Raw genomic sequence first — 51,229 nt, forward strand, 5'->3', positions numbered from 1 at the left:
CGCTTTACGCCCAATAATTCCGGACAACGCTTGCCACCTACGTATTACCGCGGCTGCTGGCACGTAGTTAGCCGTGGCTTTCTGGTTAGGTACCGTCAAGGTACCGGCAGTTACTCCGATACTTGTTCTTCCCTAACAACAGAGCTTTACGACCCGAAGGCCTTCATCGCTCACGCGGCGTTGCTCCATCAGACTTTCGTCCATTGTGGAAGATTCCCTACTGCTGCCTCCCGTAGGAGTCTGGGCCGTGTCTCAGTCCCAGTGTGGCCGATCACCCTCTCAGGTCGGCTACGCATCGTCGCCTTGGTGAGCCGTTACCTCACCAACTAGCTAATGCGCCGCGGGCCCATCTGTAAGTGTCAGCCGAAACCGACTTTCGACTTTTCCTCATGGGAGGAAAAGAATTATCCGGTATTAGCTCCGGTTTCCCGAAGTTATCCCAGTCTTACAGGCAGGTTGCCCACGTGTTACTCACCCGTCCGCCGCTAACCAACGGGAGCAAGCTCCCATTGATTCGCTCGACTTGCATGTATTAGGCACGCCGCCAGCGTTCGTCCTGAGCCAGGATCAAACTCTCCAAAAAAGTTGAGTTGATTAGCTCATAATTTAAAACGTTGGCTTTTGCTTCTATATAAGAAGCAAATATTATTGTTTGTTGACGTTTTTGTTTGTTTAGTTTTCAAAGAACAATTTCGATTATCTGTCGTAAGCGACTTTATCAATATACCACAAAGCTTTTTACGATGTCAATATCTTTTTTTTAAACCGTCACCCGCGAAAGTTTTATGTGAATGTTTCGCAGCGACGGTTATTAATATACCAAGTATTCTTTAAAAGGTCAATACATTTTATTGTTTTTTTACAATAATTTTTTATTTACCTGATAACAACGATGAAAAACACCGTGACCCTTAGTTTCTATATTGACTACATCTACTAAATGTTTTTCAATCAAATATTCGAGCAGTACTGCTAAATCAACTGAGTATGGAATTAATTCAGACTCATTCATGATTTCATTAAAAACCCAATGTTCCTTCCGGCTTAAAACCTCTAATAAATGAGAAGTGCAAATTTTTGTTCTGGAATAAATCATAAATTCACTTGCAAGGAACAAAAGTTCAAGTCTTTTCTCAAGTGTTTCTTCACTGTTTACAAGTTCTTCATATAATTTAAAGATTTCCGGTTCTATTTGTTTTACTTGATGCCACACCGTAAGTTCCGGGTGAAGCCCGTTTTCTATTACCGCTAATCTGGCAAGATGGTGTAAGGAATGAACAACATGATTATAAGCATCTAAATATTGTTTGCTTTCAAATAACGCTTTGCCATCTACATATCGTCGAATTAACTTTGCAAATTCCAGGCCCATTTTAATTTTTCGACCGTTAAAAGGAAATTCCCTTAGTTCCGTTATTAAATTGGCGACATATTCGTTCCGATCAAAAAGAATTCTAGCCTCATGAATCCATTCAAAAATTTTTCGATTTGTGCCTAGCAGCAGCCATTCCTCCAGTTGGGCCTCTTCAATCACATGCATAGCTGCCTTCTTGTTGTTATACGTATAATGCTTAACAAATAACGGCTGGTCAGCCTGTTTAACAATGATTAATAATATGACATCAAATGAATCGGTAATATGACTTGATTTTTGTTTTTTTTCAACCAACAAGACTCCAAGGGTATTTGATTGACTCGCCCTTTCTTGGTAAATAGGCCGAAGGATGTCTTCCATTCATCATTCCTCCAATTTTTTTCAGGTAGCTTTATATGTTCGACAGCGAGACGTAATTTCCTTCTTTGGTCAGAGACAATTTTCGACATTCTTTGCGAAGGATTTTTTCTTAGAACATAAATATGGTATAGTTTCTCTAGGAGGGAGAAACATGGCAAAATATTCGAGTAAAATAAATAAAATCCGTACTTTTGCATTATCATTAATTTTCATCGGCTTTATTGTTATGTATGCCGGTATCTATTTTCGTACTTCACCAATTATTATGACCATCTTCATGCTTTTGGGTCTTATTTTTATTATCGCAAGTACAGCCGTTTATTTTTGGATTGGGATGTTATCGACAAAAACCATCCAAGTCAAGTGCCCGAACTGTGGAAAACCCACAAAAATGCTCGGCCGAGTGGATATGTGTATGCATTGTCGTGAACCGTTGACCCTTGATCCTACACTTGAAGGACAACAATTTGATGAATCGTACAATAGTAAAAAAGCAGGAAAATAAAATGAGGATGACCGAAACCCGATTGGCTTTTAGCCTTAAGGTTTATGTCACCCTCATTTTTTCTTTTTTTAATCGACCCATTGACCGAATTAAATTAATGGACTTCTTTACTTGCACACTCTGGACAGGAACCATAAATTTCCATGCGGTGATTTTCCACTTTAAAGCCAGTTACGTGGGAAGCAAGATGCTCTACTTCGTCTAAGCCTGGATAATGAAAGTCCACAATCTTTCCACAATTTTCACAAATAACATGGTAATGGTGTGAGGTTACAAAATCAAAACGCGCTGAAGCATCACCATAGGTTAATTCCTTTACAAGCCCAACTTCACGAAATACTCGTAAATTATTGTAAACTGTCGCCACACTCATATTAGGGAATTTCCCTTCAAGGGCTTTATAGATTTCATCTGCAGTAGGATGTGACATCGAGTTTATTAAATATTCAAGTATCGCATGACGTTGCGGAGTAATTCGCACCCCAGTGTCCTTCAAGGTTTCCAACGCTTCTTTTAACTGATTCATCGTCATGCACCTTCTTTCTAAAAAATATTCTTAGATTATAATTGTTATAATTTATTTTACTAAGTTATTAATACTTTTGTCAATATTGTAATCTCATTAACAAGAAATGTTTATCCATGCAATGTTTTGTATTTTATTATATGCATTTTCGATTATTTCTTTCCCATAAAAACTTTTGGTTATTTTCCATAAAAAAAGGGCCGTTATCGACCCAAAAGTTTATCTGAGGAGGTATGCCCTAATAGAATGATATTCACTTACAAGGTTATTGCATTGGACAAATGCCTTTTATCAAGAAAATAGGCAGTAAAATGGGTTTAGAGATTTTCACGGATGTATGTTAACGCATCCTCTACATGCCCCTTCACTTGAACCTTTCTCCATTCTTTCACGACCGTTCCTTCCTTATCAATAATAAAAGTGGATCTTTCAATTCCCATGTATTCTTTGCCAAAGTTCTTCTTTAACTTCCAAACACCATAACTTTCCGCCACTTGATGGTCTGTATCTGCCAATAGTAAAAAAGGCAAGCCGTACTTCTCAACGAATTTCAGATGACGTTCTACCGGGTCTGGACTCACCCCTAAGACTACTGCATCCACATCCGTAAATTGATGAATCTGGTCACGGAAATCACATGCCTCTGTTGTACATCCAGGTGTCATGTCTTTTGGATAAAAATATAGAACTACATGTTTTCCCTTAAGGTTTGATAATGTTATTGTCTCACCAGTATGGGCAGCTAATGTAAAATCAGGAGCCTTCTTCCCAGTTTCAACTGTCATTTTCCTCACTCCACTTTGTAATTTCTTTCTAATTCTAGCCTAACCAAACTTCCCTGCCAAAACAACTATTCTGCACAAAGGGGGTTAGCATTATTTTTCCCGATTGATCATGACTCTAGCAACAAAGGCAGCAGGTAATGTATAACCAATTAACGCTTCAGTCACGGCAATAAACCGGCCTATTCCAAGTGGAATGACATCCCCATTCCCCACAGAAAACAGCATCATCGCACTAAAATAAAAGCTCGTTTCAAAGAGGTTTTTCCCATGTCCATCATTTGCTTCCATGACCACAGGGGTACCAACTAAAGAAAACAAAAGATAAATAAGACCAAATCCGATAATGACCGTTAGATAACAAGTTCCTAAATAAAAAAAATTGTCCACTGAAACTAATTTACCCTTTATCGTGTTTGGAACAAATAATGTTCGGATACTCATAAAAATGCAAAAAATAACGATAGGCAGCAAGAAATAGAACAAGAAAGACCACCTCTAATTCCCGGTTTATTCTAATTCTATTTCTATGCAGGCTTGGTCCATTAATTACCTGCTCCGCGATATTTCTTCACACCTTGATTCCAGAGATAAATAGAAAGCGTAAAAAAAATGACTCCAATGACTGGCGTTAAAAACGCATACCAAAACCACTCTTCTTTTTCTAGAAAAAAGGAAGCGGGATACACACCAACAAAGGCAAACGGCAGAATCCAGGTTAAGACAAAGCGGATTAATTTATTATAAATATTGACAGGATACCGTCCATAATTGCTGATATTGTACATCATTGGCATGAGGGAGGTCCGGGCATCCGCCCAAAAGCTGACACAGGCTAGCATGATGAAAATCCCGCCATAAACCATTGCTCCGCCCACAACGAAAATAATAAACAAGAAAGGATCATACCAATCAACCTGAAGGCCAAGCCTGTACCCGGCATAAAACATAATTGCAAGTCCCGTAATTGATCCTAATAAAGACTCTAATTCAAGTCTTTCAAGTATGATTTGAAAAAGACTATGAATCGGCCTAGTTAAAATCCGGTCCAATTCCCCCTTTACAATATACCGTTCATTAAAATCCCAAATATTAAAAAATGCAGAAAACACGGCATACGGTACAAGAAAAAAACCATAAATAAAAATAATTTCATCCCTGCTCCATCCATGAAGCAAATTGGTATGACCAAAAACAACAAGAATAAAGACAAGGTTAATGGCCTGGGACAGCAAATCAGAGAAAAACTCAACAAATAAATCAGCACGATATTGCAGTCTTGTCTTTAAATATTGCGACATATATTGAAAAAACATCGAAACGTAAAACATGCCTTACCCCCCTTGAATAATCAGCTGTTTTTTTGCTAAACGCCAAAGCAGATAAATTGGCAAAAGGAGAATGACTACCCAAATAAATTGCTGACCAATCGCCGCTATTGCCTGAGGAAATGAAAAGCCTTTGGTAAAAATCATGCTGGGGGTGTAGCTGATCCCTTGAAAAGGCAGAAATTTCATGATATCTTGTGCCCATCCTGGAAAGAAACTAATCGGAAGAAGAAGACCGGAAAATAAATCAATCACGACTCGTTTCGCCCGGATGAGTCCAGCGTTGTTAAATAAGAAGAAAGTTGTAATTCCCGTTAACAAATTAAGCTGAGTATTGATAAAAAAACTTAACAGAGTCGAAATGGCAAACAATCCCCAAACGCTTGGTTCCCATGTGAATTGAATGGGAAAGATGAAATAAACAATGATGAGCCCAGGCGCTGAAAAAAAGAATAACCTAAAGATCCCTTCACCTAACGCCTGCATCGTTTTCATTCCAAGATAATTGTAAGGTCTTATTAATTCGATGGCTACTTTTCCTTCCATGATCTCCTGTGCCATTTCACGGTCAAGGTTGTTAAAGTAAAATGCTCGAGCCATCCACGCGACTGCCACATAGGAGGTCATTTGAACCACGGAAAGCCCTTCGATTTGCTCTTTCACCCCGTAAATGGCAGTCCATAAAAAATAATAAGCGCCAATATTAATACTATAAATGAGAATCCCTGTATAATAGTTAGTCCGGTACGCAAGCATCATAAGGAATCGAATTCTAATCATTTCAATATATTTATCCAACTTCAACAGCACCCTTTTCATAAATATTACGAATGATTTCTTCTGTTGAAGTTTCATTGATTTTGACATCCTTCACCTTGAATGCTGCGACAACTTTCCCAATCACTTGTGAAATCAGTTCATCATTGTCTTCCAAGGCCGCAGTAAAAACTTGGTTCTTATCATCCAGATCCCACTCAACAGGTAAACCATGGGTAAGTTTCTTGACCGCAGTGAGATTAATATTTTCAAGGAATTGAAATTGAAGTTCTTTACGATCTCCCCACTTTTCCTTTAATTCCTTTAATGCCCCGTCATAGATCACTTTTCCTTCATCCAGCATGACAACACGTTCACACAATGCCTCAATATCAGACAGATCGTGGGTGGTCAGCAGGATCGTAGTGTTATACTTCTCGTTGATCTCCTTTAAGAATTCACGGATTTTCAACTTTACCAGTACATCCAGTCCAATGGTTGGCTCATCTAAAAAAAGCAATGGGGGGTTATGAATTAAGGCCGCAGCAAGTTCACAGCGCATTCTCTGGCCAAGGGATAATTTGCGGACAGGTTTATCTAACAGTGGCTCAATGTCTAATGTATTGATGACATGATTCATATGGTCATCGTATTGTTCGTCGGAAACTTTATACACCTTTTTCAACAAACGGAATGACTCCTGAACAGCAATATCCCACCATAATTGTGACCGCTGGCCAAATACAACTCCTATTGTCTGCACGAATCTTTCCCGTTCCTTATGAGGATTCATTCCATTTACAATGATTTCCCCTGATGTAGGTGTTAAGATTCCCGTCAGCATTTTTATCGTCGTTGACTTTCCGGCACCATTTTCACCAATATAACCAACCATTTCCCCCTTTTTAACTGAAAAATTGATATCGTTTACTGCCGGAACTACTTTATAATTCCGTGTTAACAGGTCTCTAAATGCGCCCTTTAAGCCCGTCCGGCTGGAATAGGCTTTAAATTCCTTTCGAAGCTTTTTCACTTCTATTACATTTTCCATTTTTTGTTCCTCCTGAAGCATCACTCTAATCAATTAGTTTAGCTAAATCACTCCGGCAACTCAACTTTCCCGCATCAAATTAAATTATCTAAATGTTAAAACAGATAATAGTTAATAAAAATAGTGCTAAAATGAGAAAGAGATAAATTTAGGAGGTAAAAAAATGCAATTTACGAATTCTGAACGTATACATAACGAAGCATTAGAGCATATTGTCGGAGGCGTTAACAGTCCATCAAGATCTTACAAAGCCGTTGGCGGCGGTGCCCCGGTTGTAATGGAGCGAGGACAAGGGGCTTATTTTTGGGATGTCGACGGCAATCAGTACATTGATTATCTTGCCGCATACGGCCCTATTATCACTGGTCATGCTCACCCCCATATCACTGAGGCGATTAAGCGTGCCGCTGAAACTGGTGTCCTTTATGGAACCCCCACACCATACGAGGTAAAATTCGCTAAAATGATAAAAGAAGCGATACCGTCCCTGGATAAGGTCCGCTTTGTCAATTCCGGAACGGAAGCGGTCATGACCACAATCCGTGTTGCCCGCGCCTATACTGGCCGTGATAAAATCATCAAGTTTGCAGGCTGTTACCATGGTCACTCTGATCTTGTCCTTGTTGCTGCGGGTTCTGGCCCCTCAACACTTGGCACACCGGATTCAGCTGGTGTCCCAAAAAGTATCGCCCAAGAAGTAATTACGGTTCCGTTCAATGATATCGAACCATTTAAAGAGGCATTAGAAAAATGGGGTTCAGAAGTTGCTGCGGTCCTTGTGGAACCAATCGTTGGCAATTTTGGAATCGTTGAGCCGAAATCAGGTTTTCTCGAGCAGGTCAACGAGCTTACCCATGCAGCCGGCGCGTTGGTCATTTATGATGAAGTGATAACAGCATTCCGCTTTATGTATGGCGGTGCCCAAGATTTATTAGGGATTCAGCCGGACTTAACTGCGCTTGGGAAAATAATCGGCGGCGGTCTGCCAATTGGTGCTTACGGCGGCCGGAAAGAAATCATGGAAACAGTTGCCCCGCTAGGACCTGCCTATCAAGCGGGAACAATGGCCGGAAACCCTGCCTCTATGCTATCTGGTATCGCCTGTCTGGAAGTGTTAAAACAAGATGGAATTTATGATTATTTAGATCGATTAGGCGCGATGCTCGAGGAGGGAATCTTGGAAGCTGCCAAGGAATACGATATTCAGATTACCATCAACCGTTTGAAAGGTGCTTTTACCATTTATTTCACAAATGAAACGATTGAAAACTATGAGCAAGCTGAAAATACTGATGGGGAAATGTTTGCAAAGTTTTTTAAGCTAATGCTCAAGCAAGGAATTAATCTAGCTCCTTCGAAATACGAAGCATGGTTCCTAACGATTGCACATACTGAAGAAGATGTTGAAGCAACATTACACGCGGTAAGAAATGCATTTTCCTCACTAAAATCCGAATAATTATGCATTTTTTATGCAGACAAGGAAGTGGAAATCCACTTCCTTTTTATTTTTAATCACGCTGAAAACGCTTACAACATCACCTTTACCCATTAAATCCGGAAGTTTTCTTTTCCATTTCTCATCCAAAATAATGCATATTTATTTGATTTCTGAAAATTCTTATGATAATATTAGAATATTCTTTTTTCTTTTTCCGTCTTTACTGTAATGCCCCACTAAAGCGTTAAACTTTTCTGCAATAAAAACCTATTTTCTCATTCTAAAAGTTTCATAGGAGGTGAAGCGGCTTTAGCGGGTTAACCGATGAAGCCAATGATAATGACACAAAAATGGACCCCTTCCCGATTTAAAGATTTCCATAAACAGGAACACGATGCATGTGGAATAGTCGCTTGCCTAGAGAAGAACAAAATCCCGACAAGAAAGAATATTTTTGACTGTATAGAGGCTCTAGTTACCATGAATCATCGTGCCGGTTTTATAAACGGTGAAGGTGATGGTGTGGGAATTCATATGGATATTCCAACTGAGCTTTGGAAAGAAAAGCTGCAAAAGAATGGCCTTGACCCTCAGATTGCGGAGAAGAATGAATTCGCTGTCGGCCATGTTTTTATCAGCCAAAAAGTGAATTGGGATATAACAAAGCAAGAATTAGTAAAAAAACTTGAGAAAAATGATTTAGTATTAATTTTGGAAACAAATGATGTTACAGACTCCTCTGCCCTCGGACCCATCGCCATTCAAGAGAACCCTGTATTTTGGCAATTTGCCTGCCTACCTGCGAATAAAGGCAAAGATTTAACAAAGATTCTTTTCGATACCCTCGTTGATTTTGAAATCAATGAACACGTCCATGTGGCATCACTCAGCCAAAATCATGTTGTCTATAAAGTAATGGGGGCTGGAAGATATTCTCCCGCGTTACTATCATGACTTAGCAAACCCTCTCGCCCGATCAACTATGACATTAGGTCATAACCGTTATTCTACTAATACATTATCAAGCTTTTTCAGAGTACAGCCTTTTAGTGTCCTAGGACATAATGGCGAAATTAATACGATTGCTAAGCTCCGCGATGAAGCAAAAATGATCAATGTTCCGCTTGTCAAAGACGGCAGTGATTCACAAGATTTAAGCCGCACGATGGAAACATTAATTTGCCGTGAAGGCTACTCATTGTTTGAAGCTATGGATCTATTATTTCCGCCAATCATTAATGAAATCAAGGCCTACCCTAAGCACCTGCAGGATTTATATACGTATCTACGTGAAGCATGGGGGCACTTTGCCCAGGGACCTGCAGGTATCATTTCGCGGTATGGGCAAGAAGCAGTATTTAGTGTGGATGCACTTGGTCTGCGTCCGCTTTGGATGCTGGAGACAGAGAGCTCTTATCTCTTTTCTTCTGAACCGGGAATCATTCCATCAAGTGAGTATGTGAATGACCCAAAGCCATTAGCACCAGGTGAGAAGGTTGGTTTTAAGTGGAACGGTGCGAAATTAGAAGTTTACGAGCAAAACCGTTATCAAGAAGAAGTGTATCAGCGCTTTGCTGAACGGTTAAATATTGACGGATCAAGGCTGCGGTTACTCCCCCTGTTTTAGCTAAAACCGTCACAATGAATTATCCAGACAAACTCCATAACGGACAGTATAAGGCCTTTGGCTGGGAGCGAGATCATATTCAATTAATTGAACAGATGGCGGAAAAAGGAGTGGAACCGATTCGTTCTCTGGGGCATGACGCACCACTAGCGGCCCTTAACCCTGAACGTGTGAATATCGCTGATTATATAAAGGAAAGTGTTGCTGTTGTTACAAATCCAGCCATTGACCGCGATCGGGAAACAGAGCATTTCTCCACTCGTGTCATTATCGGCAAGCGTCCAACATTATTTTTGAAAGAAAAAACGGAAACGGTGTTGGAGTTAACCACTCCTCTTCTATTAGAAGGAAAAGCAGGTTACACATGTTCAGAGACCCTAGGTCAGCCGAGCTTTGATCAAGTTGCGCAGCATTTTCAACAGCAGAAATTAGCAGCCTATTTATCTGCCACATTTAAAAAGGATGAAAATGTAGATCAGGCTATCGCAAGAATTGCGGAGGAAGCCGTTCAGGCTGTCCAGGCAGGAAAAACATTACTCATCCTTGATGATGCAAAATCCCATCAGGAGGATTTCTATTGGATTGACCCACATCTTGTAACATCAGCAATCGATCAGGCGTTAGTCAAAGCAGAATTAAGAAGAGAATGCTCATTAGTATTACGTTCTGCCGCGATTCGCTCGCTGCATGATATTATTACCGTATTTGGTCTTGGGGCCGATTTGGTCAGCCCATATTATATGTTCTTAACGGTTCTCGATGAATCTAATAAGCCGTTATTAAACTTATATAGCGCCCTAACAAAGGGAATTGAAAAGGTAATCTCGACAATAGGAATCCATGAACTCCGCGGTTATGGAAGACTATTCTCAAGTATTGGGCTCCATGAGGAAATTGCGCAAATTTTAAACATCATTAACTTTTTTGGTTCAAAAGAAATTGAATCGAATTTTGAAGCGATGAAGCTTGATGCGTTAAAAAGAGCAGAAGATTATCAGAGTGAGAAGGAAAGAGTCGGAAAAACCTTTCACCTCTTCCCACGGATATGGAAAGCTATTGGTGAAGTGGCTGCAACTGGTGACTATAGTGCTTATCGTGATAAAATCTCTGAACAAGAAACAGAAAATCCAACAACCATTCGCCATTTAGTGCAGCTTAAGAAGACCAATAAACGGGTTTTACCTGCTGACGTCGATCTACGTGTCGGTGATCATGATTTACCGTTTTTGATATCTTCGATGTCCTTTGGTTCGCAGAATGAAACAGCCTTTAGGGCCTATGCTGAAGGGGCAGATCGTTTAAATATGGTCAGCTTAAATGGTGAAGGCGGCGAAATTAAGGATATGCTCGGTAAATATCCGAAGACGCGCGGTCAGCAGATTGCATCCGGCCGTTTCGGAGTGAACGCTGAACTATTAAACTCTTCTAATCTATTAGAAATTAAAATTGGTCAAGGGGCGAAGCCTGGTGAGGGCGGCCACTTACCTGGTTCTAAGGTTACCGCAAAGGTTGCGGAAGCTCGTAATGCAACGCTAGGTTCGGATTTGATCTCACCATCAAACAATCATGATATTTATTCAATCGAAGATTTGGCGCAAATGATTCTTGAATTAAAAACAGCAAACGATCAGGCTAAGATTGCAGTCAAGGTGCCGGTCGTACCGAATATCGGAACTATCGCTGTCGGAATTGCGAAAGCCGGTGCAGATATCATTACGTTAAGCGGCTTTGATGGAGGGACAGGTGCAGCCAGAATTCATGCCCTGCAGTACGTAGGCTTGCCAGTTGAAATTGGTGTAAAAGCAGCCCATAATGCCCTTTTAGAAAGCGGTCTTCGCCACAAAGTAGAAATTTGGGCTGACGGCGGCATGAAGAGTGCTATGGACGTGATTAAAATCATGCTGCTTGGAGCAAATCGTGTCGGATTCGGAACATTGGCAATGCTGTCCATCGGCTGTACGACTTGCCGCGGCTGCCATTTAGATACATGCCATGTTGGTATTGCTACGCAAATTGAATCAGAAGCCCAGGCAAAAGAGCATGGATTAAGACGGTTTGTCCCAAGACAGTTTGATATGGCCGTTCAAGGGATCATGAATCTATTTACAGCTTTTGGATTAGAATTAAAGACACTTGCTGCTTCACTCGGTATTAAAAATTTACAAGATGCTGTCGGCCATTCAGAATTATTGGAGCAAGTAAGAGGAGAACAGCAGCTTAACCTTTCCTACTTGTTAAAACCACTGGAAATCAGCCAATTTGCAAAAATAGAAGCTTCAAAATCTATGGAGGAGGTTCAAATGCAGGTGGCTGCAGGAGCGGAATATCTTGATGCCAGTGTCGAACAGCTCCTTTCTTCGCGAGAATTCGTAAGTGTAACATCTGAACAGCGTGTATTAGGAAGTCGAGTATCCTGTCATCGCGTTCGCGGCAGATTGGACGGCTCCTACAAGCAGCTGGCCCCAGTACAGCTTAAGTATTTGGACGGTTCCATTCCGGGTAACGGCTTAGGTGCCTACAATAGTGAAGGAATTGAGATCACTGTGGAGGGTGGCGGTCAGGATGGGGTTGGAAAAACTTCCTTTGGCGGGGCTATTCAAGTTCTGAAGTCCAAAGGTAAAAATGGGATTTTATTTAATGGTTCAGTTGGTAAAGGGTTTGGCTACGGGGCGCAAAAAGGTTTGCTAATCGCCCAAGGAAATGCCGATGCCCGTGCTGGAATTCGTCTCTCTGGCGCTGATTTAATTATCGGCGGAGCGATGAAAAAGCCACTTCCGGAAAAAGAAGCCGGAAACATCGGTGCGAATGCCAATATTAAAGGATTTGCATTCGAGTATATGACAAACGGCCGCGGGCTCGTGTTAGGTGACCCAGGTCCGTGGATTTGTGCAGGCATGACCGGTGGTGTCGTTTATGTCCGTCAGCAGCCAGAAATGGGATTGACAAAGGATGCTATTACACGACGTGTTGCTAAAGGTGCAAAAGTTTCCGTTGTCGAACTAAATGAAAAGGGAATCCAGGATATAAACGAACTGTTAAATCAATATACTGACTTGTTGGAGAAAAATGGTCAATCCAGTGAGGCAAATCAGCTTCGCGGACTTTTGACCAATCCGGAAAACCACTTTATCCAAATAATCCCTGTGAAAGAACAAGCCGATCCATCTGTTTCAACAGAATGATTGTGAACGTCCGCTGCTATAGCGGACGTTTTTTGGGTACATATAGTTGTAACAATTTGAATAATAATTTCATATACTTTCTCTTGATAAAATGTTTAAATCCATGTATAGTACATATTTGTTCTTCAATGATCAAAATAAAATAATTATTATTATATTTGAAAGGAACTCATTTAGAATGAAGTTAGGTGCCCGCATCTTAAAAACGGGAATAGCTATTGTTTTATCACTCTATATAGGTCAGCTGCTGCACTCACCCTCTCCGCTATTCGCAGGTATCGCAGCAATATTTGCTATCCAACCGACCATTTATCGCTCCTATTTGACGATTATCGAACAAATTCAAGGCAATCTCATCGGTGCATTGCTTGCAGTTATTTTTGTTCTTCTGCTGGGAAATCATATTATTGTCATCGGTTTGGCCGCTATTATTGTTATTATTATCAACCTTAAACTTAAGTTGGAGAATACAATTGGACTTTCTCTCGTCACCTTAATTTCCATTATGGAAACGCAAAGCGGCAGCTTTATTGAATTTGCCGGCATCCGTTTTTCAACGATTATGATTGGGGTATTTTCGGCGTTTATCGTCAACCTTGTGTTTATGCCGCCAAAATATGAGAATAAGTTATATCTAAAAATTGTTGATACGACTGAGGAAATTATAAAATGGATTCGTCTCAGTGCACGCCATGATTATGATCATCAACTTCTTAAAACGGATATTAAAAAATTTAAAGACAGTATCAATACTATGAATCTGTATTATAAGATGCTGAAGGAAGAACGTTACTATTTGAAAAAAAATCTTCCGGAAAAATCGCGAAAGCTTGTTATTTATCGTCAATTAAACATAACGGCAAAAAAAGCACTTGATACGTTAAAAAGACTGCATCGTTATGAAAACGATTTGCTGCAGCTTCCCGAAGAATTTAAGGAGTCCATCCAAAATCAATTAGACAGCCTTATTTATCACCATGAACAGGTTCTTCTAAGGTTCATTGGGAAAATCCCTACACCACCTCCATACCCTGAGGATAATGAATACTTAAATAAAAAGGAGTTATTCGACTTCTTCTTAGCCCATCAAAAGGAATATTCCGATAATAATGATCCACATCTCTATCATACAATGCAAATTATCGCGATGATTATTGATTATGGTGAACAGGTGGAACATCTTGATACATTGATTACCAGCTTTCATTCTTATCATCACAACGAAGTATCAGTTGAAGATGAATATGACGATTAAACAGAAAGAACCCGAGGCAGATTACTCTGCTACGGGTTCTTTTTGTTCTAATTGCTGCACCTGAAATAAATTATAATAATTTCCTCGCTTGGCCATTAGTTCCTCATGTGTTCCTACTTCTACAATTTGACCGTGTTCAATTAGGACAATCCGATTGGCATGTGTAATCGTCGATAACCGGTGTGCCACAATAAAAGTGGTCCGATCCTTCGCCAGCTCTTCAAGTGATTCTTGAATTAAATGCTCACTTTCTAAATCCAGTGCTGATGTTGCCTCATCAAGGATTAAAATCGGTGGATTTTTTAGAAATACCCTGGCAATCGCTACACGTTGTTTCTGGCCTCCGGAAAGCTTCACACCTCTTTCCCCTACCTTTGTGTTGTAACCATCTGAAAGGTTAAGGATAAATTCGTGGGCATTCGCCGCTTTAGCAGCCTGGAAAACTTCCTCTTCGGTAGACCCGGGTTTTCCTAATAAAATATTGTCCATAACGGATTCGCTGAAAAGAATATTATCTTGAAAAACGACACCAATTTTATCCCTTAGGCTTTGAACCTTAAACTGGCGGATATCTGTCCCGTCCAATGTGATTCTACCTTTTGAGACATCATAAAATCGCGGAATCAAACTAACAAGCGTCGATTTCCCACCGCCGCTCATTCCGACTAACGCAATCGTTTCTCCCTTTTTTACAGCTAAATCAATCTCTTTTAAGACCATTTCATCCTCTTTTTCATACGAGAATGAAACATGTTCAAACGAAATATCACCCTTTACCTCATTGCATATCCGTGCATTTGGTTCATCAATAATGTCATACTTCTCATCCAAAAATTCAAATACCCGATCCATTGAGGCGAATGATTGGGTGATGGTTGTCGATGAATTCACCATTCTTCTTAAAGGATTATAAAGCTTGTCAATATAGGCAAAAAAAGCAACCATTGTACCAAGTGATAATTGATCCTGAATAACCAGATAGGCCGAGTAACCAATCACAATTAAAGGGGCAATATCTGTTATTGTATTGACTGCTGCAAATGATTTGGCATTCCAGCTTGTGTGCTGCAATGCTTTATCTAAAAAGTTTTTATTCTGTTTATTAAACTGTGTTTGTTCATATTCTTCAATAGCAAAACTTTTAATTACCGGCATACCCTGAACACGTTCATGTAAATAGCTCTGTACCTCCGCAAGGGCTTGTGAACGTTTCCGTGTTAGACTTCGGAGTTTTCCAAAAAAGTACTTAATGGAAAAAGCATAAAGTGGGAACAGCAAGATCGATACAATCGTTAATTTAACATTCATATAAAACATAAGAATAATTGCTATGACAATGGTGGCCATGTCCAGCCAAAGATTCATTAGCCCTGATATAACAAATGTCTTCGTCTGTTCCACATCATTAATCACACGCGAAATCACTTCTCCAGCACGGGTATTAGAATAATACTTAAAGCTTAGCTTTTGAATATGGGTATACATCTGGTCGCGAATATCATATAAAATTTTACTAGAGGTCCACTGTGCAAAATATTGACGGTAATATTCGATCGGTGGTCTAAGAATGACAAAAATAACGATCATGATGCCCATGATCAGCATTAGTTTATTCACTTTCTCATCATGGGATAATGCATGATTTCCGACAATATCGTCGACTACATACTTAATCAGCATGGGAATAACCAGCGGGATCGAAAATTTCACAATCCCAATGATGACCGTTCCAATAATTTGAAAACGATACGGTTTTACAAATTGAAGGTACCTGCGAATGCTGCTCAAATGAGAGGCACCCCCTTTCATCTTGTTAGTGAGGAAAATAATAACGCCTGTTGATTTCGAAATCAACAGGCGTTCCGAGATATCTAACGTCTGTACGTTAAATAACGTTCATACCAAATATCAATAAAATCTGGTGCAAACGGGCCATTCCGCTGCCGAATCCATTGTATCAATTTTTCCACATTTCGTTTTAAAATTTGATCAATCACATCTGGATACTTCATTTCACGGCGATGGCGTTCATATTCATCTTCGTCTAGTAAATTAAAGGTCATATCAGGATATACCTTGATATCAAGGTCATAATCGATATACTTTAGTGCTTCACCATCAAAAATGAACGGTGAACTTAGATTACAGTAATAATAAATGCCGTCTTCACGTATCATTCCAATGACATTAAACCAGTATTGTGAATGGAAGTAGCAAATAGCCGGCTCCCTCGTGATCCATGTTCTGCCATCTGATTCTGTAACAAGTGTACGGTCATTTCCACCAATCACCAAATTCTGTGACCCTTTTAAAACGGTTGTTTCTTCCCAGACGCGATGGATGTGCCCATTATGCTTATAGCTATGTATTTGCATTGGTTCACCTTCGATGGGTACGCCCATGTTCTCCCCTACCTTCATTCCTGAACGCTTTGAAACCTATTCTAAACCCTTACTCGTTAACAAAGAGAGGTAACAAAGTAAAATTCCTATTTTTTATTATTATAACGGTTAAGAAGAGAATTTAAAACAAAAGAGCCACAATTCATGCGGCTCTTTGTAAAAATTTGCGAATTTTTTTCATTTTTAAACTACATTGAGGCTGATAAGTTGGTTTCCCGATAGGAATTTATAACCTCTTCTGTCTGCTTTTCAAAAATTAATTGAATCTCTTTTAACTCTTTTTTCATCAGTTGAATGTCGTTTTTAATACTTTCAAGGTCCGTGGCATTTTGCAAAGTGTGCAGCTCTTCTTCGATTTGTAGACAACGTTCAAGCTCCGTTTGAAGATACAGTAATTTTTCCATGGTTGCCATTTGTTCGGAAACTAATCGGTTAAACTGATCCATTTCCCTCACCGCCTTATTTTTTAAGCTATTATTATTTATTCTTTGGCAGTTGCTTTTTTCCTTTGACTATTTATGTAGACTAAAGAGAAGTTTTGTCGAAAACCGAAAAGCGTAAGCGCCTTGCTCTGGGGCTGAAGCTAGACACAGAGAAGAAGGCACCCTTTTACGAAAAAGAGCGCCTCCATTTTGTTACGTATGTTAGTCTTGACCAAATTGACCTGCGTTTTGGTTTTTACGAGCTTCTGCAGCTTGGTTTTGTTTTCTTACCTCTTGTGCATTTGTTTCACTGCCAAATTCAGTGCCAAATTGGCCTTGTGAACCGCCTTTTGCAGATTGTGCATTTTGTTTTCTTACTTCTGCAGCATTCGTTTCACTTGCAAATTCAGTACCAAATTGCCCTGCAGCACCTGCACCAGCTTGAGCATTTTGTTGTCTAACTTCCTGGATGTTTGTTCCAGCAGAAGTTTTGTTTGGCTGTTGATTGAATTTTGCCATTGTTATCACCTCCACGAATATAATGTAACCAGGCTTCGTGGAGATTATCCCTGTATTTTATTATTTACAAATAACTTATACGAGCAATGAAATTCCGCCATCTACAATAATGGTTTGTCCTCTAATCATGCTCGACTGGTCTGATAAGAGGAACATAACACTATTTACCATATCGTCAATTTCAACCATTCTTCCTGCCGGAGTTTTTTCCTTTGCTTCTTGGAGCAGCTCTTCCCGGTTTGGAAAATGCTTTAATGCCTCGGTATCGACTGCACCGCCGGAAACAGCATTGACAATAATATTCTTAGGGGCTAATTCTACCGCCAAATAACGTGTTAAGGCTTCAAGAGCTGCTTTTGATACACCAACAACCGTGTAATTTTCCAAATAACGGATGGATCCTAGGGAACTTATGCTGACAATTTTCCCGCCGCCATTTCTTTCCATTAATTTGGCTGCTTCTTGCGCACAGAATAACAGGGCTTTACTATTTATATTTAAAGTCCAATCCCAATGGGACTCCTCCAGTTCCATTACCGGACGCTGCACGCCAGAGGCCGCATTATTGACAAATATGTCTAAACGGCCAAACTCTTGGTCAATTTGCGTGAACATGTCCTTAATTTTAGCGACATCACCCACATTGGCCTTAACGATTAAAACCTTTCTGCCTAATGCCTCAATTTGTTCTGCCACCTCAAGGGCTGATTTTTTACTTCTTGCATAGTTAATAACGATATCGTATCCTGCTTCGGCTAATCGAAGTGCTGTTGCCTTGCCAATTCCTCGGCTGCTTCCAGTAATTAATGCTACTTTTTGAGTCATCTTCCTTTTCCCTTCTTTATGTAAGTAATGGTACTATTTTATCTTTTCTAGGTATAGAAGACAATTAATATAAGACACTAAGGGCAAAATAACAATTGAGAGGAGGTTGCAGGTATGTATGGCGGACGTGATATGACGGAGCTTTCTATGATGGCAAAATCTGATTGGCAGGACTCAGAACTGTCTTTTTTCCATCATTCCTTGCAGCAAATTGCACCTTATTTAAATAGTGAAGGATTGACCATACATCGAGAAATTATCGAAGAAATTGAACATCGCGGCGGAATGAAACCATAAAACGGTTAGAAGAAAAAAGACCGCAACCATTAACTGCGGTCTCTCCTTATATACTATGATACAGTTTAAACATTTTTTGATAGGGAACAGGGAAGGCTAGTTCTTTCATTTCATCAAAGGAAACGAACTTCCATTCTTCTGTTTCCGGAAATTTGGTGTTAATTGTGCCAGTGTAAATTTTCATATTCCAAATTAAATGGGAGAACACATGGTCAACTTGACCGATGATTTGCTCAAGTTGGATCTCTAAATCATGTACTTGTTTAAAAAGACTATTGACCTGGTCACGATTATTTTGCATCGGATGATGAAGCTCGACTGTAGGGAACTCCCATAAATTTGCTAACAGCCCGGCGGCAGGCCGTTTATGAATCAATAATTTTCCGGTTGGGTCAGTTATGATTGCCGCAGCGAGTTGCACATCACGTGTTTTCGTTTTTTTCGTTTTTATTGGCAGCTCATTCTGGACTCCCTCAAAAAATGCTTGGCAATGGTCGCGGACCGGACATAATAAGCATGAAGGAGATGTAGGTGTACAAATGAGAGCACCTAATTCCATTAAAGCCTGATTAAATGAAGAAGGATCTTCATGTGAGATTAATTCACGAACTGCCTTTTCGAAAACTTTTCGGGACGAAGCTTTAGCAATATCTTCCCAAATGGACAGAATTCGTGATAAAACTCTCATCACATTGCCATCAACAGCAGGTTCAGGGATTCCGTAGGCAATACTTAATATTGCACCAGCTGTATAGGGACCTACCCCTTTCAGTTCGGCAATTTCCTTCGGCGTATTGGGCACTTCCCCGTTGTATTTCTCCCTTACCTCTTTAACCGCTGATTGCAGGTTTCGCACCCTAGAGTAGTATCCAAGTCCTTCCCATGCTTTCAGCACTTTATCTTCTTCGGCTTCTGCCAAATCATCAATTGTTGGAAACCATTCGATAAAGCGATTAAAATACGGGATGACCGTATCTACTCTTGTTTGCTGCAGCATAATTTCTGAGACCCATACCTTATATGGATCTTGATCCTTGCGCCATGGCAAGTCCCGTTGTTCTTGTTTAAACCAGGAAATTAAATCATGTTGAAATGCATTTATATTGATTTTATCTGAATTTTCATGTTCAATTAACATAACTTTTACCTCCAGTTGTTAAACATTGCGAAAAAAGGAAATATAATAAGAGAGCACAATATTTATTAAAGGACATTTCGTTTTACGATAATCGATTTTGGTTATTTTGACAAGATTTTTATTGAAGGAGGATTTTCCTTTTGGATACTGGAACTCATGTTGTAATGGGAATTGCCCTAGGCGGTCTTGCAACGCTTGATCCAACAGTTGCTGCAAGCCATGCGACTGCAACCAGTGTGTTAATTGCCACGATTGCAGGTTCACAAATACCAGATATTGATACAGTACTAAAACTAAGAAATAATGCGATTTACATTCGTAATCATCGTGGAGTTACCCATTCCATACCAGCTGTACTTTTATGGCCGCTACTCCTTACAGGCGTTATTTACCCTTTTTTCCCGGAAGCCAATTTATTGCATTTATGGGCATGGACGTTTGCCGCAGTATTCATCCATGTATTTGTTGATATCTTTAATGCCTATGGGACTCAGGCGCTTAGACCCTTTTCATCGAAATGGGTAGCACTAGGTGTCATTAATACATTTGATCCGATTATTTTCGGTATTCATGTGATTGGGATTATAATTTGGATTATGGGAGCAAATCCGGGCATTACCTTTCTACTGATGTATGCCGTGATTATTGGCTACTACATCAGGCGCTACCAGGCTAAGAAAAGAGTGCTGGTTGGGGTGAGAGCACTCATTCCAGATGCCACTGAAATCATTATTGCACCAACGATGCGATTTCATCAATGGCGAATTGCGGCCATGAATAACCGGCAATTTTTTGTAGGCAGGGCGGTAAAAGATACAGTGGAAATCCTTGATCGCTTTAACCGTATACCAGTTCCAAAAACGCCTGTAATCGAAGCAGCCAAAAAGGATAAGAATCTTTCTGCATTTTTATCATTTTCACCTGTTTACCGCTGGGAAGTCGATGAGTACAATGATTTTTATGAAGTCCGGTTTATAGATTTACGTTATCGCAGTAATGGGCACTACCCGTTTGTGGCCGTTGTTCAATTAGATAGTGATTTAAATCCCATTAGCTCATATACGGGATGGGTGTTTAGTGAGAAGAAACTAAGGAAAAAATTAAGTATTATACCCAGTTAATAAGCGATGACTTAGGTCACTCGCTTTTTTATTTCCTTTTTCTGATAACATATCCCTCAAAAAAAAGCGAATACTAAAGGTACGTGTTCAGCATTGAGAGTGCTTTGCTATTCACGTTTTTCTCATTCCCTACATGGAGGTACAGCATGAGAAATAAAGAAACTGGTTTTCCAAATCAAAATAATAATAAGCTTGAGGGCGAGCCAAGAGCAAAAGCGGAGTATGCTTCAAAGCGAGCAAATGGAACAATAAATACCCATCCTCAAGAACGGATGCGCGCTTCCGGAGAACGGGATGACGAATCGCCTCAGTATTAAGAAAAGCGAAAGCGCCCGTTTAGCAGCGTATAGACTGGAGCACTTCGACTGAGATAAAGGAAACACGGAGAGCGGAGCGATCCGATGTTGACTTATCGTAGGGAGATGGGCGAAGTCTACTAGCTACTGGGCGCTGGAGCTGGACAATTCTCGAAGTCGAAAATTTCTTATTTTAGAAGACAAGCCAGAGACCATTTCTCTGGTTTGTCTTGCTATTTTAACCATTTTAACAGGGAAATCGGAAGGGCCTCCTCTTTTCCATCGCCCTTTAGTCTATAACCCCAAGCAAAGACGCCATTCATATAATCAATTTTAAAATAGTGGCCGGGATCCCCTTCTATTTCATAAATTTCCCCCGGTTTAAAAGAGTCAGGATTAATTAGATACGCTCTTGCCATTTGTACCTTTCTTTCCAGGACAGCAAACTCATTTACCATCCCTAATTGCTCGGCTTTCCTTGCCTTTTCTTGAAGAGCCGCAATTTCTTGTCTTAATTCGTGTTCTGACATTGCACTATACCGTTTCTCCTGCTGCATTTTCTTCACTCCCCTTTATGCTTTTATTTTAGTATAGTAATATTTGTACAATTAATAAAGGAATATCTAATATGAAGGGGCTAACATAATGAAAACAATCGTTATTACTGGAGCAGGTTCCGGATTAGGAAAAGAACTAGCATTTCTTTTTTCACAAAAGGGTTTTCACCTCTTATTAACCGGAAGAACACCTGAGAAGTTAAATACCGTAAAAATGGAAATTGAATCGGCAGGAGGAAGAGCGGATATTCTTCAGCTTGATATCCGAAACCATGAAGATGTCTTCGGTAAAATAAAGGAAATAAGCCATACCTTCGACATTTTCGGTTTGGTCAATAACGCTGGTATTGGTCATTTTGGAGCATTTGCCGAAATGAATGTGCAGCAAATGAACGAAATGCTGGATACAAATGTCTACGGAACCATCTTGATGACAAAGGCCGTCCTGCCTATTCTTGAGCAGACTGGCGAAGGACAAATCATGAATATTATCTCCACTGCCGGTTTGCGTGGAAAAGTGAATGAAGCCGTATATGTTGCAAGCAAATTTGCTGTTAGAGGATTCACAGAAAGCCTTCAAATGGAATACGAAGGAAGCGGTATTAAGTTTAATGCGGTATATATGGGCGGTATGGATACCCCTTTTTGGGATGAAAGCGATCATATTAAGGATAAAACCCGTTTACGGTCAGCAAAAGAAATTGCAAAAATTATCATGGAGAAATTGGATCAGGATTCCATTATTATTGAATTTAAAAACTCATGACGCTTTTGTCATGAGTCTTCTCTTTCCGCTAAGAATCTTTCGATTAAATCTATTGAAAAGCCTTTACGATATAAAGCTTGTTTCATCTTTTGTCGATACTCGTAACCATTGAACTTTGACAATTTCCGATGCGCCTTTTCTCCTTGGAATCGAATGGCATCCATTTCCTCATCAGCCTCTTTAGAGACTTCTGTTTCATTAACTGCAATTGCGATGACTTCAAAGGAATATCCTTTTCTCATCAGGACATTTTCCAGCTTTTGTTTTTGAATTTTGCTTGATTCCTTTGTATTCTTCTGAAAAAACTTTTCAGCTATTTTAGTGGCTTTTTCAATCTGCTGGTTTAAAGGAAATTCTTCTAGAACTTGTAGGAGGGTTGACTCCTTAATTCCCTTTTCCTTTAATTCCATCTTGATTACGCCGGGCCCTTTATCTGTTGTATTGGCCTGTGTCCTCACGTAGGCTACAGCAAATTCCTCGTCATTTATGTATTTCTGAGCGGTTAATTTATGGATCACCTCTTTGATGATGGGCTCGTCCATTTCTTTTTTTAGAAGATAATCGTTAATTTCTTTTTCAGACCTCATCCTTCTGGCCAAATAATTAACTGCAAGGTTGTACGCTTTACGAATGTCATCCTGGTATTGAATTTCCAAGAAAGAGAAATCATCAAGCTCCATCCCTTTTTTTAATTGGTATTTAATTAATACATCGCTGTCAATACTAAAAGCATATTCTTCACCTTTACCATAATCCATAAACACATTAAACCGATCTTGATTTTTCTGCTGTGTGGTGATTTTTGTAATAATGGCCATTTTCTTCACCTCAAAACTACTTTACCATATTCCTCTTAAGTAAAATGCTTAAAAAATATATTTTCCTAAATTTAGTATCTTTCCTTTCGTATTAGGCAAAAATGGAAATGAGTTTTTTTCCACTTAGCTTGATGACGATTAACTAAAATTGGTGAAAGGAATGAGCAAAATGGCAGAAAAGAAAAAGAAGGATAAAGATCGAGGTAAATACCCTTTAACAAGCATGCAGGAAGTATCCTATCAACGGGAATTTAAAATGGCAGATCGTGCCGGCGGTTTTCATGACCGAAAAACGAAGCTTTAAATCAATATAAAATTTTTCCACTAATGAACCTCTTTCGTTCGGTAAAAGCTATTTTTAGGGGCGTTCCAGCTCCCTATTATTTTTTACGAATGAAAGGGGTTTTTCGAATGGGTCGTTCTCGTGGACATAAAAGTCGGGATAAAAATAAAGGGTCACTTCCACAGGTGCCGAAAAACATGAAATCAGATGGAATCGATGTGGAATATTCACAAGAATTAGCGGATAACGCAGATCTTGAAGCACAAGCACGTGCCAATGCTGCTAACCAGCGGGTAAGTAATAAGAACAAATAGGTACTTTTTTACGTAAAGAAAACTCGTCGATTGGCGAGCCCGTTAGGTCGAAGACAGTCGGCTAAAAAAGAAGCAGGTTTTGCCCTGCTTCTTTACAGTCTTGTTACCGTCTTTTTAGCTCATGTTTTTTATTTACTTTTTGAAACAATCGACTGAAAATCATCTGTATAACTGACTAAATCGCCCCACCCCATCAAATCTTCATCAGAAATCTTCCAAGTATGCTGCTCTAAGTCTTGACGAATAACGGCAAAATGGCGGGGATTTGTGGAGTAAATCTGGAAGCCTGCTTTTTTCGCTTGATCAATAAAAAAATAATCCTCGGCCCGATTTACCTTTTCAAAGCGAATATGATAAAACATCTCTTTTCTGAACAGTAAAGTCGCCCCGGCAACCGTGTCTGTAATGGAATTTCTAGTACCGTTGACATATATTAACGCTTTCTTATTTTTAAAATAAATATAGTAAGAGCTTTTACCGACAATCCAAACATTTTTATTTTTAAAGGCATCCATTGAACTGGTAATATATTCAGGACCATAATAATCATCGTCATCAAATTTCGCAATATAGTCAGAGTTTGCGTTCATTACTCCAAAATTTAAGCAGTCGCCTAAGGTTGCTTTTTCATGCAGCTGAAATACTTGTACGTTTGGATAATCCCTTGCCTTTTTAATCCAACGGTCAATATCCATCGAATCTTTATTCAAAATAATAATTAACTCTTTATCCTTCCAGGTCTGCTGTTGATAATTTTTAAAAACATTATCGATACTCTCTTCTCTTATCGTACACGTTATAATGGAAACCACTTTTTCACTCCTTCAATGGTTATGAATTGATCACTTGTTGTAAAAATTTTTTAAAATGAGGATAGTCTGTCAGATTATTTACGTCATTAAGGAGCTCATTCCGGTCATTTGTCCCAAAACCTGCAGCCCCCAAAATATTAATTGGAGAAATATCAACTTGAAGCATAAGGATAATCGTTTCCAGGATGAGGACGAATTTTTCCTGAAAAATTTGAAAGTGCTCAGATTTCAACTGCTGAAACAATTTATAATCTCTTAAGATCTTGTTCATGGTCAATAAATCTGTAAGCCCCGAAAGTTCTAGTCCAAGAATAAGAACATCGACTTCATGATGCTTTACCGTAAATAGACCAAAGTTGGCAATTGTCTCTTTCCATTTGTTTTTAGCCACCGGATGCTCCTGATGGTAAGTAGTCAACTCATTACTGACAACATATTGCGCTCCCATTTTGTATAAACGGTAGCCTAATTCCCAATCTTCGTAACCGTAATGGTGAAACTCCTCGTCAAATAAACCTGCATCCACAATCAATTCTTTCCGTATAGATACATTCCTTGTAAGAAACGCCATCCATGGAAGGGTAAAACCTTCCAAATCCGCACCGAAATTCCTTGTTATTTGCCGAAACCATGGATATTCCTTATATGCTATATCCCTGTATATTTTCCTTACTAAATCACCTCTGTCTAATAGTGGATAAGGTTCCTGAAGCACATCCTTACAACCCTGAAGTCTCTGAAATATCTCTTGGTTTTTTTCTGTTAGGTAGGTGATTCTGTTTACTTCTTTCTTAGAAAAGTCTGGGAATACACATGAATATAATATTTTGGAATGTAACCCCCCTGATAAAATGAGGTTATGTTTCGATTGGTGATACTTATAGTGTTTTTCAACAAAGTCAGGTTCTGTGAGTATTTCTGCATCGAGAAAAATTAGAATGCTCCCCCTGGCAGAACGAATACCTAAATTTCTTCCCTTTGCCCTTCCAAGATTTTTTTTACTGTGGATATATTTAAAATGGTATGGTGGGGAATAGTCTTTTAGTTTTTCTTCCGTTTGGTCTGTCGAGGCATCATTTATTAGGATTACTTCCATTTTTGCCGGATTAAACGTTTGTAGTTCAAGTGAATAGAGGGTAAATAAATTGAGTGGATATTTATTTTGCGATGGAATAATAATACTGACTTCAATGTCTTGATTGTTTTTATTTATTGAGGAACTCAAGCTGTTACTAATTTGATGACTTTGCTTCGTTTCTTTTGGTCTACTTTCCTTTTTTATACTTTCTGACCATTTAAAGCTATTTCCTAACATGATGCACCCCACTTATTTATTGTTTAATGAAATAACTAGTCCAATTGGTCGAGCTTTTACACAATATGTTATCCAAATGATTTTGACTAAACTTGAGCCCTTAGAAAACGAAAAAAGAGCTTATGGGCTCCTTTTTATGTGAATAGTTTTCATTTTTACAATGTTGTTAAAACGGTGGTTCGTTGGGACGGTGCATTGTTTTTACATACGTAAACCAAATCTTCGATAACAGCACTGGCAGTTGGAAACATTCCAGCACCTGGTCCTTGAAGTGTGATTTCACCAACAATGTCAGATTGTATACTGACAGCATTCTGAACCCCTTCCACATGGTAAAAAGGATGCTCTTTTCCAACAAGGACCGGCTTGATTGTAGCTTTAATATGCTTCCCAGACTTACTTATTTGGGCAATATGCTTATACCTTAAGCCTTGTTCTTCCGCTTTTGCAATTAATTCACTTGTAATATTGGTAATCCCTTCCCGTTCTACATCATGCCAGTTTGGTTCCTCTCCAAAGGCAATCCTGCTAAGAATCATTGCTTTATAAAAAGCGTCAAAGCCCTCAATATCATTTGTCGGGTCAGCTTCAGCAAACCCGTTTACCTGAGCTCCTTTTAGTGCTTCGGCAAATGACAGTCTCTCCTCGCGCATTTCGGTTAAAATGAAATTAGAAGTGCCATTTAGAATTCCTTGCACCTGCTTCACTCGGTTAATATTTAATAACTGTCTCAGCGTCTGAATAACTGGTATTCCCCCTGCAACTGTCGCTTCATACCCAACCGAAACATTATGTTCCTCTGCCAGGTTAAGCAATTCTTGTCCGTGATGTGCAAACATTTCTTTATTCGCGGTAATAATATGACATCCCTTCTCAATTGCTTTTTTCAAAAAAGAATTGGTAGGTTCTCTATCAACGATGGCCTCGACGACAACATCAAGCTGCGGCAGGTTTAGAATATCTGCAAAATCTGTCGTTACGAGCACCTCATCACTAATTTCCCTTTGTTTCTGCTTGTTTTTAATTAAGATCGCTGCCACTTCTACCTGTTTGCCTAAAACAGATGTCAGCTTTGCCGCATGAGATTGGATCGTCCGATAAACTCCTTCCCCAACCGTTCCAAAACCGAGAATTGCCACTTTTATTACAGACATGTTTTTCCGCCCCTTTACTTTATTTGCCTAAAACAGGAAAAGCCCCCTTCATAAGAAGAGGGCTGATTCCTCCTCTTATCTTTCAGGTTAAAAATAACCTGCAGGAATTAGCACCTTTTCAAGGAATACCTTGATGGTTGCCGGGCTTCATCGGGCCTAGTCCCTCCGCCGCTCTGGATAAGAGTAATATTTAAGTGTCAAAATTTTATTATTAGAATTCATTTTAGTTGAAACAATTTGAACTGTCAATGAATTCAAAATCATCTTTGAAAGATTTTTTTGAATCTAATGAATTCTTTTTTTATTCTACTGCTCATTGGTCCAATAACCTAGTCTATCACCATACTTAGAAATTAATAAAGTTGATCCATTCTCTAGCTGAGTCAGCATAATAGGTTCAACATCCTGACTAATGATTAGAGATGGTCCATACCAAGGATATTCTTTCTGATTATTATCCCTCCACCATAATCCAACCCCCCCTGAGGCTAATTTACTTACTACCTCAAACCGCCCAGAATCGGTTTCATTCCAAACAGGGGTACCAATTACTCCTTTTGCAAATGTTTCACTCTTGTACCATTTTCCCGTCCTTTGATCTTCCCAATAATGTGACAAATAATTTTTTCCAGACCGCACAATTAACTCTTTATTTCCAAAACTACTAGTAATAGGTAAAGAAGGCGTATACCCATCCTGATTACTTTCATACCATGGATATTTTTCTTTACGATATCGCTTACTATAATATTCTGTTCCAAGATGCTTAATAAATTTTCTAGCCAAATCTCTTTTATCACGCTCAACCGGATGACACAACCAACTATTATTAATCTCATTAAGGCAGTAGACTATTTCATCTAAAGTAAGGTATGGACGATAGCGAATCACCTTTTCGTCCATATTGTTTGGATAGCTTTTAATACGGAATCCCAACTCCCTTGCCATGTTGACAAAAAATATCTCGTCTGTGCCGAAAGAGATTGTTTTAAGCAAAGCTCTTTTTAGTTTATCCTTTCTTTCTGGATGAAGTAAGGATTTTACAAGCGATTTGTTGATAACTTGGCCAACATTGAAAATTCCATAGAATGGGTTTACATTAAATAACCTCTCCCATCTATATAGGTCCTTCTTTAGTTCGTCCCCAATATACCAATCTTCTTCAGGAATCCGCAGTTTTACCGCCATATAGTCGGTATCTCTCATTTGTTTCTCAATGAATTCTTCATATCCTTTTCTGAAAAACAAGGCATCAGAATCAATATTGATTAGATAGTCATACTCCATCCCCATCTCCTCGAGCCATTCCATAGTCTCAAGAAAATAAATGGTCGTGAATCCCCGCTCCAACTTTCGGCTGGAGGGACATACAGGAACCCCTAAATTATCACAAAGGGCTGGGTCATCCCCGCCATTGTACAAGACCATCGTGCTATTGGGACAAAAGTGTCTTACATTATCGATTAATTCCTTCACAAGGTCCCGCTGTTCATGAACGAGGATCATAAAACAGATTTTACTTTGAGAGGAATTCGAAATCTTATTTAACTTTTCAGAGTAGAGGGATTTTTTCGTCACAAAAAAGTCCTTACGTTCCGTGATTATTTTTAACATGTCATACTTGTTGCCGCTTGCAGATAAATACCGATTTAGCAGCTTCTGATTATTTAGGTTTGAATCCGTGTAAGCAGTTGGGTGCCATAAATGAAACACTTTAGCTTCAATATTAACGAATTTTCCGCAAATAGTATTGACGGCATGTGAAAAGGCATCATCTTCTCCACCCCAGCCAATAAAACGCTCATCAAAACCACCGACCGCTTCGAAATTCGCTCGCGGAATGACATTTAGTTTTCCAGCGAATCCTTTATAGATCCAATTAGCTTTATTGCATTCTTCTACTCCTACTCTTAGCGGCCAGCTTGGTTGTTTGCTAATCAGATATTTTGTTGCCTCTTTGGGAACATCATATATTTCTGTAAAAGGAACGACCCATGCCGCTTCTTTAAGTAGTTCAATAGATTTTAAAATAATTTTAGGATCATAAACAATATCCGCATCTGCAATTACAAGAATATCTTTCGTAGCCTTTTTCACTGCTTGATTTACAGCTTTCGATTTATTAATTTCATTGTCGCTATAAACCCCTAGACATAATTCGGCATCTGGCATTACTGCAGCATAGTATCGTTTTATCCATTCAAAGGCCTCTTCCCTTGGACCATGATCTGTTTGGAAAGGAATGATGATAGAAACATTTTCAAACATACACTATCTCCCTTTTTGTTTATCTGTTGTTCTTGGCCAAATATCTCCACACAAAAAGATAATTTGGCCATTGGGCAAATTCTAATAAAGAAGTAACTTACTAAACTGTTGGTCCAGACCAAGGATGGTCAGGTTTTTTGTTGTCTCTTAGCCAAAATCCCACTTCACCAGTTTTTAATTTACAGACTACCACAAATTGCCCTGAATTATTTTCAAAAAATAACGGGTTTCCCGTTACTCCTTTAGCAAACGTCTTACTTTTATACCACTTCCCATTAGGTTCTTGCCAATAATGGGTCAAAGAAGAACCTGACCGCACAATAAGCTCTAAGTTACCAAATTTACTTTTGATTGGAATAGATATGGAGTAATTTTTGGAATTATCCTCATACCATGGATATTTCTTACTTTTATATTTTTTTGTATTTTGTTCATTTTCAATATGCAGAGATTCAATTAATTCATTTTTATAACTGTTTATATTATCAATATTATTAGTTTTAATCTTATCTAGGGAACTTTTCCGTTCATTAATGAGCTTGGTCATTTTTTTCTTATTTCCACTTGCTTGTTTATAGCGGCCAAGAAGATCAGCATTCGCTTTACCATGTGGATTCGTTTGATAGTTTGAACTAGGGTGCCATAGATGGAATATTTTCCCCTTAACGTTTACAATCTCCCCACAAAGCGTACGGACAGCGTGGGAAAATGCATCATCCTCACCTCCCCAGCCAATGAACCGTTCATCAAAACCGCCAACTGCTTCGAAGTTTTCTCGAGGAATGATAAAGAGTTTACCCGCAAATCCTTCATAAACCCATTTTGATTTGCTACATTCTTCATATTTAATATCAATAGGCCATGTTGGTTTTGTTTTAAGTAATCTTTTAGTACCTTGCCATTCAATATTATATACTTCCGTAAAAGGGACTACCCATGCTGCTTTATCAAGTAATCTTATCGCTTCCACAATAATATTGGGGTTATAAACGACATCCGCATCAGCTATTACAAAAATATCTTTTGTTGCTTGTTTAGCTGCTAAGTTTACAGCCTTAGATTTATTAATATCCTCTTCATTGATTAGTCCCAAACATAATTCAGCTTCGGGCATAACACGAGCATAATACCTTTTAATCCATTCAAAAGCCTTCGCCCTTGGACCATGGTCTGTTTGGAAAGGTACAATTATTGAAACGTTTTCTAACACTGTAACTCTCTCCTTATTTATAAAAGTTTTATACATTCTAATTTTTACTTATTGTATGTGAATTGATTTGTGGGGGAACGGCTTGTATCATGGTTCCAAATAATGATTAGGTATTGCAGAAGAATTGACTATTTATGGTAAATCAACATAGTTTTTTGTCCCTTTCAAATCATTGCACGTTCGCATTTCATAAAGTAGAAGAACCTGTTGTTTAGGTGAAGTTGAATTTATTTTCATCTAGATAGCTAGTGCTAATCTCATTTGGGAGAGATGAAAGTGAAACTTGCTATTATGTGCGGGATGCCACTAAGCGGAAAATCAACATACAGTAAGATTCTTCAGAATCAAGGATGGGTACGTGTATCACTAGATGAAATTAGGCTAGCTTTGCATGGCCAAACTTATAAGGCAGAGGCTGAACCGATTGTGTGGGATCACGCCGAACTTATGGTACGATCATTGCTTAGAAGTGGACATGACGTACTTGTTGATACCACCAACAGAACCAGAGAACGTCGTAAAAGATGGATTCGAGTTGCGAAGGAATTTGGACTAACATTGGAAATATTCTACGTAGATACCGATTATGAAACTTGCAAACAACGTAACAAAGTGCTTAGGCGACTATCTGAACATGATTTAAAACAAATATATAAAGAATTCCAAAAGCCGACTTCAGATGAAGGAACCATTATTAAGGTAAAATAGTAAAAACCGCTTAAAGGTTACAATATACTGCAGATAGGAGGAAGTGAAGTGAAAAAGTATATTTGTTTTGATATAGGAGGGACAAAAGTAAAGCACGGGCTATTGCTAGAGAATGGATCTATTCTTTCAAAAGGCAGCTACGATACCCATGGTAGAAATCTAGAATTATTTTTAAATACAATGGCAGATACCATTAACATGTATACAAGCAATCATAATGTTAGTGGTGTGGCTATTAGTTTACCAGGCTTTATTAACCCTCATTCAGGTTACTCAGAACGGGCCGGCGCAGTAAAAGCACTTGATAAACAGAATCTCAAAAAATTATTAAAAAAGAGAATTTCGCTGCCGGTTGAAATTGAAAATGATGGAAACTGCGCAGCTTTAGCAGAAAAAATAAGTGGGAATGCCAAAAATTGTACCGATTTTATTTGTGTGACAATTGGTACTGGAATAGGCGGGGGTATATTTATTAATGGGAAACTATTGCATGGTCATAGTTTCAGAGGCGGAGAATTTGGATTTATGATTACTCAAGCGGGAAACAATGATAGGGATATACTGCACTCCAATGCTTCTACCTATGCCCTAATTAAGTCCTATAAAAAGCTAAAGGGTATTAGTGAATATGAAAAGGTTAAAGGAGAGACAGTTTTTTTAGAATCCAGCCATGATAGTTCGGTAAAAAAACTACTAGATGACTGGATTCAAAACATTAGTTATGGAATATATAATCTGGCCGCAACTTTAAACCCGCAAAAAATTTTAATAGGCGGTGGAGTAATTGCCCAACAAGGGTTGTTAGATAATATTAACAATAAACTTGACCATCTTCCTTGGTGGAAAGACATTAAGATCCCAGTTGAAAGTTGTAAGTATCAAAATGACGCAGGAATGATTGGTGCACTGTACCATTTTATCAAAAAAACACGGTAGATGAATTTCCCTAGTATGTTAATCTAGTTTTACCACATCCGTTAAAAGAATAAGCACCCGCATATTCATACGGATGCCTTTTTCCACAATCTCCGCCTGTCGATGGCGGGCTTGTTTATTAAAGGGGTAATAGTGGAATCGTTTCTTTTTTATTAATTTGTTCAATCATTTCCAGCCATTCCTTCGGTTTATTGGAAAGGATAGAGTAATAGTTTGTCAGGAAGTCCCTAATAAGACCGGCTGGTAATGCCGCAAGTTCATAATCAGCAGGCATAAAACAAAGGTCAAGTCCCTCGACAGCTTCCCCGTTGTTTTCCCAGGATGGGTGAACATAGGAGAGATCAAGCCGCTTATAGCCTAAGTGCGATAGAACCTCCCGGCGCACATATGGTTCCATTACCTTTACACCGCCAAATTCGTGATGCTCTACCCGGTAAGGGTCATAAATTTCTGCAAACATTCCAAATAGCACTTTACCATTTTCATTAGCAAGCTGGTTTAAATCCTTTAAACGGTTTTGCGCTAAAAAGCGGCCAAGCCCTAAACCAGGTTTACTGATGATAGTAAAATCTGTCATCGCGATATTCCAGTCGGGATAATAACGGTATTCAGTTGCTCCGACAACTTGGTCTCCTAAAGTAGCAACAAACACCCGAATACCTGGATCTTCTAATGGTTCTTTCCAAAGCTCATATTCCAGTACTTCCTCCGGCGGGAAAATTTCCTCCATTAAATCATGAAGCTTTTTAAAATTTGGGTCTTCAATACTGGTAATTCTTTTATATTCCATTGGCATTTATGCCCCCTTTATCTGATTTAAACGGATTTGTCCATTCCATTAACGCTGCATGATTGCAGGATTCTTCATCATCGAGGTAATTTCTCGCAACCCCAATAGGTTTCCGGCCGGAGCGCAGCAAAAAGCTGATGACGGGATCGTGCATCCCGCCATTTATTACCGCTGCCAAGTACTCCTCGGGAGTCATTTTATCAGCGACTTTATGGTAGCCAGGCATCCGGCCTCCTCCCAGCAGCCTGGTATATCCTTTTTCAATGACAACATGGTACATCGCCTGCATCAATAATTTTCCAAGCCCGAGTTTTCGGAACTTTGGACGAATACTGATATCAACAATATATAATGTATCACCATTAGGATTATGGCTGCGGATGTACCCATGATCGGTGATTTCTTCCCAAGTATGGTTGTGATTATTTAAATCAAAGTCAACACATAGACCTGTCAATGATCCAACTAATATACCATCTATTTCGCAGCATAATGCACCCTCTGGAAAAATGGTAACATGGTTTAATAATTGCTGTTTATTCCACCATAATTCTTCAGGAAAAGGCGGTGGAAAGCATTCGGACTGGATTTCAATCAGCTGATCAAAATCTGTTTCTGTGTAATTACGGATGAAGACCTTTACAGGTTTACCTTGGTCATACACATAAAAATCACTTCGATACATGTTTCCACATCCTTTATGACCAATCTGTATAAAGGTCTGTTCTGCGATCACGCCAGGTTGTGACCGAACCATGTTCCCGAACTTTATATAAAAGTTCTAAATCTAAATCTGCAGTTACGACCATGTCATTATTCAGTTCCCCTTCAACCAATAAGCCTTTAGGCGGGAATGGAATATCATTTGGAGTGATGATTGCAGCCTGGCCAAAATTAGCGCGCATAAAATCAACCGTCGGCAGCGAGCCGACAGTTCCGGTTAGGACCACATATACCTGGTTCTCCACCGCTCGGGCATGGCTGGTATATCTAACACGGTGGAAGCCATGGCGGTCATCTGTGCATGATGGACAGAATATAACATCCGCACCCTTAGCCTTTGCCATGCGGACAATCTCAGGGAACTCGATATCATAACAGGTAAGCAGCGCAATCTTTCCTTTATCCGTATCAAAAATCTGAAACGAATCGCCCTGTGCCATATTCCATTCATTTACCTCTGTTGGGGTAATATGCAGCTTAGCCTGCTCACCGATTCGACCGTCCGGATAAAATAAATGGGCGGTATTATAGAGCTTTTCGTTCTTTTTTAGGACGTGTGTACCCGCAATAATATGCATGTTGGTCTGTTTTGCAAAATTAGAAAATAGTTCACGGTACTGTTCAGTAAAGTTTGGCAAGTCGTTAATCGTGAGGCTCTGACCCTGGCCATTGCCGATGGATAAGAGCTGAGTGGTAAAGAACTCTGGGAAGAGGACAAATTCTGCCCCAAATTCTTCAGCCGTTTTAATATAATGCTCGCACTGTTTTGCGAATTCCTCAAAGTTTTGAATCGTATGCAGGTGGTACTGCACCACAGATACTCTTAGTTTCATTATTCTCCTCCAATTAGTTTCTTTTAAGGGAATTATCTAATATTTTAGTATTTTATTCAAACTTTTGGTACCCCTATTACACTGGAACACAAATATAGCCCGCTAAATAGCGGGCATTTACCATGGATTTTTTAAAGTTTCCCTTCTGCAAGCTCAATTTGTTTCAAGACTTGTTCGGGCGCTGTTCCGCCAAAGCTGTTTCTTACTGCAACTACATGTTCAGGAGCCAATACCTGATAAATATCTTTTTCAAATAATGGACTGAACTCTTGGTATTCTTCGAAACTTAAATCTAGCAAATACTTGTCAGATTGGATGGCATACAAAACAATTTTTCCAATTACCTCATGGGCTTCACGGAACGGCAAGCCTTTACGTACCAAATAATCCGCAATATCTGTGGCATTGGAAAAATCATTGTTGATTGCCTTACGCATCACATCTTTTTTGACGGTCATCGTTTCAATCATTGGGGCCAACAGTTTTAATGAACCTTCAAGCGTTTCTACTGTATCAAACATGCCCTCTTTATCTTCTTGCAAATCCTTGTTGTAAGCGAGCGGCAGGCCTTTTAAAACAGTCAATAACCCAATCAAATTGCCATACGCACGGCCGGTTTTTCCTCTAAGCAGTTCCGGAACATCCGGGTTTTTCTTTTGCGGCATAATACTTGAGCCTGTACAGAAAGAATCATCCAGCTCGACAAACTGAAATTCCTGGCTTGACCAAATAACCAACTCCTCAGAAAGTCTGGAAATGTGCGTCATAATGATAGAACCAATCGATAAAAATTCAAGAATAAAATCACGATCGCTGACAGCATCCATACTGTTCGGGTACACCGTTTCAAATCCAAGCAGCTCGGCTACACGCTCACGGTTAATAGGAAAAGTCGTTCCTGCCAAGGCTCCGGAACCTAGTGGAAGCCAATTTATCCGTTTCAGAGAGTCTATTAATCTTTCTTTATCACGTTCAAACATCCAAAAATATGCCATGACATGATGGGCAAAGGAAACCGGCTGAGCACGCTGCAGGTGGGTATACCCGGGAATTAACGTTTGAACATTCTCCTTAGCCTGCCCAATCAATGCCTGCTGGACATCTTCAAGCAACGTAATTAATTCGGTTGTTTTTGTCCGTAAATAAAGATGCATGTCGGTTGCGACTTGATCATTACGGCTGCGCCCTGTATGAAGCTTACCGCCGACAGAACCGATTTTTTCAATCAATAGTTTTTCGATATTCATATGAATATCTTCATCTTCTACTAAAAACTCAACTTTGTTTTCATCTACCAACTTTTTAATAGAAAGAAGACCGTCCTTAATTTTGTCCGCATCCTCCATCGGAATAATGCCACATTCCCCCAGCATTTGTACGTGTGCCAGACTGCCGGCGATATCTTCTTTTGCCAATTTTTGATCAAAATGAATGGATGCAGTGAATTCTTCCACCAATTTGTTCGTTTCCTTTGTAAAACGTCCACCCCATAGCTTAGACATTAGTGCTCCCCCTTAACTTAGAAAGAAGACAACCCCCGAACTAGGATTCGAGGGCAATCCGGTTTATTTTAAAATGGTTTCCTTTTTATTAACCTCTGAAAATACTTTCGTTGGTAATCCCCATAGTTTAATAAATCCAACTGCTGCATTATGGTCAAAAGCGTCACCTTTTGCATAGGTTGCCAATTCCTCATTATACAGGCTATACGGCGATTTACGGCCAACAACCGTATGATTTCCTTTATGGAGCTTGACGCGGATTGTACCTGATACAGTTTTTTGTGTTTCATCAATAAAGGCATCAAGCGCAGGCTTAATCGGTGAATACCAGAGACCTTCATAGATAATCTTTGCCATCTGCTGTTCAACCTGTGTTTTGAATTGAGTAACCTCACGAGTCAGAGTTAGGAACTCTAATTCTTTATGGGCATTGATTAAGATTAACGCTGCTGGATTTTCGTATACTTCACGAGATTTAATTCCTACTAATCTATTCTCAATGTGGTCAATACGGCCAACACCGTGCTTGCCTCCAAGCTCATTTAAGGTTTCAATTAGTTGAACTAAGGGAAGTTTCTCGCCATTTAGGGCAACCGGAACACCTTGCTCGAATTCAATTTCCACATATTCTGCCGCGTCTGGTGTTAATTCAATTGGATTTGTCCAATCGTACGCTGCTTCTGGAGCCTCTGCCCATGGATCTTCAAGCACTCCAGCCTCACATGCACGTCCCCAAATATTTGCATCAATCGAAAATGGATTGTCTAAATCAACAGGGATTGGAATTCCGTTTTCTTCGGCATAGGCGATTTCTTCATCACGTGTCATGCCCCATTCACGAACCGGCGCAACCACTTTTAAGCTTGGATTAAGTGCTTGGATCGATACTTCAAAGCGGACTTGATCATTCCCTTTTCCTGTACAGCCGTGAGCAACAGCTGTTGCACCTTCTTTTTCGGCAACCTCAACAAGTAATTTTGAAATCAACGGTCTAGAAAGGGCAGAAGAAAGCGGGTATTTCCCTTCATATAAACAATTAGCTTTCAAAGCAGGAAGAATATATTCCTTCGCTAACAATTCCTTCGCATCAACGATATAGGCTTTAACGGCGCCAACATTCAATGCCTTGGTTTTGATCGCCTCTAGATCCTTACCTTCTCCAACATCAAGACCTAAAGCAATAACATCATAACCATATTTTTCTTGAATCCATTTAACCGATACAGATGTATCTAAACCTCCTGAGTATGCTAAAACAATTTTTTCTTTCGTCATTTTCTATTCTCCTTGCATTCATTTTGAATTTTTATTCAATCGATAGAATTATTATACAATTAATATTATAAAAAATGAACCTATTATGCAAGTAAAAGTTTTAAAATTGCTTTTTGTGCATGCAGACGGTTCTCTGCTTCATCAAAAACGACTGAATGGCAGCCGTCAATAATTTCCGCAGTCACCTCTTCACCTCTGTGAGCCGGTAAACAATGTAAGAAAATGAAATCCTTTTTCGCATGCTTACACAATTCCTCATTAACTTGGAAACCTTGAAATGCCTCTAATCTTAAAGCAGTTTCTTCTTCCTGCCCCATACTGGTCCAAACATCTGTAACGATGACATCGGCATCTTTGATTGCTTTTAGCGGATCATTCGTAACTGTTACTGTACTTCCAGTTATCTTTCCGTCCTGGATGGCGTTTTCAGTTATTTTTCCATTAGGCAAATATCCTGCCGGGCTGGCGATGCTTATGTTCATCCCTACTTTAACAGCACCCTCCATTAAAGAATGGGCCATATTGTTATTCCCATCGCCAATATAACACAGCTTTAGGCCAGCTAATTTCCCTTTATGCTCTAAGATGGTCAGCAAATCAGCCAGTACCTGGACAGGGTGCTGCAGGTCCGTTAACCCGTTTATAACCGGAACTGTTGCATGCTCTGCTAGCTCTTCTACTGATTCATGTGAAAAAGTTCGAATCATGATCCCGTCTACATAGCGCGATAGCACTTTTGCTGTATCGGAAATACTTTCACCTCTTCCAAGCTGGATGTCTTTCGAGCTTAGGAAAATGGCATGCCCCCCAAGCTGTAACATGCCAACCTCAAATGATACTCGCGTGCGGGTGGAGGATTTTTCAAAGATCATTCCTAATACTTTACCGCTTAAATGCGGCTGAGGAGTCCCTTGCTTTTGCAGTACTTTTAACTCCTGAGCCACATCCAGCATATAAAGAATCTCATCTGTGCTGAAATCTGACAACTGTAAAAAGTCTTTTCCCTTTAATTGTATTTCCTTCTTTTCAATCAATTTATAGGCTTCTAACATGTTCAGCACCCCTTTTTTCAATATGATAATACTCACGGACTGTACGAACTTCATTTTCCGACATGAATTGGCTTTGTAAGCCGATCATTGCTTCAATTGTATCCAGATGTGTAAACACAGGGATCTTGTAACGAACGGCATGCTCACGAATGTGGAAACCAAATTTTTGTTTTTGTCGTCCTTGGTTCGGTATATTAATGACAGCCTTAACCCGCTCGTTTCGGAATAGTCCATTTACATCATTTTCGTCCTTCACTATACGTTCAACTGATATACCATTTTTTTCAAAAAACAATGCTGTTCCTTCTGTCGCAGCAATCTTGTAATTTAGATCACTAAGTTCTTTCACTAGCGAAAGACTTTCCGGTTTTTCCCGATCCGAAATGGAACAGAAGAGGGTATTTGCTTCCGTTTTGCCTCCAATAACAGGAAACGCTTTTTCAAGAGCAGCTTGGAACGTGACGCCTAATCCAAGTGCTTCGCCAGTTGATTTCATTTCCGGCCCGAGAACATGGTCCACACCCTTAAGCTTACTTGATGAGAATATTGGGGCTTTTACAGAATAATACCCAGGTTCAGGAAGCAACTCTTGCACGTTAGACAAGTCGGATAACTTCTCTCCTAATTGAACACTGACAGCCCATTCAATCATTGGAATTCCTGTTACTTTACTGATGATTGGCACAGTTCTTGACGAGCGTGGATTTACCTCAAGCACGTAAACCTCGTCATCATAAATGACATATTGAATATTCATCATGCCGATTACCGGCGCTGATTTCGCCATTTTTTCTGCGTAATGAATAATGGTTTCTTTTGTTTTTGCAGACATCGAGATCGGCGGGAACACGGAAATACTGTCACCGGAGTGAACGCCAGCCTTTTCTATATGTTCAAAAATTCCCGGAACAACTATTTTGTCCCCATCGCTGATCACATCTATCTCACATTCAAGCCCCGGCAAAAATTTATCGACTAATAGCGGCCACATCTCTGCATGGGAATTATTCTCTAACTGGATAATATACTGATTGAGTTCCTCTTCTGAAAAAATCGTAAACATGGCTTGACCGCCAATAACGTACGATGGACGAACGAGCACCGGGTATCCAAGCCTGGCGGCAGCTTCTATTAGTTCTTCAGGCTGTGAGACTGTTTTCCCTTCAATATGCGGGATATTTAAGTCCTCAAGCAGTTGGTAAAATTCTTTTCGGTCTTCTAGCAAATTAATATTTTCAACTGTCGTCCCTAAAATATTGACGCCCTCTTCTTCTAACGCGTGTGCCAAATTGATCGCTGTTTGCCCGCCGAACTGAATCAATACACCCTCGACTTTTTCTTTCGCAATCACATGCAGAACATCTTCTGCTGCAAGCGGTTCGAAATAAAGGCTGTCGGCAATGGAATAGTCGGTACTAACAGTCTCAGGGTTGTTATTAATGACCACTGCCTCATAGCCTTTTTTCTTAATGGCTTTGGCAGCATGTACAGAGCAGTAATCAAATTCAATTCCCTGGCCAATTCGAATCGGACCCGACCCAATGACCAGAATCTTTTTCTTGTCCGTTGGCTCTACCTCATCAAATCCGTGCCATGTTGAGTAGTAGTAGGGTGTTACAGCATCAAATTCTGCCGAGCAAGTATCAACCATCTTATAGCCCGGTTTCCAGTTAAGTTCTTTCCACTTATCGCGGATTTGTTTTTCCGGAATAGAAAAAATTTGCGATAGCAGCTTATCTGCAACGTTATTTCGTTTTGCTTCTTTCAGCAGCGCTGTTGGAACATTGCTCCATTCATAGTTGGCAAGCTTTTTTTCTAACGTCACGATTGAGCTAATTTTGTGTAAAAACCAAAAGTCAATTTCGGTTAATTGCTGCACTTTTTCAAGCGAGATTCCTCTTCGGAAAGCTTCTGCAATAAAAAATAAACGTTGGTCATTGGCCTTTTCAAGCAGTTCAAAAAGAACTTCTTCACTTAATGTGTGATTGGATTTGCGGCAAAGTCCATATACATTCATTTCCATTGACCGAATGGCTTTGTTTAAAGCCCCTTCAAACGTCCGGTCAATTGCCATGACCTCACCTGTTGCTTTCATTTGTGTCCCAAGTGATCTATCTGCTTCAGGGAACTTATCAAACGGGAATCGAGGGAGTTTTACCACAATATAATCAATCGCCGGCTCAAACGAAGCAAAGGTGTTACCTGTGATTGGATTGACAATTTCATCGAGGTGATATCCAATCGCACACTTCGCCGCCATACGAGCTATCGGATAACCGGTTGCTTTTGAAGCAAGTGCGGACGAACGGCTGACCCTTGGATTTACTTCGATGATGTAATATTGATTGGATTCCGGATGGAGTGCAAACTGGATATTACAGCCACCGATAATCTTTAGTTCTCTGATTACTTTTATTGAAACGTCACGAAGCATTTGATATTGGACATCTGTTAATGTCTGCGATGGAGCAACAACAATGGAGTCGCCTGTATGCACACCAACTGGATCCATGTTTTCCATATTGCAGACAATGATGCATGTATCATTAGCGTCTCTCATGACCTCATATTCAATTTCCTTCCAGCCTTTGATACTTTTTTCAACTAATACTTGATGGATGGGGCTTGCTGCTAAGCCTTTCTTTAGGACGTTTTCAAGCTCCTCGCCGTTATTGGCAAAGCCGCCTCCTTCTCCACCAAGGGTATAGGCTGGGCGTATGATTACTGGAAAACCAATTTCTTTAACGAAAGCTTCCCCTTCCGCGATGCTGTGAATAATAGCAGATTCCGGAATCGGTTCGCCAATTTCGAGCATCAGGTTACGGAACTTTTCTCGGTCTTCCCCGTTTTTGATTGATTCAACAGAGGTGCCAAGAAGTTCAACATTATATTTTTCTAGTATATTTTGTTCATACAACTCTACAGTTAAATTCAGGCCTGTTTGGCCGCCTAGGGTGCCAATGACCCCATCGGGCTTTTCTTTTTGAATAATTTTTTCAATTGTTTCAACGTTTAATGGTTCGATATATACTTTGTCAGCTGTTGTCTCATCTGTCATGATCGTTGCCGGGTTATTATTAATTAAAACGACTTCAATCCCCTCTTCTTTGAGGGCAATACACGCCTGTGTTCCGGCATAATCAAATTCTGCTGCCTGGCCAATCACGATCGGACCAGAACCAATGACAAGTACTTTTTTTAGTTTTTTATTTAGCGGCATAGACTGTCTCTCCCACTGATGCTATCTGTTTTACGAAATCTTGCAAAATATATTCGGTATCGCTTGGCCCTGGATGGGCTTCCGGATGAAATTGAACGGTTTGAATGGGATAGGTTTGATGTGTTAATCCCTCTATCGATTTGTCATTGACATTGCGGTATGTGACGTAAAAGATGTTTTCATCAATACTTTCGTCAACGACCACATAGCTGTGATTTTGCGCTGTAATTTTCACCTTTCCAGTATTAAGTTCCTTAACGGGATGATTTCCGCCGCGGTGCCCGTAAGCAAGTTTCGTGGTTTTCGCCCCATATGCTAAAGCAATTAACTGATGACCAAGGCAGATTCCTAGCGTTGGGTAGGCCTGGGTGATTTTTTTGATGTTCGGGAACCACTGTTTTAGTTCCATTGGATCACCAGGTCCGTTGCTTAGCAGGACACCATCTGGATTCAACGCTTTTATTTTCTCAAACGGAGTGTTGTAGGGCACAAGTGTGACCGCACAATTTTCTTCTAATAGCGCATTTAAAATAGACTTTTTGTGGCCAAAATCAATTAAGACCACATGCGGTCCATTGTTTTTGAAAAAATGAATCTTCTCCGTTGACACTTTTTCAACCCAAAATGGCTGCTTTTCTGATTTTGGCAAGTTTGAAGTCTTTTTATGGCTTAGATATCCTTTAACAGTACCGCGGCTGCGGATTGTTTTGACAAGAAGTCTCGTATCGACTCCTGCAATTCCGGTAACTCCCGCCTGTTTTAGTTTTTCTGAGAATGGTTCAATCGATTGATAATGGCTGGGTGTTTCACATAAGTCGCCAATAACAACTCCTGATAAGGCAGGTGTAATGCTTTCATCATCATTCGCATTAATTCCATAGTTTCCGATGATGGGATAACAGAAAGTTATGATTTGACCAGCGTACGAAGGATCGGTGATAATTTCTTGGTATCCGGTCATGCTCGTGTTAAAAACGACTTCCCCAAGAGTATCCTTTTCTGCACCGATAAGGACTCCTTCAAATACTTCTCCTGTTTCCAAAGTAAGATATCCTTGTTCCAAGTTCAATCACACGCCTTTCTCTGTACTTCGGAATACATTTTCCAATATATTTACAAACTCGTTAATCTCTTCTTTTGTTACCGTTAACGGTGGTAATACCCGTAAAACATTCGGACCCGCTGTTAAAATAAGTAGGTTATTTTTGATTGCCTTTTGGACTATTTCTCCGGCATTACCCTCGACAACCAATCCTTTTAATAGTCCTTTGCCACGGATTTCTTTTATTAGTGAGTACTTTTCCTTGAAACCTTGAAGTTGAAGGTCGAGGTACGCCGACATTTCATTTACCGATTCTAATAATTTACTAGTAAGGATATAGGTAACAGTAGCAACCCCTGCTGCTGTAGCTAATGGATTTCCGCCAAATGTACTGCCGTGGCTGCCTGGTTCAAAGCCTTTGGCTGCTTCTTCCTTGGCAATAATCGCGCCGATTGGAAATCCTGAGCCAAGACCTTTGGCAATGCTGATGACATCCGGTTCAATGCCGTATTGCTCGTAGGCAAAAAGGGTGCCCGTTCTGCCGATGCCTGTTTGAATTTCATCGACCATGAGCAAGATATTGTTCTCTTTACACATTTGGGCAAGTTTTTTTACCCATTCCGGATTTGCAGGAATAACTCCGCCTTCGCCTTGGACTAGCTCCAGTAGTACCGCTGCTGGTTTGATTTTCGAAAGTTTATCAAGTGCTTCGCTGTCGTTGAACGGCAGGTAGCTAAACCCCGGCATGAGTGGTGAAAATCCCTGTTGGATTTTTTCTTGGCCGGTTGCCGTTAAGGTGGCTAAGGTTCTGCCATGAAATGATTGCTGGAAGGTGACGACTTCCGCTGAACCGCTGCCCTTAACCTTGTTGGCATATCTTCTTGCTAACTTGATGGCCGCTTCGTTTGCTTCTGCCCCACTATTGCAGAAGAAAACTTGATCACCGCAGCTATTAGCAGTAAGTAAGCCTGCCAACTGCTCTTGGTTCGGAATGTTGTAGAGATTTGAGCAGTGCCATAAATTCTGCAATTGCTCTTCGAGTTTTTCTTTTACCGAGTCGGGAACATGGCCAAGGTTACAGGTGGCGATCCCCGAAGTAAAATCTAAATATTGGTTTCCTTGGTCATCCCAAACATAACTTCCTTTTCCTTTTGTAAGGGTAATCGGGAAGCGGGCGTACGTTGCCATTACTGGTGAGATTTGAGAGACAGATGTATTCGTCGCCATTATGCAATCACCTCTTCTAAGACTATTTTTGTTCCGACTTTTTTACCGTTTGTATAATCTAGTAAGCTATTTTTCTCAAAACCGTTGATGATTCCTACTTCTGGTATATTATGTACAAGACCGTCAATTGCAGCTTTTACCTTTGGAATCATACCGCCGTATATCGTTTGATTATCAATCATTTCTTCAATAATTTGTTTTGATACTTTATCAACTTTGGTTTTCACACCATCTTTTTCGACTAAAATCCCTGGAATATCACTGATAAAGCATAGGTTCGCTCCTAGAGCTTTGGCAATGGCAGATGCGGCGATGTCACCGTTAATGTTGTAACGCTGGCCGCTTGCATCGATTCCAACTGGGGAGATGACAGGAATATATCCTTGATTGACAATACCTTCTATGACGCTGTGATTTACTTCCACAACGTCTCCGACAAAACCTAGTGTTTTGGCATTTTCCGTGGGTATTGCCTTAAGAAGGCCGCCATCGACACCACTAATGCCAACGGCGTTTCCTCCGACCTCAACAATATTTCGGACAACTTGCTTATTTACAGATCCACTTAAGACCATTTCCACTACATCTAAAACTTTATGGTCCGTTACTCTGAGACCATTCACGAATTTGGTTTCAACGTTTAGGCTTTTTAACAGTGAGGTGATAAGCGGTCCGCCGCCATGTACTATAATAGGCGTCCACTCTTCAGATTGGTGCATTTTAACCACATCTTCGAAAAATGACCTTGGCAGATTATCTAACACACTACCACCACACTTAATGACTAAATATTTCATTCCAGTTCCCCCTTAAGTGCGGTAGGATGCGTTGATTTTCACGTAGTCATACGTTAAATCACATCCCCAGGCAGTTGCACTGTAATCACCTTGGTTTAATTTAACAATCAATTTGACATTTTCTGATTCTAAGTATTCCTTTACTTCTTCTTCAACAAATTGACTTGGCAGACCGTTTTCGAATACAGTGAAAGGCCCAATTGAAACCTTTATTGCATTTGGTTTTACTGGTACACCGCTGTAGCCAATTGCCGTAACGATTCTTCCCCAGTTTGGATCCGTACCATAAATAGCTGTTTTTACAAGATTAGAAGAAATGATTGATTTTCCAACTGCTCTTGCTGCATCCAGACTATATGCCCCGTCAACTTGCACTTCAACTAGCTTTGTTGCTCCTTCGCCATCGCGGGCAATTTTTTTAGCAAGTGATTCACAAACAATTTGTAAGCCTTGTTTAAAAATATCCCATTCAGGATGTTCTTTTGTCAGTTGGTTATTCTCAGCTAGGCCGTTTGCCATTACTAACACCATGTCGTTCGTGCTGGTATCACCATCAACGGTTATCATATTGAATGTTGTGTTTGTAACTTCTCTTAATGCATTTAGAAGATCCTCATGGGCAACATCTGCATCTGTTGTGACGAAACCAAGCATTGTTGCCATGTTCGGATGAATCATTCCAGACCCCTTGGATGTACCGCCAATGCTCACCTTTTTTCCGTCAATAGCAAACTGTACGGCAATTTCCTTTTTACATGTATCTGTTGTTAAGATTGCTTGTTTAAAGTTTTCTTCGTTTTCATATTCATTCTGCAGTATTTGCTTAATGCCCGTTTTAATTTTATCCATTGGTAAAAGTTCACCGATTACCCCTGTTGATGTAACGGCAACTAAATGTTCTTGAATTCCTAGTTCATTAGCGAATTCCTTTTGCATTTCAAGTGCATCAGCGATTCCTTGCTCGCCAGTGCAGGCATTTGCGTTACCTGAATTAACGAGTATCGCTTGTGTTTTATTTTCTATTGCAATACTTTCTTGGGTAACTGTAAGTGGAGCTGCCTGAAATAAATTAGTTGTATATACCCCCGCAACAGTTGCTGGTACTTTGGAAACAATATACCCTAAATCAAGTCTTTTTCTTTTTATTCCACAATGCATACCGCCAGCTTTATAGCCTTTAGGCAGAGTAACACTTTCTTTCTCTAGGATAGTGATTTCATTTGTTGATATTGCCTGTGTCATTTTTTTTCCCCCTTTAAATTCCTCTGTTTGACTATAAAACTAGTACTCTTTATGGGTACATTGGGATAAATTCAAGTCCTGCCTGTTCATCCCAGCCGTTCATTATATTTGCATTTTGAATCGCCTGGCCAGCCGCACCTTTTACTAAATTGTCGATGACGGAAATGATCGTTAATCAATTGGTTCTTGGATCAACATGTAGGCCGATATCGCAATAGTTTGAGCCAATAACTTCTTTTGTCGCCGGTACATTTCCTTCCGGCCTAACTCTAACAAATCGTTTATTTTTATAAAACTCACTGTATATTTGGTGAATCTCATTAGTAGAAAGATTTTCTTTTAAATTTACATATATCGTGCACATGATTCCCCGTGTCATAGGTACCAAGTGTGTCGAGAAAGTGACAGTAATTGGATTGCCTGTTTCATCCTGAAGCACTTGTTCAATTTCTGGAATATGCTGGTGGGCACCCAATTTGTACGCTCTAAGATTCTCATTGATTTCCGCATAATGTGCTGTTAAAGAAAGTCCTCTTCCTGCTCCCGATACTCCTGATTTTGCATCGATGATGATTGTTTTTTCATCAGCCAATTCAGTTTTAAGAATCGGTAAAAGTCCAAGTGTCGTCGCAGTCGGATAGCATCCGGGATTGGCAATTATGTTAGCAGTCTTTATTTTTTCCGTGTATATTTCGCTTAAACCATAGGTTGCCTGTTTAAGATATTCCTCATCTGCTGGTATATGTTTATACCACTTTTCGTAGTCTTCCGAAGATTCCAAACGGAAATCACCCGATAAATCAATACATTTAATGCCATTTTCTATAAGGGATGGGACAAGTTTGGAACTCACACCAGAGGGTGTTGCTAAAAACACTATGTCATTTGTTTCCGAAATTTTTTTTGCATCAAAAGTTTCAAGTGTCTGTTCTACTATGTTTGTAAGATGTGGATATATATCGCTAAAATTAGTTCCCGATTGGGAATTGGAAATAACGGTACCAATCTCTAAATATGGATGTTTATTAATTAGCCGAATAAGTTCAATTGAGCCATAACCAGTACCACCAATAATACAAGCTTTCAAATATTTTCAACTCCCGCGTTCCTTTTATAATGAATTATTATACATACGTATATATAATTATGCAACGGTAAAACAACTTAAATTTTCAGTTTTTATAAATAAATTAATAATTTATTTATGCAAACGCTTACATTAATTACAGAAAAAATTATGCATTTTTTATTCATTTTTACAAATAAAAGAAGGAACACATCAATGTCCCTTCAAATTCCATAGCATTAAAAATTCTTTAACTAAGGGTAGTACTTTTTTGTTTATAAATTTGAATGTAAAAGGTTTATTACCTTCCGTAAATCGGCTACGTCTATTTGACCAGGTGCAGATGCTTTCTTTGCCGCCCCAAAGGTCAGTGCTGAACCAAATATTTCGCCGGCTAGGCGGCTGATGACTCCCGTGCCTGCCATGGACATGGTAATAATGGGTCTATCGGCGTATTGTTCGTTCATAGTGTTGGTTGCATCTAAGAGTGTCAGTACGTCAGCCGCACTTGTTGGCATTACAGCGATTTTCGGTAAATCTCCTTTTAATTCCTGTGCTTTACGTAAGCGAGAAACAATTTCCTCTTTTGATGGTGTCTTATGAAAATCATGGTTAGAGATAATAACAAAGACCTTGTGTGCATGCGCCGTTTCAATTACTGTTTTGATATCATTTTCCTCATTAAACAACTCAACATCAATGATATCCACCAAGCCAGTTTTTGCAATGGCCTTGTTTAATTCAAAATAGTAAGAAGCGCTGATTGCCTTTTCGCCGCCTTCTTTTGCACTTCTAAACGTAAAAACTATTGGAGTTTCCAAAAGAATGCCACGGATTTCTGTCAATGCTTCCTTCACTTTCTCAATTTGTTCCACATGTTCAAAAAAATCAACACGCCATTCAACAAGATCTAAATCCAAGTTTTTTAAATACGCTGCTTCATCTTTTAATTGCACAAGATTTTTCCCAACCATAGGGACACAGATTTTCGGTGCACCTTCACCAATTGTCAGCCCTTTAACGGTTACTGTTTTTTTCATCATCACACCTTCTCGATTAAAGCATTTATTATTAAATCGGCAACTTCTTCTGCGTCCTTGTTATCGGTATCCACCTTTAAATGATGATTCACATAAAATTCCTGTCTTTTATAAAAAAGCTCTTCCATTTCGGCAAATGACTTTCCTTGCAAAACCGGGCGGCTGTCAATGATTAGGTTGATCCGTTCTTGCCAATTTTCAAAAGATAAATCTAGGAAAATAACAAAACTAGAAGACATACAAACCTTTTTGATGTCTTCTTGCAAAAAGGCACCGCCGCCTAAAGATAAAACCTTGCCTTTCTGTTCGCATAGACTGGTAATGACACTTTTCTCTTTTTCACGAAAGGCCTTTTCACCAATTTCGGCAAAAATTTCTGATACCTTCATTTTATATTCCTTTTCAATTTCTTCATCTACATCAATGAAATCACGGCCCATTTTTTGAGCTACCAGCTTGCCGATTGTTGTTTTCCCGACACCCATGAATCCTATAAATACAATGCTTTTTTCTCTATCATTATTCAACCTTTTTCAATCCCCCTAAAGGATAATTCCTAGAAATTTCAGTATATTTAATTGGAATTATTATAGCCCTAAATTCTATTTAAAAACAACCATTAGTTAAAGTTGCTATAGTAGGGTATTCCTAAATAAGTGTAGGATAATTATTCTATAAACACAAAAAACTAGGCAGTGAAAGATCACCTCCTAGTTTTTCATTTTCGGATCAAGGACATCCCGTAATCCATCACCCATTAAGTTAAATCCAAGCACCGTCAGCATGATCGCCATCCCTGGAAAAAATAGAGTCCATGGTGCGTTTGTAATGTAATTTTTAGAGTCGGCCAGCATTTTCCCCCATTCCGGTGTTGGGGGCTGGGCACCTAATCCGAGGAACCCTAGGGCAGCTGCTTCGATGATTGCTGTCGCAATCGCCAATGTAGCCTGAACAATTACCGGCGAAATGCTGTTAGGTAAAATATGTCTTAAGAGTATTCTTGTATCTTTCATTCCGACGGCTCGGGCCGCCATGATATATTCCTCTTGTTTCACACTCAACACCTTTGATCTGACGAGCCGGCCAAAATTAGGAATGTTGATTACAGCAATTGCAATTAGAGCATTTTTCAGTGATGGTCCAAGGATTGCAACAACGGCAATCGCTAACAGGATGCTTGGAAAGGCCAGCATGACGTCAAAGATACGCGAGATGATCGCATCCACCCAGCGCCCATAGTATCCGGCGACAATTCCAAGCAACGTCCCAAAGATAACAGATCCTAATACCGAAAAAAATCCAACCCATAAAGATATCCGCGCCCCATAAATGACTCGTGAAAAAATATCGCGCCCGAAATCATCGGTGCCGAACCAATGCTTGCTTGATGGTGCCTGCATCCGGTCAGCCAATACCACCTCTTTAAAGCCATAAGGCGCGATCAACGGTGCGATGATGGCAATAATGATAAAAAAGAGGACAATACATAATCCTGCCAGTGCTAATCGATTTTTATAAAAGGATTGCCACGCCTCTCTCCATGGAGAAATCTGCTTGTCCTCGGTCAGTATCGGCGAGACATCTGCAGTGTTTTTTGCCAGTTCTGCCACACTAGATCCCTCCTTACTTAGAATATTTTATTCTTGGATCCACGAAGACATATAATAGATCCACAATTAGATTAATGAGGACAAAGATGGCTGCAATGATTAAGATACCGGACTGAATAACGGGATAATCACGATAGCCAATTGCATCGTAAAGATAACGGCCAATTCCTGGCCAGCTGAAGATGGTTTCTGTTAAAATGGCTCCACCCAATAAGAGGCCTGTTTGAAGACCAATAACTGTCAGCACGGGGATAATAGCATTTTTAAGCGAATGCTTGTACACAACCCAGAACATCCTAAGTCCTTTTGCCCTCGCGGTGCGAATATAATCAGATTTCATTACCTCAAGCATGGTTGCCCTTGTCATCCTTGCAATAATCGCCATCGGGATGGTGGCTAGGGCAATGCTTGGTAAAATAATATGCTTGATAACGGTTACAAATTGATCAAATCTGCCCTGAAGTAATGTATCAATCATATAAAGGTTGGTTATCGCCGTAATCGGATCCCTTACATCCTCTCTACCCGTGGTCGGCAGCCAGCCTAATTCAATCGAAAAAGCCCATTGTTCCATTAAGCCAAGCCAAAAAATCGGCATTGACACGCCGATTAGAGCGAGCACCATGGCGATATAATCAAACCATGAATTGGAAAACCATGCGCTGATGATCCCCGCGTTAACGCCAATAATGATGGCGATGATCATGGCTACTATGGTTAGTTCCAATGTGGCAGCTAAGTAAGGCCATATTTCTTGATTAATAGGCAGCCTGGTTTCGAGAGATACACCCAAATCACCCTGCAGCAGAGATTTTATATAATCGAAATACTGTATGTACCATGGCTTGTCCAATCCAAGTTGTGCTGTCAAATTAGCAATCGCTTCTTTCGTTGCCCTCTGTCCAAGAATGACTTGGGCCGGATTCCCGGGAATCGCATGAATAATGGCAAAAACAACAAGTGTCATCCCGATTAATACCGGAAATAACGCAAGAATTCGCCGAACGGTATACGTTAACATGACAATCACCTCTTTTTTATAAAAAAATTATTAACTTTAAGAAAAGGGGAGGCAATACAGTCCCTCCCCTTTTCTCCAAAGATTATTTAAATTCAACTTTGCTTAAGCATTCCGAACCGGTTGGATGCGGGATGTAATTTAGAACATCCTTTGATGCAGCCAATAGCGGTGTTGAGTGAACAAGCGGCACCCATGGAGCATCTTCATGGACGATTTCTTGTGCCTTCTTATAAAGCTCATTCCGCTTCGCCTGATCTGTTTCTGTCTGCGCCTCAATTAAGATGTCATGCAGTTCATCGTTACTATAGTAAGCATAGTGTCTGTTTGAAGTGGTGCACGAAAAACGCGAAAGCGTTTCACGATAAATGCGAAAACGCCTATCTAGGTTGTTGAATTTTGGGTTAAATATGGCTTCACCTACGAAGTAGATAAACATAACA

At 39.7% G+C, this 51,229-nt stretch carries 46 protein-coding genes, 1 rRNA gene, 3 pseudogenes and 1 riboswitch; of the genes and pseudogenes, 12 read left to right on the plus strand and 38 right to left on the minus strand.

Annotated elements, in window-relative coordinates; all coding sequences use genetic code 11:
- Positions 1 to 583, minus strand: a 16S ribosomal RNA gene (locus ACO1D1_RS14060); the annotation flags it as partial.
- Between the two features lie 276 nt (positions 584 to 859).
- Complete coding sequence (locus tag ACO1D1_RS14065; RefSeq protein ID WP_149869117.1) at positions 860 to 1,735, minus strand: nucleotidyltransferase-like protein; 876 nt, start codon at positions 1,733 to 1,735, stop codon at positions 860 to 862.
- Between the two features lie 151 nt (positions 1,736 to 1,886).
- Between ACO1D1_RS14065 and ACO1D1_RS14070 the strand changes: the two genes are divergently transcribed.
- The gene (locus ACO1D1_RS14070; RefSeq protein ID WP_149869116.1) at positions 1,887 to 2,240 is read left to right on the plus strand and encodes a YgzB family protein; all 354 of its coding nucleotides are present in this window, start codon (positions 1,887 to 1,889) and stop codon (positions 2,238 to 2,240) included.
- A 94-nt stretch (positions 2,241 to 2,334) separates the two neighbouring features.
- On the opposite strand, the gene perR is transcribed toward ACO1D1_RS14070, so the two are convergent.
- The 6 genes from perR to ACO1D1_RS14100 form a co-directional block, all read right to left on the minus strand.
- Entirely contained in the window at positions 2,335 to 2,772 is a 438-nt protein-coding gene (gene perR / locus ACO1D1_RS14075; RefSeq protein WP_149869115.1) for a peroxide-responsive transcriptional repressor PerR, read from the minus strand.
- A 311-nt stretch (positions 2,773 to 3,083) separates the two neighbouring features.
- Positions 3,084 to 3,551 carry a thioredoxin-dependent thiol peroxidase gene (gene bcp / locus ACO1D1_RS14080; protein WP_149869114.1) on the minus strand — a complete coding sequence of 156 codons (468 nt, stop codon included), beginning with the start codon at positions 3,549 to 3,551 and terminating at the stop codon, positions 3,084 to 3,086.
- Positions 3,552 to 3,641: 90 nt separating this feature from the next.
- The gene (locus tag ACO1D1_RS14085) at positions 3,642 to 3,992 is read right to left on the minus strand and encodes an ion channel (RefSeq protein ID WP_423336268.1); all 351 of its coding nucleotides are present in this window, start codon (positions 3,990 to 3,992) and stop codon (positions 3,642 to 3,644) included.
- A gap of 101 nt (positions 3,993 to 4,093) precedes the next feature.
- The gene (locus tag ACO1D1_RS14090; RefSeq protein ID WP_423336269.1) at positions 4,094 to 4,879 is read right to left on the minus strand and encodes an ABC transporter permease; all 786 of its coding nucleotides are present in this window, start codon (positions 4,877 to 4,879) and stop codon (positions 4,094 to 4,096) included.
- 3 nt (positions 4,880 to 4,882) lie between these two features.
- A complete protein-coding gene (locus tag ACO1D1_RS14095; protein ID WP_423336270.1) occupies positions 4,883 to 5,674 on the minus strand; it encodes an ABC transporter permease in 792 nt (263 codons plus the stop codon).
- Positions 5,667 to 6,683, minus strand: a complete 1,017-nt coding sequence (locus tag ACO1D1_RS14100) for an ABC transporter ATP-binding protein (protein WP_423336271.1) — start codon at positions 6,681 to 6,683, stop codon at positions 5,667 to 5,669. Before ACO1D1_RS14100 ends, ACO1D1_RS14095 begins: the two co-directional genes overlap by 8 nt.
- 163 nt (positions 6,684 to 6,846) lie before the next feature.
- Between ACO1D1_RS14100 and ACO1D1_RS14105 the strand changes: the two genes are divergently transcribed.
- The 3 genes and pseudogenes from ACO1D1_RS14105 to ACO1D1_RS14115 all read left to right on the plus strand — a co-directional run bounded on the left by ACO1D1_RS14105 (position 6,847) and on the right by ACO1D1_RS14115 (position 14,188).
- Positions 6,847 to 8,142, plus strand: a complete 1,296-nt coding sequence (locus tag ACO1D1_RS14105; protein ID WP_149869109.1) for a glutamate-1-semialdehyde 2,1-aminomutase — start codon at positions 6,847 to 6,849, stop codon at positions 8,140 to 8,142.
- 321 nt (positions 8,143 to 8,463) lie between these two features.
- Positions 8,464 to 12,933 (plus strand): annotated as a pseudogene (locus ACO1D1_RS14110) (glutamate synthase-related protein).
- A gap of 178 nt (positions 12,934 to 13,111) precedes the next feature.
- Positions 13,112 to 14,188 (plus strand): FUSC family protein, encoded by a 1,077-nt coding sequence (locus ACO1D1_RS14115; protein WP_423336272.1) that lies wholly within the window; start codon positions 13,112 to 13,114, stop codon positions 14,186 to 14,188.
- A gap of 21 nt (positions 14,189 to 14,209) precedes the next feature.
- On the opposite strand, the gene ACO1D1_RS14120 is transcribed toward ACO1D1_RS14115, so the two are convergent.
- The 5 genes from ACO1D1_RS14120 to fabL all read right to left on the minus strand — a co-directional run bounded on the left by ACO1D1_RS14120 (position 14,210) and on the right by fabL (position 18,356).
- Positions 14,210 to 15,976, minus strand: a complete 1,767-nt coding sequence (locus tag ACO1D1_RS14120; protein ID WP_423336273.1) for an ABC transporter ATP-binding protein — start codon at positions 15,974 to 15,976, stop codon at positions 14,210 to 14,212.
- Between the two features lie 83 nt (positions 15,977 to 16,059).
- Positions 16,060 to 16,590 carry a nucleoside tri-diphosphate phosphatase gene (gene ntdP / locus ACO1D1_RS14125; protein WP_149869106.1) on the minus strand — a complete coding sequence of 177 codons (531 nt, stop codon included), beginning with the start codon at positions 16,588 to 16,590 and terminating at the stop codon, positions 16,060 to 16,062.
- A gap of 188 nt (positions 16,591 to 16,778) precedes the next feature.
- The gene (locus ACO1D1_RS14130; protein WP_149869105.1) at positions 16,779 to 17,036 is read right to left on the minus strand and encodes a YgaB family protein; all 258 of its coding nucleotides are present in this window, start codon (positions 17,034 to 17,036) and stop codon (positions 16,779 to 16,781) included.
- Positions 17,037 to 17,234: 198 nt separating this feature from the next.
- Entirely contained in the window at positions 17,235 to 17,531 is a 297-nt protein-coding gene (locus tag ACO1D1_RS14135; protein ID WP_190284837.1) for a gamma-type small acid-soluble spore protein, read from the minus strand.
- Between the two features lie 75 nt (positions 17,532 to 17,606).
- Positions 17,607 to 18,356, minus strand: coding sequence for an enoyl-[acyl-carrier-protein] reductase FabL (gene fabL / locus ACO1D1_RS14140; protein WP_423336274.1), 750 nt, complete (start codon positions 18,354 to 18,356; stop codon positions 17,607 to 17,609).
- A 114-nt stretch (positions 18,357 to 18,470) separates the two neighbouring features.
- Here fabL and ACO1D1_RS14145 point away from each other — a divergent pair, with 114 nt between their 5' ends.
- Positions 18,471 to 18,653, plus strand: a complete 183-nt coding sequence (locus ACO1D1_RS14145; RefSeq protein ID WP_149869103.1) for a hypothetical protein — start codon at positions 18,471 to 18,473, stop codon at positions 18,651 to 18,653.
- A gap of 46 nt (positions 18,654 to 18,699) precedes the next feature.
- On the opposite strand, the gene mutY is transcribed toward ACO1D1_RS14145, so the two are convergent.
- Positions 18,700 to 19,791, minus strand: coding sequence for an A/G-specific adenine glycosylase (gene mutY, locus ACO1D1_RS14150; RefSeq protein WP_423336275.1), 1,092 nt, complete (start codon positions 19,789 to 19,791; stop codon positions 18,700 to 18,702).
- Between the two features lie 140 nt (positions 19,792 to 19,931).
- Between mutY and ACO1D1_RS14155 the strand changes: the two genes are divergently transcribed.
- Both ACO1D1_RS14155 and ACO1D1_RS14160 read left to right on the plus strand, forming a co-directional pair.
- Positions 19,932 to 20,912 carry a metal-dependent hydrolase gene (locus tag ACO1D1_RS14155; RefSeq protein WP_423336276.1) on the plus strand — a complete coding sequence of 327 codons (981 nt, stop codon included), beginning with the start codon at positions 19,932 to 19,934 and terminating at the stop codon, positions 20,910 to 20,912.
- Between the two features lie 146 nt (positions 20,913 to 21,058).
- A complete protein-coding gene (locus tag ACO1D1_RS14160) occupies positions 21,059 to 21,229 on the plus strand; it encodes a small, acid-soluble spore protein K (protein ID WP_149869100.1) in 171 nt (56 codons plus the stop codon).
- Positions 21,230 to 21,441: 212 nt separating this feature from the next.
- Here ACO1D1_RS14160 and ACO1D1_RS14165 read toward each other — a convergent pair whose 3' ends face one another.
- On the minus strand, positions 21,442 to 21,765 hold the full coding sequence (locus tag ACO1D1_RS14165) for a YfhH family protein (protein ID WP_423336277.1): 324 nt from the start codon (positions 21,763 to 21,765) through the stop codon (positions 21,442 to 21,444).
- A gap of 88 nt (positions 21,766 to 21,853) precedes the next feature.
- Between ACO1D1_RS14165 and ACO1D1_RS14170 the strand changes: the two genes are divergently transcribed.
- Entirely contained in the window at positions 21,854 to 22,531 is a 678-nt protein-coding gene (locus tag ACO1D1_RS14170; RefSeq protein WP_423336278.1) for an SDR family NAD(P)-dependent oxidoreductase, read from the plus strand.
- An 8-nt stretch (positions 22,532 to 22,539) separates the two neighbouring features.
- Here ACO1D1_RS14170 and recX read toward each other — a convergent pair whose 3' ends face one another.
- Complete coding sequence (gene recX / locus ACO1D1_RS14175; RefSeq protein ID WP_423336279.1) at positions 22,540 to 23,349, minus strand: recombination regulator RecX; 810 nt, start codon at positions 23,347 to 23,349, stop codon at positions 22,540 to 22,542.
- A gap of 169 nt (positions 23,350 to 23,518) precedes the next feature.
- On the opposite strand from recX, the gene ACO1D1_RS14180 reads away from it, so the two are divergent.
- Positions 23,519 to 23,653 carry a YfhE family protein gene (locus ACO1D1_RS14180; RefSeq protein ID WP_149869096.1) on the plus strand — a complete coding sequence of 45 codons (135 nt, stop codon included), beginning with the start codon at positions 23,519 to 23,521 and terminating at the stop codon, positions 23,651 to 23,653.
- A gap of 107 nt (positions 23,654 to 23,760) precedes the next feature.
- Complete coding sequence (locus ACO1D1_RS14185; RefSeq protein WP_149869095.1) at positions 23,761 to 23,946, plus strand: YfhD family protein; 186 nt, start codon at positions 23,761 to 23,763, stop codon at positions 23,944 to 23,946.
- Between the two features lie 128 nt (positions 23,947 to 24,074).
- Here the strand turns inward: ACO1D1_RS14185 and ACO1D1_RS14190 are convergent, their stop codons facing one another.
- The 5 genes from ACO1D1_RS14190 to ACO1D1_RS14210 form a co-directional block, all read right to left on the minus strand.
- A complete protein-coding gene (locus ACO1D1_RS14190) occupies positions 24,075 to 24,758 on the minus strand; it encodes a glycosyltransferase (RefSeq protein ID WP_423336280.1) in 684 nt (227 codons plus the stop codon).
- Positions 24,759 to 24,777: 19 nt separating this feature from the next.
- A complete protein-coding gene (locus ACO1D1_RS14195; RefSeq protein WP_423336281.1) occupies positions 24,778 to 26,073 on the minus strand; it encodes a glycosyltransferase family 2 protein in 1,296 nt (431 codons plus the stop codon).
- 155 nt (positions 26,074 to 26,228) lie between these two features.
- The gene (locus tag ACO1D1_RS14200) at positions 26,229 to 27,227 is read right to left on the minus strand and encodes a homoserine dehydrogenase (protein WP_423336282.1); all 999 of its coding nucleotides are present in this window, start codon (positions 27,225 to 27,227) and stop codon (positions 26,229 to 26,231) included.
- 72 nt (positions 27,228 to 27,299) lie between these two features.
- Positions 27,300 to 27,411, minus strand: a riboswitch (SAM riboswitch).
- 122 nt (positions 27,412 to 27,533) lie between these two features.
- A complete protein-coding gene (locus ACO1D1_RS14205; protein ID WP_423336283.1) occupies positions 27,534 to 29,495 on the minus strand; it encodes a galactosyltransferase-related protein in 1,962 nt (653 codons plus the stop codon).
- A gap of 100 nt (positions 29,496 to 29,595) precedes the next feature.
- Positions 29,596 to 30,705: a galactosyltransferase-related protein gene (locus ACO1D1_RS14210; protein WP_190284836.1), complete on the minus strand. Its 1,110-nt coding sequence runs from the start codon at positions 30,703 to 30,705 to the stop codon at positions 29,596 to 29,598.
- 291 nt (positions 30,706 to 30,996) lie between these two features.
- On the opposite strand from ACO1D1_RS14210, the gene ACO1D1_RS14215 reads away from it, so the two are divergent.
- Both ACO1D1_RS14215 and ACO1D1_RS14220 read left to right on the plus strand, forming a co-directional pair.
- Positions 30,997 to 31,413: an AAA family ATPase gene (locus ACO1D1_RS14215; protein WP_423336284.1), complete on the plus strand. Its 417-nt coding sequence runs from the start codon at positions 30,997 to 30,999 to the stop codon at positions 31,411 to 31,413.
- Positions 31,414 to 31,461: 48 nt separating this feature from the next.
- Positions 31,462 to 32,349 (plus strand): ROK family protein, encoded by an 888-nt coding sequence (locus ACO1D1_RS14220; RefSeq protein ID WP_149869088.1) that lies wholly within the window; start codon positions 31,462 to 31,464, stop codon positions 32,347 to 32,349.
- Between the two features lie 118 nt (positions 32,350 to 32,467).
- Here the strand turns inward: ACO1D1_RS14220 and ACO1D1_RS14225 are convergent, their stop codons facing one another.
- The 17 genes and pseudogenes from ACO1D1_RS14225 to ACO1D1_RS14305 form a co-directional block, all read right to left on the minus strand.
- Positions 32,468 to 33,139 carry a GNAT family N-acetyltransferase gene (locus ACO1D1_RS14225; RefSeq protein ID WP_149869087.1) on the minus strand — a complete coding sequence of 224 codons (672 nt, stop codon included), beginning with the start codon at positions 33,137 to 33,139 and terminating at the stop codon, positions 32,468 to 32,470.
- Entirely contained in the window at positions 33,129 to 33,824 is a 696-nt protein-coding gene (locus ACO1D1_RS14230) for a GNAT family N-acetyltransferase (protein WP_149869086.1), read from the minus strand. Before ACO1D1_RS14230 ends, ACO1D1_RS14225 begins: the two co-directional genes overlap by 11 nt.
- A gap of 13 nt (positions 33,825 to 33,837) precedes the next feature.
- Entirely contained in the window at positions 33,838 to 34,695 is an 858-nt protein-coding gene (locus ACO1D1_RS14235; RefSeq protein ID WP_149869085.1) for a carbon-nitrogen hydrolase family protein, read from the minus strand.
- A gap of 131 nt (positions 34,696 to 34,826) precedes the next feature.
- A complete protein-coding gene (gene argH, locus ACO1D1_RS14240; protein ID WP_149869084.1) occupies positions 34,827 to 36,197 on the minus strand; it encodes an argininosuccinate lyase in 1,371 nt (456 codons plus the stop codon).
- Positions 36,198 to 36,260: 63 nt separating this feature from the next.
- Complete coding sequence (locus tag ACO1D1_RS14245; protein ID WP_149869083.1) at positions 36,261 to 37,472, minus strand: argininosuccinate synthase; 1,212 nt, start codon at positions 37,470 to 37,472, stop codon at positions 36,261 to 36,263.
- A gap of 83 nt (positions 37,473 to 37,555) precedes the next feature.
- On the minus strand, positions 37,556 to 38,524 hold the full coding sequence (gene argF / locus ACO1D1_RS14250) for an ornithine carbamoyltransferase (RefSeq protein ID WP_149869082.1): 969 nt from the start codon (positions 38,522 to 38,524) through the stop codon (positions 37,556 to 37,558).
- Entirely contained in the window at positions 38,508 to 41,744 is a 3,237-nt protein-coding gene (gene carB, locus ACO1D1_RS14255) for a carbamoyl-phosphate synthase (glutamine-hydrolyzing) large subunit (protein ID WP_423336285.1), read from the minus strand. The genes argF and carB overlap by 17 nt, the downstream gene beginning before the upstream one ends.
- Positions 41,731 to 42,807, minus strand: coding sequence for a carbamoyl phosphate synthase small subunit (locus ACO1D1_RS14260; protein WP_149872622.1), 1,077 nt, complete (start codon positions 42,805 to 42,807; stop codon positions 41,731 to 41,733). The genes carB and ACO1D1_RS14260 overlap by 14 nt, the downstream gene beginning before the upstream one ends.
- Positions 42,808 to 42,813: 6 nt before the next feature.
- Positions 42,814 to 44,013: an acetylornithine transaminase gene (locus tag ACO1D1_RS14265; RefSeq protein WP_149869080.1), complete on the minus strand. Its 1,200-nt coding sequence runs from the start codon at positions 44,011 to 44,013 to the stop codon at positions 42,814 to 42,816.
- Entirely contained in the window at positions 44,013 to 44,810 is a 798-nt protein-coding gene (gene argB, locus ACO1D1_RS14270; RefSeq protein ID WP_149869079.1) for an acetylglutamate kinase, read from the minus strand. The genes ACO1D1_RS14265 and argB overlap by 1 nt, the downstream gene beginning before the upstream one ends.
- 12 nt (positions 44,811 to 44,822) lie before the next feature.
- On the minus strand, positions 44,823 to 46,052 hold the full coding sequence (gene argJ, locus ACO1D1_RS14275) for a bifunctional glutamate N-acetyltransferase/amino-acid acetyltransferase ArgJ (RefSeq protein ID WP_149869078.1): 1,230 nt from the start codon (positions 46,050 to 46,052) through the stop codon (positions 44,823 to 44,825).
- A gap of 49 nt (positions 46,053 to 46,101) precedes the next feature.
- A pseudogene (gene argC / locus ACO1D1_RS14280) lies at positions 46,102 to 47,139 on the minus strand (N-acetyl-gamma-glutamyl-phosphate reductase).
- A 254-nt stretch (positions 47,140 to 47,393) separates the two neighbouring features.
- A complete protein-coding gene (gene aroD, locus ACO1D1_RS14285) occupies positions 47,394 to 48,158 on the minus strand; it encodes a type I 3-dehydroquinate dehydratase (RefSeq protein ID WP_149869076.1) in 765 nt (254 codons plus the stop codon).
- A gap of 2 nt (positions 48,159 to 48,160) precedes the next feature.
- Positions 48,161 to 48,685 carry a shikimate kinase gene (locus ACO1D1_RS14290; RefSeq protein WP_263315295.1) on the minus strand — a complete coding sequence of 175 codons (525 nt, stop codon included), beginning with the start codon at positions 48,683 to 48,685 and terminating at the stop codon, positions 48,161 to 48,163.
- A gap of 183 nt (positions 48,686 to 48,868) precedes the next feature.
- Positions 48,869 to 49,768, minus strand: a complete 900-nt coding sequence (gene nikC, locus ACO1D1_RS14295) for a nickel transporter permease (RefSeq protein WP_149869075.1) — start codon at positions 49,766 to 49,768, stop codon at positions 48,869 to 48,871.
- Between the two features lie 13 nt (positions 49,769 to 49,781).
- The gene (locus tag ACO1D1_RS14300; RefSeq protein WP_423336286.1) at positions 49,782 to 50,789 is read right to left on the minus strand and encodes an ABC transporter permease; all 1,008 of its coding nucleotides are present in this window, start codon (positions 50,787 to 50,789) and stop codon (positions 49,782 to 49,784) included.
- An 82-nt stretch (positions 50,790 to 50,871) separates the two neighbouring features.
- Positions 50,872 to 51,229 (minus strand): annotated as a pseudogene (locus ACO1D1_RS14305) (hypothetical protein); the annotation flags it as partial.

This window comes from Neobacillus sp. 19, assembly GCF_049463095.1.
Taxonomy (GTDB): domain Bacteria; phylum Bacillota; class Bacilli; order Bacillales; family Cytobacillaceae; genus Neobacillus.

What these genes read in the sequence shown, in the direction of transcription:
- ACO1D1_RS14065 (WP_149869117.1), bottom strand. Translation starts at nt 1,735, where the DNA reads ATGGAAGACATCCTTCGGCCTATTTACCAAGAAAGGGCGAGTCAATCA.
- ACO1D1_RS14070 (WP_149869116.1), top strand. Translation starts at nt 1,887, where the DNA reads ATGGCAAAATATTCGAGTAAAATAAATAAAATCCGTACTTTTGCATTA.
- perR (WP_149869115.1), bottom strand. Translation starts at nt 2,772, where the DNA reads ATGACGATGAATCAGTTAAAAGAAGCGTTGGAAACCTTGAAGGACACT.
- bcp (WP_149869114.1), bottom strand. Translation starts at nt 3,551, where the DNA reads ATGACAGTTGAAACTGGGAAGAAGGCTCCTGATTTTACATTAGCTGCC.
- ACO1D1_RS14085 (WP_423336268.1), bottom strand. Translation starts at nt 3,992, where the DNA reads ATGAGTATCCGAACATTATTTGTTCCAAACACGATAAAGGGTAAATTA.
- ACO1D1_RS14090 (WP_423336269.1), bottom strand. Translation starts at nt 4,879, where the DNA reads ATGTTTTACGTTTCGATGTTTTTTCAATATATGTCGCAATATTTAAAG.
- ACO1D1_RS14100 (WP_423336271.1), bottom strand. Translation starts at nt 6,683, where the DNA reads ATGGAAAATGTAATAGAAGTGAAAAAGCTTCGAAAGGAATTTAAAGCC.
- ACO1D1_RS14105 (WP_149869109.1), top strand. Translation starts at nt 6,847, where the DNA reads ATGCAATTTACGAATTCTGAACGTATACATAACGAAGCATTAGAGCAT.
- ACO1D1_RS14115 (WP_423336272.1), top strand. Translation starts at nt 13,112, where the DNA reads ATGAAGTTAGGTGCCCGCATCTTAAAAACGGGAATAGCTATTGTTTTA.
- ntdP (WP_149869106.1), bottom strand. Translation starts at nt 16,590, where the DNA reads ATGGGCGTACCCATCGAAGGTGAACCAATGCAAATACATAGCTATAAG.
- ACO1D1_RS14130 (WP_149869105.1), bottom strand. Translation starts at nt 17,036, where the DNA reads ATGGATCAGTTTAACCGATTAGTTTCCGAACAAATGGCAACCATGGAA.
- ACO1D1_RS14135 (WP_190284837.1), bottom strand. Translation starts at nt 17,531, where the DNA reads ATGGCAAAATTCAATCAACAGCCAAACAAAACTTCTGCTGGAACAAAC.
- fabL (WP_423336274.1), bottom strand. Translation starts at nt 18,356, where the DNA reads ATGACTCAAAAAGTAGCATTAATTACTGGAAGCAGCCGAGGAATTGGC.
- ACO1D1_RS14145 (WP_149869103.1), top strand. Translation starts at nt 18,471, where the DNA reads ATGTATGGCGGACGTGATATGACGGAGCTTTCTATGATGGCAAAATCT.
- mutY (WP_423336275.1), bottom strand. Translation starts at nt 19,791, where the DNA reads ATGTTAATTGAACATGAAAATTCAGATAAAATCAATATAAATGCATTT.
- ACO1D1_RS14160 (WP_149869100.1), top strand. Translation starts at nt 21,059, where the DNA reads ATGAGAAATAAAGAAACTGGTTTTCCAAATCAAAATAATAATAAGCTT.
- ACO1D1_RS14165 (WP_423336277.1), bottom strand. Translation starts at nt 21,765, where the DNA reads ATGCAGCAGGAGAAACGGTATAGTGCAATGTCAGAACACGAATTAAGA.
- ACO1D1_RS14170 (WP_423336278.1), top strand. Translation starts at nt 21,854, where the DNA reads ATGAAAACAATCGTTATTACTGGAGCAGGTTCCGGATTAGGAAAAGAA.
- recX (WP_423336279.1), bottom strand. Translation starts at nt 23,349, where the DNA reads ATGGCCATTATTACAAAAATCACCACACAGCAGAAAAATCAAGATCGG.
- ACO1D1_RS14180 (WP_149869096.1), top strand. Translation starts at nt 23,519, where the DNA reads ATGGCAGAAAAGAAAAAGAAGGATAAAGATCGAGGTAAATACCCTTTA.
- ACO1D1_RS14185 (WP_149869095.1), top strand. Translation starts at nt 23,761, where the DNA reads ATGGGTCGTTCTCGTGGACATAAAAGTCGGGATAAAAATAAAGGGTCA.
- ACO1D1_RS14195 (WP_423336281.1), bottom strand. Translation starts at nt 26,073, where the DNA reads ATGTTAGGAAATAGCTTTAAATGGTCAGAAAGTATAAAAAAGGAAAGT.
- ACO1D1_RS14200 (WP_423336282.1), bottom strand. Translation starts at nt 27,227, where the DNA reads ATGTCTGTAATAAAAGTGGCAATTCTCGGTTTTGGAACGGTTGGGGAA.
- ACO1D1_RS14205 (WP_423336283.1), bottom strand. Translation starts at nt 29,495, where the DNA reads ATGTTTGAAAATGTTTCTATCATCATTCCTTTCCAAACAGATCATGGT.
- ACO1D1_RS14215 (WP_423336284.1), top strand. Translation starts at nt 30,997, where the DNA reads ATGTGCGGGATGCCACTAAGCGGAAAATCAACATACAGTAAGATTCTT.
- ACO1D1_RS14225 (WP_149869087.1), bottom strand. Translation starts at nt 33,139, where the DNA reads ATGGAATATAAAAGAATTACCAGTATTGAAGACCCAAATTTTAAAAAG.
- ACO1D1_RS14230 (WP_149869086.1), bottom strand. Translation starts at nt 33,824, where the DNA reads ATGTATCGAAGTGATTTTTATGTGTATGACCAAGGTAAACCTGTAAAG.
- ACO1D1_RS14235 (WP_149869085.1), bottom strand. Translation starts at nt 34,695, where the DNA reads ATGAAACTAAGAGTATCTGTGGTGCAGTACCACCTGCATACGATTCAA.
- argH (WP_149869084.1), bottom strand. Translation starts at nt 36,197, where the DNA reads ATGTCTAAGCTATGGGGTGGACGTTTTACAAAGGAAACGAACAAATTG.
- ACO1D1_RS14245 (WP_149869083.1), bottom strand. Translation starts at nt 37,472, where the DNA reads ATGACGAAAGAAAAAATTGTTTTAGCATACTCAGGAGGTTTAGATACA.
- argF (WP_149869082.1), bottom strand. Translation starts at nt 38,524, where the DNA reads ATGTTAGAAGCCTATAAATTGATTGAAAAGAAGGAAATACAATTAAAG.
- carB (WP_423336285.1), bottom strand. Translation starts at nt 41,744, where the DNA reads ATGCCGCTAAATAAAAAACTAAAAAAAGTACTTGTCATTGGTTCTGGT.
- ACO1D1_RS14265 (WP_149869080.1), bottom strand. Translation starts at nt 44,013, where the DNA reads ATGGCGACGAATACATCTGTCTCTCAAATCTCACCAGTAATGGCAACG.
- argB (WP_149869079.1), bottom strand. Translation starts at nt 44,810, where the DNA reads ATGAAATATTTAGTCATTAAGTGTGGTGGTAGTGTGTTAGATAATCTG.
- argJ (WP_149869078.1), bottom strand. Translation starts at nt 46,052, where the DNA reads ATGACACAGGCAATATCAACAAATGAAATCACTATCCTAGAGAAAGAA.
- aroD (WP_149869076.1), bottom strand. Translation starts at nt 48,158, where the DNA reads ATGAAAAAAACAGTAACCGTTAAAGGGCTGACAATTGGTGAAGGTGCA.
- ACO1D1_RS14300 (WP_423336286.1), bottom strand. Translation starts at nt 50,789, where the DNA reads ATGTTAACGTATACCGTTCGGCGAATTCTTGCGTTATTTCCGGTATTA.